The sequence below is a fragment of the Atlanticothrix silvestris CENA357 genome, from assembly GCF_016056295.1.
Lineage (GTDB): Bacteria > Cyanobacteriota > Cyanobacteriia > Cyanobacteriales > Nostocaceae > Atlanticothrix > Atlanticothrix silvestris.
The window spans coordinates 57,672-105,088 of the sequence record NZ_JAECZB010000008.1 but is presented as its reverse complement, the minus strand read 5'-3'; the positions used below and the strand labels follow the sequence as shown (position 1 = coordinate 105,088).

Sequence of the window (47,417 nt, the reverse complement as noted above, 5' to 3'; positions counted from 1 at the left end):
GAGCAGGGGAGGTAGGGGAAGCAGGGGAGGAGAAGAAAAACCTATTTCCAATGACGGTAGTTGCTCCACTTGGGGAAACCCCATCGCTTTTAGCGTCTCACGCCACTTGCTCCACTTGGGGAGACCCCAAGACCGCAGTGGCTCCCTTTGGGAGAAGACCGCACTGCCTCCCCCATGCCCCATCGCCAATTTGGCAGCAACTATTAAAAGCAGGGGATCAATTTATTGTCTACCGAGCTTCAATTACTGGCCCCACAGTGATTGCTGGTTATCACTGGTTCAATGACTGGGGTCGTGATACCTTGATTGCTTTGCCAGGTTTAGCATTAGTAACCAAGCGTTTTGACTTGGCAAAAGGGCTATTGCAAACTTTTGGACGTTACTGTCAACAAGGACTGATTCCTAATGCTTTTCCTGATGCTGATGGGGAACCGTTTTATAACAGTATTGACGCAGCGCTGTGGTGGATTGAAACTTTAGGGCTTTACTTGGAAGCCACCCAAGACTGGGAGTTTTTAGCAGAGCAATTCTCTGTTGTGCAGCAAATTCATAAAGCGTTTATTGGTGGTACACGCTTCAATATCCAAGTTGATGCCACTGATGGACTAATTGGTTGGGATTTTCCTGGTGTAGCCCTCACCTGGATGGATGCAGTGGTTGGAGGAGAGCCTGTGACTCCTCGCCGTGGTAAGCCCGTAGAAATCAATGCCCTGTGGTATTCTGCTTTATGTTGGATGAGTCAATGGGCAGAACGATTGAGTCAACTGCAATTGGGCGATTCAGTACGTCTAGCAAAACAGGCACAACGTTATGCTCAACAAGCACAACAGGTAACAGTTTCTCTGCAAAAGTTTTGGAATCCACAGCTAAATTATTTCTACGATACTATTGAGCCGGACGATCGCCGCAATTCTCAAATTCGTCCTAATGCAGTTTTGGCGCTGTCACTACGTCATTGTGGGTTTTCGCAGCGGCAAGGGCTTTTAGTAGTCGATTTGGCAACTGAGCGCCTACTTACTCCCTACGGTCTTCGTAGCCTTGATTCCGCCGATCCAGAATATATAGGCAAATACGTGGGCAATTCGGAAGAACGCGATCGCGCTTATCATCAAGGTACTGTTTGGAGCTGGTTAATTGGGCCTTTTATCCGCGCTTGGCAGCGTTTTTATCCGCAAAAGCCGCTTCCTTTTAGTTGGCAACCCCTATTAGAACACCTGCTATCTGATGTTTGTCTTGGCTCGGTTTCAGAAATTTTTGATGGCGACCCACCTTATAAACCCAAAGGTGCTGTCGCCCAAGCTTGGTCAGTGGCTGAAATTATCCGCCATCTGCCTCGATCTGAATTTTAGTTACAGCAGGGAACAGGTAAAGCAGGAATCACGCCACTTCTAGTGGTGTGAGGTTCAATATTGCCTTTGATTTTTTGTATCCAGAAACTTCAATTGATCATAAATACAACTAATTTGTAGTAAATTTATACCTGCTGCTCGCGCCTTCCGTAATGGGTTGCCAAAAATGGCTTCTACTTCTAGGGGACGACATGCGTCATAATCAATTTTCATGCTGGTGCGGTAAGGTTTCATTTTGAGGGTATAGTCCAGCATTTTTTGAATGAAGCTATCAGGGATATTACGGCCATAACTATTTGCCCCTGCTGCTACTTCGAACATTAATTGTTCAACTAATCTGCAAGTATACACATCTGCCATTAATTCATCTGTGGTGGCATTGAGAATTACAGAAAGACCGTTGTAAGGAATATTCCATACTAACTTTTTCCAACGTGCCAGTAATAAGTCTTCAGCTAATTCAATTGCAATACCAGCACTACTAAAGTCATCAGCGATTTGCTGCATTCTATCTGTAATTCCAACAGAATGATAGCCTGGAACGTATTCTCCTAAAGTAATAAGTCCATAGTCTAAGTGGCGAATATGTCCTTGCCCTACTTTATTGGAACACAGAAAGCACAACCCACTGATAATACTAACGTTGCCAACAATTTGGGCAATTTCTTCTTCTATACCAAGTCCATTTTGTAATACCAATACCACCCCGCCATCTTTAACAATAGGTGGTAACAACTCCGGTAGCAAATAATTTTGAGTTGTTTTTAATGCAACTACTACCACATCGCATTGTGGCATTTTCTCTACATATTGATAAGCATTGACTTGGGAGAGGGTAAAGTCACCTTCTTTAGACTCGATGAGTAAACCATATTGACTGACATGTTCGTAGTCACTCCTGAGCAAAAAGTGGACATCCAAACCAGCTTTTTGTAATTTGGCCCCATAAAAACCACCTAATGCACCAGTTCCTAGGATGGCATACTTGCGATCGCACATTTTTTCTCCACAGAAATTTTAGTGTTGCATATTAGTCCTAATTTTAGTAAACAGTTAAGCTGGAACTAGCTTTGAAAAATTAGTTACCCTTTCAGATAGCCATTTGTACCAATTATCTAATCCAGCACCAGTGATTGCAGAAACCTGAAAAATTTGAATTTGGGGATTTACTTGTTGAGCATATTCTATACACTTTTGCACATCAAATTGTACATAAGGCAGTAAATCAATTTTGGTGAGAATCATTATCTCACTAGCACGAAAAATATGAGGATATTTGATTGGCTTATCTTCTCCCTCTGTAACCGAGAGAATGACCACTTTTGCTTGTTCTCCCAAATCAAATAAAGCCGGACAAACTAGATTTCCCACATTTTCAATCATGACTACTGAATTTAGTGGCGGATTTAGTTGTTGTAAACCCCTGTCAATCATTGATGCATCTAAATGACAACCTGTACCTGTGTTGATTTGGACAACTTTACAACCTGTTTCTTTGATTTTTTGGGCATCGTTGGCTGTTTCTTGGTCGCCTTCAATCACATTAATAGGCAATTGATGTTTTAAATCATTAATAGTACGAGTTAATAAAGTTGTTTTTCCTGCACCAGGAGAACTCATTAAATTTAGAGCTAGAATATTTCGACCTTTGAACCAGCCGCGATTTTGGGCAGCTATGAGATTATTTTTTGCTAAGATATCTTGTTCTAAAGATATAGTTGTGCCATGTATTTTGGCATGAATTTGAGATACTTCGGTGTGAAACTCGTGACTGTGATTATGAGTAATTACAGTACCATCTGCTAAAGTATGAGTATGATGATGTTGATTATGTTCAATTTCACCAGTTTCCATATTAGTAATTTTGCCTTCAGCATCATCAGAACAACCGCAAGTCACACACATAGTTCCTCTATTTCTATTTCTTTAATTTTTAATTCTTCGCCAGTTATTAAATCCAATTCCACGCTACCACAGTTACAAATACCAAAGGGTTTATCTAGATAAATTTCGGCACCACATTGGCAACATCTTGCTAAACCAGGAATTTCGATAATTTCTAATGTTGCCCCTGCTAAAACCGTATTTTGAGTGCAAATATCAAAACAAAATTGTATGGCATCAGGAAGAATCGCTGAAAGTTTGCCAATTTCTAATACAACTCTTTGCACTTTTGAGCCTTGGGCATGTTCAGTGACAATTGCCACAATATTTTGGGTAATTCCGAGTTCGTGCATAGGTCTAGAATCTATTAAATTTTAACAAATTCGTGGTAGCTGATCGCCAACGAGCATATCAACAATGCGTTCAGCATTAAAAGCTGTTTTTAATAACACAATCCCTGGAGGTGAAGGAATTGCTTCGCCGATAATACATGCATCTTTCCCGGCTGTGTGAGATTGCATCGCTGATAAAACAGTGTCAGCATTCTCTTGCCCTACCACGACTACCAATTTACCTTCATTAGCTAGATACAATGGGTCTAAACCCAAAATTTCGCAAACTCCTTTGACTTCTTCTCGCACTGGAATCGATTCTTCATAAATGCGAATTCCTACTTCAGAACTAAGGGCGAATTCATTTAACACTGTAGCTAAACCGCCGCGTGTAGCATCCCGCATAGCATGAATATCAGGACATACTTTGAGGATAGTTTCTACTAAATCATGTAACGGTTGGCAGTCACTTTCTATATTAGTTTCTAATGCTAATTCTCCACGAGCTAACAAAATAGCAGTGCCATGATTACCCAATTCACCATTAATAATTACAACATCTCCTGGTTGAATATTGTGGGCAGAAATATTCACTCCTCTAGGGATAACTCCAACGCCAGCAGTATTAATAAATAATTTATCAGCAGCACCACGATGTACAACTTTTGTGTCACCTGTCACAATTTGCACACCTGCTTTTAGCGCAGCTGCTTTCATACTAACAGCAACTCGTCGCAAGGTTTCCACTGGTAATCCTTCTTCTAAAATAACACTACAAGTAAGATACAAAGGTTTAGCACCACTCACAGCTAAATCATTAACTGTACCATTGATGGCTAATTCTCCAATATCACTACCAGGAAAAAATAACGGGTCTACAACATAAGAATCAGTAGTAAAGGCGAGTCTATCTCCCTGTTGCATGAGACTAGCTAAATTCAAACTGGCTTGGTCTTCTAGTTGAGAAATAATGGGATTATCAAAATTACTGACAAAGATATCATCGATTAAATCGCGCATGGCTTTACCGCCGCTACCATGTGCCAGAGTGATATGGGTATCTCGCACTTTCCCTCTGCGATGGCGGGCTTGTTCAATTTTTTGAAATAGAGAATTTTGCCTTTGATTGGAAGAAATATTCATATCTAAAATAATTACAATAAAAACGAACAATTAAGCTGTAATAAGGTGCGTAATTAACGCACCTTACCAGTCAAAAACGAATTTTATCTGCCTGTTTCATCGTGCTTACCACGATGTCGGTCAGAATGTAAAATACCGTTTACAGCCCAGTTTTCACGTTCAAATTCATCAATGTGAATAGTTATCCATTCTGGCTTAGTATCTAAAACGGAGACTAGGGCATTAGTAATTACTTCGACTAGTCGCCTTTTCTTTTCGATGGAGTGTCCTCTGGCAATTTTAACTGTTACAAATGGCATATATTTGTACTCCAATCCCAAAATTGTTGTGGTGTAGAGTTTGGGATACTCATTTTTATCTTAAGTTATAAAGATAGGGTTGCTGTTTGTTTATCAGTTAATTTTTGCGTCATCACATTAGAAAATCTGCCGTATTTGTAATAGGCTGCACAAGCACCTTCGGAAGAGACCATACAAGTTCCAATAGGTGTTTCTGGTGTGCAAGCTGTACCAAATACTTTGCATTCCCAAGGTTTTAAAATTCCTTTTAAAATTTCACCGCACTGACAAGCTTTATGGTCGGCAACTTTCAGATTAGGAATAGTAAATTTTAGTTCGGCATCAAATTGTGCATATTTCTCACGAATTTTTAAGCCTGAATTAGGTATTTCACCTAAACCACGCCAATCAAAATTTTCTCGCACAGTAAAAACTTGATTCATGGCTGTTAGCGCTACTTGATTGCCAGCTTTTTGTACAAGTCTGTTATATTGGTTTTCGACTTCACAACGATTTTCTACTAGCTGTTGTAGTAGCATCCAAATTGATTGAAGAATATCTAAAGGTTCAAATCCTGATACGACAATTGGTTTTTGATATTGTTGCGAAATAAATTCATAAGGCTCAGTACCAATGACCATGCTGACATGACCTGGGCCAACAAATCCATCTAATTGCAAGTCGGGATTATCTAGTAATGCTTGTAATGCAGGAATCACAAGAACATGGTTACAAAACATACTAAAGTTAGGAATTTTTTCCGCCGCTGCTTGCAAAATGGTGAGGGAAGTACTAGGGGCGGTGGTTTCAAAGCCTAGGGCGAAGAAAACAATTTCTTTGTCGGGGTTGTCTTTGGCAATTTGCAGGCTATCTAGGGGAGAATATACCATGCGAATATCTGCACCTGTAGCTCTGGCTTGTAAGAGGCTGGTATGGGAACCGGGAACCCGCATTGTGTCGCCAAATGTGGCTAAAATAACGTTAGGAGTTTGAGAAATAGCGATCGCATCGTCTAATCTACCCTTGGGCATGACACATACTGGACAACCAGGCCCATGAATTAGTTCTAAGGAATCTGGCAATATTTCTTCAATACCGTATTTAAATATGGAATGGGTATGTCCGCCGCATACTTCCATAATTTTGATGGGTTTATTTAGCTGAAGGCATAGTTTTTCGATTTCGCGGCGCAAGGCTTCAGCTTTTTCTGGTTCGCGGAATTCGTCTACGTATTTCATAAGAAGTGAGGAGTAGGGGTTTTATATGTGAGTTAATTTCGCTTTTTATAGTAAGAGAATTTTTTAACTAACCGCAGAGGCGCAGATAACGCAGAGAGTAAGAAGTTCATACCTCGATTTAGTAACGCCGATTATTTAAGTATTAATTACGGCTTGGGCTGTGGCGAGTTCTTCTAGTAGTTGTAATGTTTCTGCTGCTTCTTGTTCATTAATGCGATTCATGGCAAAGCCAACGTGAACTAATACCCAATCACCAATACAAGCTTCGGGAGGATGTTGTTCGTCAACGATGCAAGCAATATTGACTTGACGTTTGACACCAGCAATGTTGACGATAGCCAGTTTGTGTTTTACATCAGTTATTTCGACAATTTGTCCAGGAATACCTAAGCACATGTTTATTTTCTTGTTTGAAGATAAAGAAGTTTGTCAGTGGTCAGTGGTTAGTGGTCAGTGGTTAGTGGTCAGTGGTCATTAGCAGCTGACCCTCCGGGTGAAGCTATGCCGTAGACTTTACGCCAGTTACTCATGGGGAAAATTCTCTATGTACCCGTTACTGGATCGGCTCACAACTGACAACTAACAACTAACAACTCACAACTAACCCGCGTAGCGTAAATAAAATTAAATTAATTTAGCTGCTGTAATCACAGTTTGCCCTAGAGATAAACCACCATCATTAGCAGGAACTAAGCTGTGAGTGAGTACGCTGATTTCCATTTTTTGTAACCCGTTAGTAACTTGCTCTAACAGAATACAATTTTGAAATACTCCTCCTGATAGGGCAACTCGATGAATTATATTTTGCTGACGAAGACGCTTTACCATATCGATAATGGTATTAGCTAAACTTTTGTGAAACTTTGCAGCTATGACTGGTTGAGAAATTTGTTGCTGCAAATCATCAAGTAAAGCTTGCCACATTGGGCATGGGTCTATACAATAAATATTATCTGAAAAGCTAAAATTAAAAGGATAAATTAGCGTTTCTTCATGATTATTTAAGGTATGACTCTTTGCTAATGCTTCCATTGCGATCGCACCTTGTCCTTCATAACTACATTTTTCTGGATAAATACCGATAGCTGCCGCTACTGCATCGAACAACCGCCCCACGGAGGAGGCTGGAGGAGAATTAATTTTTTGTTTTATAAGCTGATTGAGTAACTTTAGTGGCTTTTTATTCAAAAATTTTACTATTTCTAATTCTGAATATTTCTCTTGGCAATCATCCCAAAGATTAGCCGATATTAATTGAGCATAAGTATTACGCCAAGGTTGATAAATTGCTTGTTCACCACCAATCATTGCAACTGGCTTAAATGTTGCTAATCTCTTAAATTGACGGTAATCTGCTAAGAGAAATTCTCCACCCCAAAATGTACCATCTTCACCATAACCTAATCCATCTAAAACAATTCCTAAAATTGGGGGTGAATTTAAAGGAACATTATTCTCTGCCATACAGGTGGCAATGTGGGCATGATGGTGTTGAATTTGGTGAAGTTGAATTTGATTAGCAATTGCTAGTTGTTTACCAAGTTTAGTTGAAAGATATTCAGGATGTTTGTCAATGGCTATAGCTTGGGGTTGATGTTCAAATAAATTTAAGTATAAATTTAATGTATCTTGATAAGCATTAAAAGCAGCAGCATTTTCTAAGTCTCCCAAATGTTGAGAAAGAATTGCTTCTTCTTCTCGCAACAGGCAAAAGGTATTTTTTAACTCACTACCCATTGCTAAAATCTGCGGAACGTTATTAAATCCTAGTGGTAACTTAATCACTGCTGGTGCATATCCTCTAGCACGGCGAACTATTTGCACTTTTTCATTAATAACTCGCACAACTGAATCATCTACTCGGTTAACAATTTCCCGATTGTGGAGGAGGAAATAATCAGCTATTTGACCTAATTTTTCCCTTGCATCATTATTATCAATACATTGTGGTTCATCAGTAAGATTGCCACTAGTTAAAATAATTGGACGATTCATCCGCCTGAGAATTAAATGATGTAAAGGCGTATAAGGTAACATGAAACCAAGAGTGTTTTGCTCTGGCGCTACCGACATTGCAATAGAGGATTTTTTAGTCTCTAATTCCTTTTTTTGTAATAAAACAATAGGTGCTGCGGAACTTGTCAATAATTCTTTTTCCTTAGCGCTAACAGTGCAATATTTCTCAATTACTGCTATATCCCGCGCCATTAAAGCAAAGGGTTTATGATAGCGTCTTTTGCGCTGACGCAGTTTTTGTACTACTGTTTCTTGCGTTGCATCGCCAGCTAAATGAATACCACCTAAACCTTTAATTGCGACAATTTCACCTTTCTGCAACAAAGTACATACAGCATCCACATCATCCATCATCGAGAACATAGAAGCTGTCACAGGTTTACCATCAGCACGTTCTAACCAAGCTGTAGGGCCGCACTTATGACAAGCTACAGGTTGAGCATGAAAGCGACGATTTTCGACATTATGGTACGAGTTTTCACATTCTGGACACATAGGAAACGCAGACATACTAGTATTACATCTGTCGTAAGGAATTGCACGAATAATACTCAGACGAGGGCCGCAATAAGTGCAATTAGTAAATGGGTAACGATAAAAGCGGCTAAAGGGGTCAAAAATTTCTTGTTGACATTGGGGACAAGTCGCAGCGTCAGGGGCAATTTCTGTTTTGATTGCATTAGTAATACTGCTAGAAATTACAAAATTATCAAAATTAAATTCACCTATATAAGGAGTGCGTGTCAGTTCATTTATTCTTGCCAACGGCGGACATTCTTGCTGTAATCTTGTGACAAATTCTGTTAAATCGGCTTCGCTACCAGATACACGAATCAACACACCTTCACCATCATTACAAACATCTCCATGCAAATTGCAAGATTTTGCCAGACGATATACAGTCGGGCGAAAACCTACTCCTTGAACAGTACCGCGAACTCGAATTTCTTCAATTGTCATAGGCTATCATGCATCGAATTTATTAAAGTTGCTTCTCTTCATATTCTCTGTTTTCTCTGAGTCTCTGTGGTTCGTTATCTTTAATCTTGAATAGTTTCTCTCACGCAAAAACGCAAAAATACAGAGAAAATAGAGAGTTTTAGATTTCATCCCTTGATTCAGCAACACCCTTAATTCAAACGCCACAGCAATATTCGATTATTCCCAGAATCAGCGATTACCGCAGTTTGACCACAAATTTTGACTCCATAGCACCAATTTAAACTCTCTCTCGTTGGTAGTCCGAAATTGCGATTTTCACCTTTGCTTTGAAAATTTATTTGTCCTACCAACGCCTCTGCCATTACACCTTGCAATGATAAAACTGATTCTGGCTTCCTCCATCCTAACAATCGGGAATTAGCCGTATCTGCAACTACTAACCAATCACCAGCTACCCCCACACCATAAGGCATACTTAAACTACCAGCATTAGGGAAATAAATTCCTTGATTCATCTCCACACAATCAAAGCTTTTTTGTCCTAACACTACCGCACACGGGGCATTATTTTCTGTAGGCATTCCTTGCCAAATCATTACGCGGTTATTACCTGCATCTGCAACAACCAAATTATCTCCCCAAAAGGCGATATCGTGACACCAACGCATACTCGCTGCTGTGGGAGAACCACCGCCATTTTCATTGCGAGATATCATATCTGGTTGTCCTAATACCAAATCAGCAGGTTGACCATTTTCTGTAGGTAATTGCTGCCAAATTAATACCCGACGATTACCTGTATCGGTAACAAATAGCCGTCCTTGATGATAGAAAATACCATAAGGCCAGTGCATTGTCTGAGCAGATGCTTGTTGAGTTCCTCTATTTGGTTCGTTATCAGTAAAATTTGCTTGTCCTAATACCAAATCAGCCGGAACATTGTTATCTGTTGGTAAATTATGCCAAATTAAAACGCGATGATTCCAAGCATCTGCTACTGCTAATCCTGCACCACAAGCACAAATTCCTGTTGGGACACTAACAGTTGTTCTTCCTGGTTTACCTTTAGCATTTTGTCCCTCATGGTAAAAGTCTGGCTGTCCAATTACCCAATCTGCTGGTTGACTATCTTGATGAGGTAAATTCCGCCATCCTAATAATCGATGATGTCCTGTATCTGTTACCCATAATTGCCCAGTTTCGGAAAGTAAACAAGCTCCGCGAGGGCCAAACATTGTTGTGGGACTAGGTGCTATAGGCGTGACCAATTCTTGCGATTCAATATTGCCTAAAACTACTTCTGCACCTTGAGGTGATAGAAGCAAATTTTGGTGATTTACTGTTTTTTCTAGTGGCAATTTTAGTTGGGGAGTAATTAATTATAAGTAAACCATAATTACTATCCAACCTTATCGGCGTATATAGATGTGTATCAATAGTAGCAGTTTATAGTTAATGTTAATTAGTTTTAAACGAACATCCTTTTCAAAGCTCAATCAATTTTTTTGTTTCAAGTTTCAAAAGGATGTTCTATTCAAGTAAGTAAAATTATATGTTTTACTCTTTTGGTGATGAAGGCAAAAACTATAAATTAGTTTACCGTAGATAAACGCACTGTAATTGAATCATCATTATCATCATAAAGACTTCTTACATCATTAGTTGCAAAATATACAGTTTAACCAATTGTTAATACCAATTCTGTATGAAGATGCGCCCAATTATCTCAGACTTAGTATAAGAAATCAAAAACGAACCGCCAAGTACGCCAAGTACGCCAAGATTAAGAGTTTAAGAGAGTTTGGCGCAGCTTCACAAAGAAACGGTATAAGTCAAAACTATTGTTCGCACCTGATGCAATACATTCCCCTTGCTGCGTTCTTACTACCAATGCCCCTAATGGAAACCCAGGACACAGCTTATTTGGATTACGCCCAACATGGATTTTATAATTTCACAAAAATCTTATCGCCCTTAATTTGTACCTGATATGACTGAAGCGAAACATTAAGGGCGGTTAAACATTCACCTGTATCTAAGTTATACTGAAATCCGTGGGCAGGACAGGTGATAATACCATTTACAACTTTACCTGATTCTAGAGGATATCCCAGATGAGCGCAAGCATTATGGTAACAGGTAATATTCACACCTTGACGATGTAAAAGCAGTGATTTATTAGCAACTTTTACTGCCAATACACTAGATTCAGGAACTTGATTAAAAGTCGCCACTTTAAACCAAGTCGAATTTACTGTTGAAGAAAATGGGCTGACTAAATTATAATTAGCGTTGTCAATATTAAGATTATTGTTAATAGCAACTATTTTGATAATTTCGGGACAATATTTTTTTATTGCTTGTTCTATTCCTTGAGATAAAGTTAAATTAGAAGTAGGACAACTGCTGCAAGTTCCTGTTAATTTAACTTCTATTGTATCTGGTAGTTTAATTGCTACTAATTCTACATCTCCATTATGGCTTTGTAAACCTGGACGAACTTCTTCAAGGGCAGTCTGAATACGTTCTGTAAGAGGCGGCTTTGGTGGTTTAACTAATTCATGATAAAGCAGTACTGCATAAACTATTTCATCTTCAACAGCATGACGCAAAGCTGGCATTGATTCTTGTTTCAGATTTTTAATCAAACGAGCCAATGCTTCTTTATGCAGGGCTTCGATTGCTCTTTTGAGTCCTACTACTACACACCGCTGGCTTTCATCCCAGCTAGATATAATTGCCTCAAAACGATTGATTTCTTGAATTAATTCTTCCAGGTTAGCCATTAGTTATTAGTCATTAATCAATGAAAGGTTAATAATTCGTAGGGAATGATGAACAACTAACGACTTACTTCATTTTAAAATCCTTGAGGAGAAAGGGCATAATTATGCCCGTTATCAGACTGGACAATATTATCGGTAAACATAAAGGAATTTCCACCTGTGCTAGTGACACAAATAAAATCAAACCTACAAGAATACCAATAGTAGTTTGTTGCACAAAATACATTGGGTCGCGCAGTAATTTCCCTTTAAAAAATAATTTAGCGGAAAACCAACCTATTTCCAACATGATTCCTCCTAATAGTTTTGTAATAAAGTTAATATAGCTAATCCCAAAAGTATGGCTGGAACTGCACCAGCCGGAGCAAATAATGCACCTAACATTGCTGAGAAAGCATAACCTATGTCTTTACCAGCTAATATCATGCCGCCAATTGCACCGCCAATCATAGATAAAGCTGTTGCTAGGACTAACCACAATAATCCTGTCACTAAGTTCAAGTCACCAGCCACCATATTTGTGAGAAAATCACTGACAGCGGGACTGGTCAAAACATCCTTCATGTTATTTTTCTCCTTATTGATAATTGAGGATTAGCAGTTAGATAATATTTTTCTCTATTCCCCAATTCCCATTTCTGCTTCCACATCTTGTATTGCCTGAGATACTACTTCTGCTTGTTCCATTTGTTGGTGTTGAGTAAATATTTCCCAAGCTTGTTGATAGTAAGTATGCGCTTTGAGGAGATTTTTAGAATTGCCAGCTTCTGGTTTTTCTAGATTATCGGGTAAATTGAATAAGGCGTTAGCTTTGTTAGAAATTGTGTTAGCATATTCTAACGGTGTGTCTCTAGGGTTACGCACTTTTAGCGCCTCATCATAAGCTGCGATCGCCCGCAAATTGTTCTCTACAGGATGGGAACTTACTAGATATTGCAAAGCGTTACCCAAGTTGTTTTGCAACATCGCATATTCTCTAGGATGATCAATCAAATTAATATGCTTCAGCGCTACCTCAAACGACTGTACAGCTAACCCCTGACGCAAGTATTCTCGTTCTGATGCCATCGGCATAGAAAGGTAAGCGATCGCAATATTGTTATACAAAATCGCGTATTCTTGCGGGTAATCCTCCCAGGTAAACACCCGCAAAGCCTCATGATAAGCTTGGATGCTATCAGTTATCCGTGCCAAATTGAATGGTACAAGCGACTGCAACGCTAACCCAAAGTTCATCTGCGCCTCTGCCACTTCTTCTGAGGAAGCTAATTTTTGTAAAGTCGGCAACGCCTCCTCATAACCTACTTTCGCTTGCATTAGCAGTTGAGTCCCCGCATCCGGAATTGTCTGTAACGTTCCTGCCATTCCTATCTGGGCGCGGGCTTTTAACAGGGGATACTCCTCACCACATAACTCGTAAGCCCGGTAATAAAGGGAAACGGCATTCCGCAAGTCTTGGGCAGTTTTCGGCTTTTTTTGAAATCCTTGTGCCATCTCGATCAGCATTTGGATTTTTTCTGCTGTCGTAGCTGACTCCGATGCAATGGCGGCGATCGCTGCCTTCACTGCTGAATCTGTAATGCTGGGGGTCATAACTACCGTACTCTAGCCAATTGGGAAATTGAATTTGTCAATGCCCACGAAAGATAAAAGACACGCGATCGCATCTAACAAATCATGGGCTACACCGATTTACGCAGGCTTTGAGTCTCTTTGGCAAAATTCCCCTTTATGAAGAGACTAGGCACTAGAAATTAGGAATCAAAGAAAAGTTTTCCCAACACCCAGTCCCGTTTTGATGAATCAATTTTTCTAATATAAAACAACCTATTTCTAAAATTCTAGGGGGAAATTGCCAGTATTAATGTCAGCTTTAAACACCTAATACTTTTCAAATATTTTTTGTATCGTCAATTAACATAATTCAAATATTCTTTTTCCTGGTGGTATGCTACAGATCACCGAAGTGTAAAATATATATTCATCAACTGTAAAATAAGCTCTCTTGAAAACAGACAGTATTTTTTATCGCATTTTTCAAAGTATCCCCAGCACTTTCTTTGAACTAATTAACCAACCACCGCAACTAGCTAGTGCTTACCAATTTTCCTCAGTCGAAGTTAAACAACTAGCGTTTAGAATCGATGGTGTCTTTCTGCCAAATGCAACAGAGTTACCTATCTATTTTGCCGAAGTACAGTTTCAATCAGACAAAAAATTTTACTCACGCTTGTTTACTGAAATCTTTAACTATCTTGACAAAACTGAATTAACCAATAACTGGTGTGGTGTAGTCATCTTTCCTAGCCGTAGTGTTGATACTGGAGATACCGAAAGATATACAGAAATACTCAACTCACAACGAGTAACTCGCGTCTATCTAGATGAATTAAGCTCAATTAAGGCATCATCAATTGGCATCCAGACAGTTCAACTGATTGTTGAACCTGAATCAACAGCGCCAACAAAAGCTTTAGAAATAGCTAGCAATGCCCGGCACCAAATTGCAGATGTCACTCAACAGAAGGAAATTATACAATTAATAGAGACGATATTAATCTACAAGTTGCCACGGTTGAGCCAGGAGGAAATCGGAAAAATGTTTGGAGCAAACGAGTTAAGGCAATCTAAATTTTATCAAGATGTTTTTGCAGAAGGTAAACAAGAAGGTAAACAAGAAGGTAGACAAGAAGGCAGACAAGAAGGTAAGTTAGAAACGATACCCCAGTTATTAGCGTTGGGTTTAAGTATTGAGCAGATAGCTCAAGCTTTAGGCTTGGACGAACAAGTTGTTAGACAAGCTGCACAACTGAAATCCTAAAACAATTGATATATATTTGATGGTTTGACTCCTAATGTGGGGGTTTAGAGAAGGCGATCGCAAACTCCTGTCCGGGGGCGATCGCTTTCTTATACGCACATATTAATGTGTAATTTGATACTTGCTAACTATAAAATTGCGAATTATTATTAATAACTCCAGAGTTTGAAGAGGAGTAAATTAAACAGGTAAAGCTTGTCCAAAATTAAGAGTTAGAATAGAAGACAATTTACCTTTTGATTTTTTAAATGTGTTACACACATAACAGACATAATTTTTTAAGTTAGTCTTAATATGACTTGAGTTATGTGTTAATAATTAATTTTTATTTATCGAAAGATAATTAAATAAAAAAATATTTTATGCTGGTAAATAAATATGAAAAATAGGTGAGCCTCAACAAGCATTGCCACCTACATCATGGATGGTAAACAATAAAAAAACGTGTAGCTGATGACTAACGTATTATGGCTGCAAGGTGGTGCTTGTTCAGGCAACACCATGTCTTTTCTCAACGCTGAAGAACCGACAGTCTGCGATTTGATTGCCGACTTTGGTATTAAGGTGCTTTGGCATCCCTCCTTGGGATTGGAACTGGGCAAAAACTTACAAAATATGCTGTGGGATTGCATTTCAGGAAAAATTTCCCTAGACATTTTGGTATTTGAAGGCAGCGTTGTTAATGCCCCCAATGGTACAGGCGAGTGGAACCGCTTTGCCGATCGCCCCATGAAAGATTGGTTAGCAGACCTTGCCAAAGTTGCTAAATTTATCGTCGCCGTAGGAGACTGCGCCACCTGGGGAGGAATTCCTGCCATGTCTCCCAACCCTAGCGAATCGGAAGGCTTGCAATTTCTCAAACGTCAATCAGGTGGCTTTTTAGGAAAAGACTTTCTTTCTCAAGCCGGATTACCTGTAATCAACATTCCTGGATGTCCCGCCCATCCTGATTGGATAACGCAGATATTAGTAGCGATCGCTACTGGACGTATAGCAGACATTGCTCTAGATGAACTAAATCGTCCCCAAACCTTCTTTAACACCTACACTCAAACAGGCTGTACTCGCAACGTTCACTTTGCTTACAAAGCCTCAACCGCCGAATTTGGTCAGCGTAAAGGCTGCCTATTTTATGACTTGGGTTGTCGTGGCCCTATGACTCATTCTTCCTGCAACCGCATTTTATGGAACCGTGTTTCCTCCAAAACCCGCGCTGGTATGCCTTGTTTAGGTTGTACAGAACCAGAATTCCCATTCTTTGACCTCAAACCAGGAACCGTATTTAAAACTCAAACAGTCATGGGGGTTCCCAAAGAACTACCGCCAGGAGTGAACAAAAAAGACTACGCCTTACTCACAATGGTCGCCAAAGACGCAGCACCACCTTGGGCTGAAGAAGACTTTTTCACAGTTTAGTCAGTGGTCAGTGGTCAATAGTCAGTGGTCAGTGGTCAATGGTCAGTGGTCAGTGGTCAGTGGTCATTAGCAGCTGACCCTCCGGGTGACAGCTATGCCGTAGACTTTACGCCAGTTACTCATGGGGGAAATTCTCTATGTACCCGTTACTGGCTCGGCTCACAACTAACAACTAACAACTAACAACTGACAACTGACAACTAACAACTAACAACTAACAACTAACAACTAACAACTAATAAATATGACAATTCAATCATTAGATATATCGCCCGTTGGTAGAGTTGAAGGCGATTTAGATGTTAGAGTAGACATTGAAGATGGACGGGTAGTTAACGCCTGGACACATGCCGAACTCTTCCGAGGATTTGAAGTTATCCTGCGCGGTAAAGACCCCCAAGCCGGATTAATTGTCACACCTCGCATTTGCGGTATTTGCGGCGGTTCTCACTTGACTTGTGCATCTTGGGCATTAGATACAGCTTGGGGAACAGAAGTTCCCCGCAATGCGATTTTGGCAAGAAATTTAGGTCAAATTGTCGAAACTATTCAAAGCATTCCTCGCTATTTTTATGGATTGTTTGCTATTGATTTGACCAATAAAAATTACCGTAATAGTCGCTTTTATGAAGAAGCTGTCCGCCGTTTTGCTGCTTTCACAGGTAAGTCTTACGAAATTGGTGTGACAATTTCCGCTAAACCTGTAGAAATTTATGCCCTATTGGGTGGACAATGGCCTCACTCCAGCTACATGGTTCCCGGTGGTGTGATGTGCGCCCCTACCCTCACAGATATTACCCGCGCTTGGGCAATTCTGGAATACTTCCGCACCAACTGGCTAGAACCTGTATGGTTGGGTTGTTCATTAGAACGCTACGAAGAAATCCAGACTTATGATGATTTCATGGATTGGTTAGATGAAGACCGCAATCATCGTGAATCAGACTTGGGTTTTTATTGGCGCATGGGTTTAGACATTGGTTTAGATAGATATGGCGCTGGTGTTGGTAAATATGTAACTTGGGGATATTTAGCCAATGAAGACAAATACCAAAAGCCAACTATCGCAGGACGCAATGCTGCCACGATCATGAAAAATGGTGTGTATGACAGCTTCAGCGATACTCACACCTTGATTGATCCATCCTTTATCCGCGAGAATACAACTCACTCCTGGTACGATGAAGGGACAGCAGATATTCACCCAAGCGATCGCACTACCAAACCAACCGCAAATAATACCAAAGATTTTGACAATGCCTATTCTTGGGCAAGTGCCGTTCTGCACAAAGACTTCGGTCGCCTAGAAGCAGGCCCCTTAGCTAGGCAATTAGTAGCTGGTGGCAAACACGGTGAATCTTGGCAACACCATGATGGGTTCATTCTAGATGTGTTCAAAAGTATGGGCGGTGCTAATATTCATGTCCGTCAGCTAGCACGAGTTCACGAGCTTGTCAAGTTATATCGTCAAGCCGAACACTGCTTGCGCGAGTTTAAATTAAACGACCTCTGGTATATTAAACCCCAAGAAAAAGACGGTAAAGGTTGGGGTGCAACGGAAGCTGCGCGGGGTTCATTGTGTCACTGGGTGGAAGTAGAAGGCGGTAAGATTAAAAACTACCAAGTGATTGCCCCTGGTACTTGGAATATCGGCCCCCGCGATGGTGAAGGTATCCGCGGCCCGATTGAAGAAGCATTAGTTGGGACACCCATTTACGATTCTACCGACCCTGTAGAAGTTGGTCATGTCGCGCGATCGTTTGATTCTTGTTTGGTGTGTACTGTTCACGCCCATGATGCGAAGACTGGTGAGGAGTTGGCACGTTTTCGCACGGCATAGTTGAGGGGAAGTTTAAACGCAAAGGGGCGCTAAGGTAAGCGCAGAGGTGCGCGGAGATTGGCTAATGGCTAGTTATTATTTAGTTAGTCATTAGTTCCTTCTGCGTACAGACTAAACTTGCTTTACATCGATTGGTCACTCATCTCTAAGCAAACCATACACAAGCGTATTAAATATACCGTTTTTAGTTCTTGTATGTTGTCTTAAACAACCTTCTAGCTGAAATCTATTTTTTTCTAGAACTCTCATTGAAGGGGCATTAAAATCAAGAGTATGAGCAGTAAGGCGAATTAATTCAAGATTATCAAATGCATATTGTATAAAAACACGAAGTGCGTCAGTTGTTAATCCCTGTCCACGATATGCTTGAGATAGCCAATAACCAACTTCCGCTTTATGCTCTTTCCCTACTTTGAAGTCATCCGCGCCAATTGAACCAATCAAATAACCTTCGGGGTTGCGAAGTGCAAAGGATATTTCTTTGCCTGATTCTCTCAAAAACTCTAGCCGACGCTGTATCCACCAATCTGCGGCAGCTTCTGTATATGGATAAGGGATCACAGGAATTAAATCAGAAATACTTCTGTCTTTGAGATGTTCCAAGTAAGCAGCTTTATCTGTAGGACGAATACTGGTTAAGTGAAAACCATCACGGATGTTTAATTTCATACCAGAAAGTTTTGATACTATCGCTTTAATATCAATACAGCGTAACTAGCTACTAGTATAATTTGATATTTTTGGCTAAAAGCGATCGCATACAAAAACCAGCACAGGCGATTAGACAATCTTGCAAGAGCTAAGTTTGGCTGTTCACTCAGACTTTAGCTCAATTTTAAATTCAAGCTTGGAACGGTATAAACACACATCAAACTCAAGGAAAAAGTTAGTCTGTCCCAGAATTAACGGTGTATTCGCCCTTTTCACCCAAGCAAATACTAATTGAACTGGTGCAAAATCATGAATCTCAGCAGTTGCAAAAAATGGCATTGCTGGTAGATTACTTAGGTTCCCTGCTAATTGAATAATTGCCTTGCTGTCATCCCAATCTGCACCTAACTCAATACCAATTTCATAGGGTAGAACATTCACAGTTGCTCCACTGTCCACCAGTCCAAGAGCTTCAACCACTCTATCGCCCTGACGAAGACGTAAGGGAATCCGTGGCAAACTATCAAACTCATTTTGAGAAGGGTCAGTGGTAGAGTATTTAAATCGCATCTGGTCAGACCTATTCTGACTGTTTTAAAGTTTGCATCAGAATCTCACCAGCACCAAACGAATTGTAAGGTGTGGGTAAGTCATAGGTCTTAAATGGTTCAAGAGGCGAAATATCTTCATTGGTGTCCAATTCTTCCGCTAAGATACGAATTAGCTTAAGTTTTTCTGATACAGAGAGTTTCCGAACAACAGGAAGTAGTTCATTAAGTGTCATCTTTCGCGCTCCATTCATCCAACTAGCCTCATTTACAGCTTAACTGGATCTGACGTGCCCTTAATCATAGTTTAGACAGGTTGTACTTTGAGAAATGCGATCGCCTACAGTGGGCGTAGCTCATTACTCTTCCTCATACAGCACCACTAACTACTAAGTATAATTTGATATTTTTGGCTAGAAGCGATCGCACACAAAAACCAGCACAAGCGATCGCCCAAAATATAAATTCACAGATAGCATTCCCAACAATAATGTATGGCCATTTTTGATAGTGGTGGAAAATTCAAGTTTAGGCTGTTCACTCAGACTTTGGCTCAATCTCAAATTCAAGTTTGAAAATTTCAAATTGTGGATCAAGCTAGGTGATGAACTAATTCAATTACCCACCAGAAGCATTACCAAGAAATAGACTTATCAACGCTCTACTAAACAGTAGCCACACTAACCAAAATACAATATGAAAAATTACTATTACCCGAAAGACAACTTGATAAGAAACTTTGCTACTTTTGTGATGTAATTTTCGTTGGGCAACAAACGCACCTAACCAGCCACCCATAAATTCGCATAAATGTAACGTCTTCTCTGATACTCTCCATCCTCCTTGTTTTGCACGAGATTTATCTTGGGCATACAGTGCAAAGGTAATTAAACTCATAACAGGATAAAGTATTAGAGGAATTCGGTTGCTAGTAGTTAGTGCAAAATGAATTGTACCTAACCCAGGTACTATAGATAAGACCAATGTTTCTAATACTAATGATGATGATCTTATTCTAGGCTTGGAGCTAAGCTTCATCGGTGCGGTAGAAGATGAGGACTGAGGTGTAGCTTTTGATGTAATTTCTTCAATCGAAGCATTACACGCACGTACCTTGCCGTCTTTATCAACTGTGAGTTGATAACAAATGAAATCACCAACTTGGGGGCGACGGTCAAGGTCTTTAAATGCTGTGATGTGAACAAAGACTTCTTGACTACCACTGCTGGTTTGTATAAAACCAAACCCCCGATTATCTTTCCATGTGGTTAGTTGCCCTTTGCGTAAAACAGGTTTCATGAACAAGTCGTATGTCTATACCTGCTTTATAGTGTGCCCTTGTTGATAGGTACAGACAACACTAACTCAATTTTTGCATATTGTACGTAGAGGCGCAGTGGCTTGTCGCTCTCGTCGAATGAATCAAGATCAAGTTGGTGCTTGGTTTTCAAAAGTAATCACTTGAAAATTAAATCCAAGCGCTGTTGGGTTTTTTGTAGCGCCTTTGCTGGCGGATTTTTCCCTAATAATACAGATTCAACTGCCCGACCTACACTATCAGAAATCCGATTATAATCAGGAAATATAGGACGCGATCGCCCATACTTGTCCTGATCTAAAAACACTTTTACCTGTGGCACTTGATCAACAAAGGCTTGATATTTTGCACTTTGGCGAGACTTTAAGTTAATCGGCAAATAGCCAGTTCCCAGCGCTAATTCTGTTTGAAATTCTTCACTCAAAGTATACTCAGCAAACTTAAAAGCTGCCTTTTGCTGCTGTGGCGTGGTTTTGAAAAGGAACAGATTTTCACCGCCAATACTGGTAGCAGGAACTTCATCAACAGGAATCGGCAGTACATCATAGTCAATGCCAGTTTCTTGAAATTGACCCAAAGTCCAAGGGCCACTTAATTGCATTGCTACATTACCAGCTATTAATTCATCTGTTTCATAACCCCGTTCCGGGCCAGATAAAATAGCGGAACCATCTGTAATTAAAGTACGCCAAAAATTTAAAGCTGCGATCGCTCCTTGATTACCTTGCAATTCTACTGCTGCGGCTGTTTGTGAATACCCATTGACCAATTCGCCGCCGCCACTCCACATAAATGGCAACCAAGTAAATACCGTAAATTCTCCCTTTCCTAAAGGTAAAAACACACCATGTTGATCAATCTTGCCATCATTGTTGATATCACGAGTTAATTTCTTGGCAACCTGCCGAAACTCCTCCCAGGTAAGGGGTAATTCAGTAATTCCAGCGGCTTTAAACAAACTTGGACGGTAAAAAATACCAACATTATTTGTCGCAAATGGTACTGACCAAATCTTGCCTTGGTATTCCATTGATGTGTATAAAGTGGGGTCAATTTCGTCTTTAACTGGAGAATTTGCCAGCATTTCATCCAAAGGAATCAAAGCATCCAGTTCCACTAATTGCCCTGCAATTGTCGGGTTATACCACAATATATCTGGTGGCGCATTCCCTACTACCGCTGCCAAAATCTTGGGCGTTTGCTGATCTTGCTGTCCAACATAAAGGGACTCTACTTGAATATCTGGATGGGCTTGGTTAAATTTGTTTACCAGCTTTTGCAATACATCCCGATTTGGTGGTGGATTCACTCCATGCCATAAAGTCACATGAGTTACTTTATCTGCTTTAACTCCAGTCCGCAAAACCTGGCATCCGCTTAAAGCAAGTATACCCACCAGAAAGAACGACAAAAAACAGCTAAGGTAATACTGTACGTTTTTTCTTTTTCTCCTGTAATTATGGGGCTTTAAAAAAAGCTGCACATAACGTTGATTAAAAAGATTCACCAATTTTCTAAATTTGATAACTACAACTTTGGCGCTTGGGATTAGGCAGAGACTCTATTGAAGGATTAAGATAGAAAGTTGAAAAATTTTACACTTCATCCTTGATATTGCATATTTTCCCAAGCTTGCCTTTGCATCTTGGCAGAAGCTATGTATATCCTAATCTTGAAATAGAGCGTTAATAATCTTAGGTTATGGCAGGACATAGTAAATGGGCAAATATTAAGCGCCAAAAGGCGGTAGTAGATGCAAAAAAGGGAAAAACTTTTACTCAGCTTTCGAGGGCAATTATTGTTGCTGTTAGAAGTGGTGTACCAGATCCGGCGGGAAATTTTCAATTGCGTACAGCAATTGATAAAGCTAAGGCAGCGGGTATCCCCAATGATAATATCGAACGGGCGATCGCTAAAGGCGCAGGTACTTTTGGCAGCGATCATGATAATTTTGAAGCGATTCGCTACGAAGGTTACGGCCCCGGTGGTGTCGCAATTTTGGTTGAAGCATTGAGCGATAATCGCAATCGCACGGCTGCTGATTTGCGTGTAGCTTTTAGCAAAAATGGTGGCAATTTGGGTGAAACAGGTTGCGTTAGCTGGATGTTTGACCAAAAAGGTGTATGTACTGTGCAGGGAGTAGTTGACGAAGATCAGCTTTTAGAAGCATCACTTGAAGGCGATGCCGAGTTTTATGAAATGACTGAAGATGAGACGGCTGAAGTGTTTACAGAAGTTGCAAATTTAGAAATCCTCAACCAGACTTTAAAAGATCAAGGTTTTCAGGTGACTGATGCCGAATTGCGCTGGATTCCGAGTAATAATGTTGAGGTGACTGATCCTGAACAAGCGCGATCGCTCCTCAAGTTGATTGATACCTTAGAAGGTTTGGATGATGTACAAAATGTTACATCTAATTTTGAAATGGCAGAACAATTATTGGCTATGAGTATTACTTAAGAATCTGAAGATGATTTTGCTGCGGCTTGTCGCACTACTTCAATGTCTAATTCCAAAGCCTCAGCAATTTGCTCAACACTCAACCCCAATTTTAAAACCCTAGGCACTACTTCGAGTTTACCTTCTAACTTACTTTCAAGCTTGCCTTCTTCTTTAGCTTCTTGATAAACTCTGGTATTTCTAATGGCATCCAACCCTAACATAGTTTCTACCTCTTCGCGGCTTAGTTTGGGAAATTTGTAAATCATTCTTTAAGAAGACAGTTTTTCTACGGCTTGTCGTACTACATCAATTTCTAATTCTAGAGCCTCAGCAATTTGCTCCAGACTCAACCCTAACTTTAACAAGCGAGGAACCGCTTCGATCTTGCCTTCAAGCTTGCCTTCTTCTTTAGCTTCTTGATAAACTCTGGTATTTCTAATGGCATCCAACCCTAACATAGCTTCTACCTCTTCGCGGCTCAGTTATGCTAGGAGAGCCTTGAAAAAGGCTATAAAAAAGGGTATCGGTTTTCACAATTTGCTGAAATGACATTTCCTTTATGGAACTTAGGGCAGATTTTAATCCCAAAAGTGAGCTAATACGTAAAAAAAGCCTTAATCGCGCTCATTTTCAACTTGATTTTACTTGCCCAGAACTAGGCGATCGCGTAACAATAGTAATTAAGATTGCTTAACTTCTCTTAACAATGGCGACGCAGCTTACTCAAACTTCTTCCCCTCAGCAATTCTCCACAGACATACGGGGATACGACTATGATTTGGTAATTGTAGGCGGTGGAATTATTGGTTTAACCCTAGCCTCTGCCTTAAAAGATTCTGGCTTGAATGTTTTGCTAGTTGAGGCAAAAGTAGCATCAGCAGCAGTAGCTAAAGGCCAAGCCTACGCAATACACATGCTTTCGGCACTGATTTATAAAGGAATTGGTGTTTGGGACGAAATATTACCTCAAATTGCTAAATATCGGCAAGTTCGCCTTTCTGATGCCAATTATCCCAATGTGGTGACATTTGAAACTAGTGATATCGGTACGCCAGAGTTGGGTTATGTGGCAGAACATCAAGCGCTATTACAGCCATTGCAAGAGTTTGTGCAAAATTGTTCCAATGTAACTTATCTGTGTCCGGCTGAGGTGGTAAATACAAAATATCAGCAAGACATTGTAACCATAGATATCAAAATTGCCGACCAAATACAGACAGTACGTAGTAAGCTATTAGTAGCTGCTGATGGAGTGAGATCGCCTATTCGTCAGGCGGCTGGCATCAAAACTTCGGGCTGGAAATATTGGCAGTCTTGTATTGTTGCCTTTGTTAAACCAGAAAAATCTCATAACGATACCGCCTACGAAAGATTTTGGACTAGCGGGCCGTTTGCAATTTTACCTTTGCCTGGGAACCGTTGCCGGATTGTGTGGACAGCCCCTCACGAAGAAGCCAAAGCCTTGTGTGCCTTAGATGACCAGCAATTTTTGGCAGAACTCAGCCGGCGCTATGGTAATCAAATGGGCAAGTTGGAATTACTGGGCGATCGCTTTATTTTTCCGGTACAACTCATGCAAAGCGATCGCTATGTCCTGCCGCGATTAGCATTAATTGGTGATGCAGCACACAATTGCCACCCTGTTGGTGGACAAGGTTTAAATCTGGGGATTCGGGATGCTGCTGCTCTAGCGCAAGTTATTCAAGCAGCACACAAAGCTGGTAAAGATATTGGCAATGTTAAGATACTGAAGCGCTATGAACGTTGGCGGCAGTGGGAAAATTTAACAATTTTAGGGTTTACAGATTTATTAGATCGGATATTCTCTAACAACTTCTTACCCTTGGTAGTAGTTCGTCGTATAGGTTTATGGGTGATGCAGCGAGTACCTATACTGAAAGTGTTTACGCTCAAATTAATGATTGGGTTGAAAGGGCGGACTCCAGAATTAGCAAAATATTTATAGTTTTTGGCGCTGAATTATATATAGATATCTTGCTTCTCTACTTCATCACCAATTTGCAAAATGTACTAGTCAAATCTAGCTGTGCCAATTTAATCTTGGCGAGGTTTTATTCATGACTCAGCCTTCCTTTGATAAATCCAATGGTAATAGCGCCAACAATGGCTCTATTGAACACCTAGATAAAACTGCGGTTAGTAATTCCCAGACTAGTATTGATAGACGGGTGACAAATTTAAAAAATTACTCAAATCCTTCAGAGTCTAGCCTGCATCAGCAACAAGGGCAGCAACGATGGAACTTAAAGTCTAAAGCAACTGCTTGGGCGATCGCCTTGACTATGTTTCCAGTGCTAACAGTTGGTATAAGTAGCTACTTTAGCAGTCAATCTGTTATTCAGCAAATTACCCCAGACCAAAAAGCAAGTACCGCAATTGAAGAGGCGCTTCAAAAACACAGGTCATTTTTGTTACTGGAGACAGGGGCGATCGCTCTAGTAGCAGGAGTGATCGCGGCTTTTGTTGCCAATCGTGCCACGCGTCCTGTATTGTCTGCTGCCAATATTTCTACCGCTTTAGTAAATAGGTTACGTCTAGAGCAAGTCAGGACGCGAGCTCGCGTTGCTGGCAAAGATGAATTAACCGCTTTAAAAGCAAACATTAACCTCCTGCAAGAGCAGTTACCAGAGTTGCTTTGGAAACAAGAATCTGAAGCCGAGCGCTCTCAGGTATTAATGAATATTACTCGTCGCATTCGGGAAGCACTTTCGCAAGAAGATGTCCTGAAAACCGCCGTTGCAGAAGTTCGCAAAGCTTTGAGAATAGACCGCGTAGTTATTTTTCGCTTTGACTCTAGTGGAAATGGAACGTTTGTTGAAGAAGCAGTTGCACCCGGTTTGCCGAAAACCTTGTGGGCGACCGTTTCAGATCCCTGTTTTGAAGAAGGATATGTTGAAAAATACCGTCAGGGTCGCATCCTAGCGATTGATGATATTTATCAAGCCAACCTTAACGATTGTCATATCGGTTTATTAGAGCGATTTGCAGTCAAAGCAAATTTAATTGCACCTGTTATCAAAGATAACCAACTATTTAGTTTGTTAATTGGACATCAGTGTTCCGCACCCCGCTTTTGGCAACAATCTGAGATTGATTTGTTCGCCCAAATCGCCACACAAGTAGGATTTGCCCTCGACCATGCCAGACTTGTAGAACAAATGGATACTAGGGCTGACCAAGCCCAATTAATAATAGATCTTACCCGTCAGATTCGGCGATCGCTCAACGAAGAAGATGTCCTCAAAACCACCGTTGACGAAATTCGCAAAACCCTAAGTGCTGATAGAGTAATGATTTATAGCTTTGATGCCAATTGGTATGGTACAGTAATTGCCGAAGCAGTCCTTCCTGGTTTTCCTAAAGCATTACGAGCCAACATCAAAGATCCTTGTTTTGCTGAAGGCTATGTTGAACAATATCAAGCAGGGCGAGTTCAAGCTGTCAACAATATTTATGAAGCGGGATTAAGTGCTTGTCATCTTAGTCAACTCGAACCCTTTGCAGTCAAGGCGAATTTGGTTGCACCCATTCTTAAAGATGATCAATTATTTGGCTTATTGATTGCTCATCAGTGCGCTAAATCTAGAGAGTGGCAGCAGTCTGAGATTAATTTGCTTGCTCAGTTAGCTATGCAGGTAGGATTTGCTCTCGACCATGCCAGATTGCTCCAGCGCATTGATACTGAAGGGATACGCACCCATTTACTAGGAGATATTACCCGCCAGATTAGGCGATCGCTCAACGAAGCAGATGTCCTCAAAACCACCGTTGACGAAATTCGCAAAGCTCTAAGTACTGACAGAGTAATGGTTTATAGCTTTGATAGCAATTGGTATGGCACTGTAATTGCCGAAGCAGTGCTTCCTGGCTTTCCTAAAGCATTACGAGCCAACATCAAAGATCCTTGTTTTGCCGAAGGCTATGTGGAACAATATCAAGCAGGGCGAGTTCAAGCTGTCAACAATATTTATGAAGCGGGATTGAGTGCTTGTCATATCAGTCAACTGGAACCTTTTGCAGTCAAGGCGAATCTGGTTGCACCCATTCTCAAAGACGAAAAATTGTTTGGCTTATTGATTGCCCATCAGTGCGCTGCGCCTAGAGAGTGGCAGCAATCTGAGATTGATTTGCTTGCTCAGTTAGCTATGCAGGTAGGATTTGCTCTCGACCATGCTAGGCTCCTAGACCAAGTAGAACAGGCATATACTTCTGTGGAATCTGCCTTTCACAAACAGCATCAAAACAATGCAGTATTTCAACATCAAATATCAGAACTACTGAGAAATAGCGAAGCTATTGTTGAAACTCTATCTTCTCAGACACTCAACCAGATGGAGTTTGTAACATTTGCCTACAACCAAATTCAAGAATTGGCTAATTTAACTGGGCAAATGCTCCTTTGCATCCAACAAACAGAAAACCAAGGGCAGCAGTTCAGTCATGCAATTCAAGATGGGCAAGAAGACATGTATCAAATTGCAGATAACATTTCTGCGATTCAAGTCACAGTTATGGAAGCTGCCACCAAAGTTAAGTGCTTAGAACAGCCTGCCCATAAGCTTGATCAAGAAGTAACCGTCATCAGTCAGGCTGTAGCACAAATCAAGTTTCATGCTATGAAAATCGCCCTAGAAGCTACTCGTACTGGCGAAGCAAGTCAAGAATTTGCAGCGGAAAAAATTCTGGCTTTGGGGGAACAATTGGATACTGACATTACCAAAATCAAATCCCTGGTTGGAGAAATTCGCACAACAGATAACCAAGTAATAACGTTAATAGAGACTGCACAAGCACAGGCGATCGCAGGAACTCAAAAAGTAGAAGCAGCTCAAGAAAAACTCAATCAAATTAACTCTATCAGCGCCCAATTCAACGCACTGATTGAAGAATTAACCCAAACCGCTGCTAACCAAGACCTAACATCAATAGCTGCTAACCAATCTATTTTAGAAGTTGCAACTATTGCTAATCAGACATCAGAACAAGCTGTAGCGGTAGCTCAGTCATTAGCTAAATTGACATCAATTGTCCAAGAAGATAAGTAATTTTACGAATAGACTATACACTATCAACTTATTCATAGTGAATTTATGATCACTGTGACACTGGCTGCTGGGCTTTGTATCTTTTTCAGGCACAACAACTATTTATCTTAAGTAAAAAATCCCCTACCTTGCGGCAGGGGATTTTTTACTTACCTACAAAACTAGCAGCCGAATTAACCGAATTTACCAGCAGTGGAGGCAATCAAGAATGCTGCGTAGGTAAGGACATAGCCAACGGTGAAGTGGGCTAGACCAACCAAACGACCTTGAACGATAGACATAGCAACGGGCTTATCTTTCCAGCGAACTAGGTTAGCTAGAGGGGTACGCTCGTGTGCCCAAACAAGGGTTTCAATCAACTCTTGCCAATAACCTCTCCAGGAGATGAGGAACATGAAACCAGTTGCCCAAACTAGGTGTCCAAATAGGAACATCCAAGCCCAAACAGACAGGTTATTCACGCCGTAGGGATTGTATCCGTTAATTAACTGAGCAGAGTTAGCCCAGAGATAGTCACGGAACCAACCCATGAGATATGTCGAGTTTTCGTTGAACTGAGCAACGTTACCTTGCCAAACACCTAGATGCTTCCAATGCCAGTAGAAAGTTACCCAACCAATGGTATTGAGCATCCAGAACATCGCGAGGTAGAAAGAGTCCCAAGCGGAGATATCGCAAGTACCGCCACGACCAGGGCCGTCACAAGGGAAGGCATAGCCGAAGTCCTTTTTATCGGGCATCAGCTTAGAACCACGGGCATCCAAAGCACCTTTAACAAGTACTAAGGTGGTGGTGTGAATAGCCAAAGCGAATGCGTGGTGTACCAGGAAGTCGCCAGGGCCAATTGTTAAGAAAAGAGAGTTGGTGCTGTTGTTGATGGCATCCAACCAACCACCTAACCAAACGTTACCGTAGTTAGGATAGGCTGTGTAAGCAACGCTATCAGGGTTAGACAGTAAGGTGTTTAAACCGTACAGTACTTTACCGTGAGAAGCTTGAATGAACTGAGCAAACACAGGTTCAATCAAGATTTGCTTTTCAGGTGTACCGAAAGCAACTACTACATCGTTGTGTACGTACAAGCCCAAGGTATGGAAACCTAAGAATAGCGATACCCAGCTGAGGTGAGAGATAATCGCTTCTTTATGCTTCAGTACACGGTCAAGTACGTTGCCCTTGTTTTGTTCGGGGTCGTAGTCACGTACCCAGAAGATGGCGGCGTGGGCAAAAGCACCAACCATCAAGAAACCAGCAATGTACTGGTGGTGAGTGTACAGCGATGCCTGAGTTGTGTAGTCCTTCGCAATAAATGCGTAGGGAGGCAAAGAGTACATGTGCTGCGCCACCAAAGAAGTGATGGTTCCCAGTGCCGCTAAAGCTAGGGACAGCTGGAAGTGCAGCGAATTGTTGATGGTGTCGTAAAGACCTTGGTGAGGCAGGTTGAATTGACCTTCGCTCTTGCTACCGGGTACTAAACCAGATTTGGAGTTCAGCATTTCTTTGATGCTGTGACCAATTCCAAAGTTAGTACGATACATGTGACCGGCAACGATAAAGATCACTGCGATCGCCAAGTGGTGGTGAGCCATATCAGTCAGCCACAGAGATTCTGTCTGAGGATGGAAACCACCCAAGAAAGTCAGAATCGCCGTACCTGCACCTTGAGATGTACTAAATACATGACCAGCGGTATCTGGGTTTTGGGCGTAAACGCCCCAGTTACCTGTAAAGAAGGGTGTTAAGCCTGCTGGATGGGGCGCAGTGGTTAAGAAGTTATCCCAACCTACGTGCTGTCCGCGAGATTCGGGGATAGCAACGTGAATCAAGTGACCAGCCCAAGCCAAAGAACTGACACCAAACAAACCAGCCAAGTGGTGGTTGAGGCGGGGTTCAGCACTCTTGAACCAAGAGAGGCTAGGACGGAACTTGGGCTGCAAGTGCAACCAACCAGCAAACAAGAACAATGCTGCCAACAATAGGAGGAACACTGAACCTGTATACAGTTCACCGTTCGTCCGCATACCGATGGTGTACCACCAGTGGTAAACACCAGAATAAGCAATGTTTACAGGATTACTAGCGCCAGCTTGGGTAAAAGCTTCAATAGCAGGTTTACCGAAGTGGGGATCCCAAATCGCATGGGCGATTGGACGGACATGAAGGGGATCTTTAATCCACTGTTCAAAGTTACCTTGCCAGGCTACGTGGAACAGGAGGCTGGAAGCCCACAGGAAAATGATTGCCAAATGACCGAAGTGAGTGGCGAAAATCTTTTGGTAAAGATTTTCTTCTGTCATGCCATCGTGGCTTTCAAAGTCGTTGCCTGTGGCGATCCCATACCATATCCGACGCGTAGTCGGGTCCTGTGCGAGATCCTGGCTAAATTTTGGAAATTTTGTTGCCATAGGTTTGATAAATCCTCTGACCTTTAGCCATCAGGTATCAGTTCGATCTTGGATTCCGGATTTTAGATTATATCTAAAATTCGGAATCCAAAATTTTGCTGATTGCTACCCTACTGAAAGGATGTGTGCGTGGAAGAATGCCCAGGTAGTAGCAATTCCTCCGAGGAGGTAGTGAGCTACACCGACAGCTCGACCCTGAATGATACTCAGAGCGCGAGGTTGAATTGCTGGTGCTACTTTCAGTTTATTATGTGCCCAAACAATAGACTCAATTAGTTCTTGCCAGTAGCCGCGACCACTAAACAGGAACATTAAGCTGAAAGCCCAGACAAAGTGAGCGCCTAAGAACATTAATCCATAGGCAGATAGCGCGCTGCCGTATGAATTGATTACTTGTGAAGCTTGTGCCCACAAGAAGTCACGCAACCAGCCGTTGATAGTGATGGCACTTTGGGCAAAGTTACCACCAGTAATGTGAGACACATTACCAGCTGCGTCTACGGTTCCCCAAACGTCTGACTGCATTTTCCAACTGAAGTGGAAAATTACAATCGATATGGAGTTGTACATCCAGAACAATCCGAGGAATACGTGATCCCAACCAGATACTTGACAAGTACCGCCACGACCAGGGCCGTCGCAAGGGAAGCGGAAGCCTAAGTTTGCTTTGTCTGGAATCAGACGAGAACTGCGGGCAAACAAGACACCTTTGAGCAAGATCAGAACGGTGACGTGAATGGTGAAGGCGTGGATGTGGTGGATTAGGAAATCCGCTGTACCCAAAGCAATGGGCATCATCGCCACTTTACCGCCTACAGCCAAAATACCGCCGCCGAAAGCATAGCTGACTGGCTCTAAAGCATTAGGAGCAGTGCCACCAGGAGCTAGGGTATGCAAGTTTTGCACCCACTGAGCGAATACTGGTTGCAACTGAATTGCTGTGTCGGAGAACATGTCTTGGGGACGGCCCAAGGCACGCATTGTGTCGTTGTGGATGTACAGTCCGAAGCTATGGAAGCCGAGGAAAATACACACCCAGTTGAGGTGAGAGATGATAGCATCCCGGTGACGAATCACCCGATCCAGTACGTTGTTTTGGTTAACAACTGGATCGTAATCCCGAACCATAAAGATGGCAGCGTGAGCAGCCCCACCAACGATCAGGAAACCACCGATCCACATGTGGTGAGTGAAGATACACAGCTGCGTAGCGTAATCCGTTGCCAAATATGGATAAGGGGGCATCGCGTACATGTGATGCGCGATGATGATTGTCAGGGAACCTAAGAAGGCAAGGTTAGTTGCCAACTGAGCGTGCCAGGAAGTGGTCATGTTTTCGTAAAGACCCTTGTGACCTTCCCCGGTGAAGGGGCCTTTGTGGTTTTCTAGGATCTCTTTGATGCTATGACCAATACCCCAGTTGGTACGGTACATGTGACCAGCAATGATGAACAGTACCGCGATCGCCAAGTGGTGATGGGAAATATCTGTCATCCACAAGCCACCTGTTACTGGGTTTAGACCACCCTTGAAGGTAAGGATGTCAGCGTACTGACCCCAATTCAAAGTGAAGAAAGGTGCTAAACCAGCAGCAAAACCAGGATACAGCTCCGTTAACAAGTCTTTGTTCAGGATGAACTCGTGGGGCAAGGGTATGTCTTTAAGGGCAACACCTGCATCCAAAAGCTTGTTAGTCGGTGCGGACACATGAATTAAGTGCCCAGCCCAACCCAAGGAACCACAACCTAACAGCACTTGTAAGTGGTGATTTAGCATCGACTCCACGTTCTGGAACCATTCCAGCTTAGGAGCGCGCTTGTGGTAGTGGAACCAACCAGCAAATAGGAACAAGGCTGCTAATACCAAGCCACCGATAGCGGTGCAGTAAAGCTGGAATGAGTTGGTAATACCCCAGCCGCGCCATACCTGGAACAAACCGGAGGTGATTTGAATGCCGTGGAAGCCGCCACCGACATCACCATTTAAAATGTCTTGACCAACAATAGGCCAAACAACCTGAGCGCTGGGTCGAACGTTCAAGGGATCGGTCAACCAGGCTTCGTAGTTAGAAAACTTCGCGCCGTGGAAAATCATCCCGCTCAACCAAATAGTCACTATAGCCAAGTGACCAAAGTGGGCTGCAAATATCTTGCGGGAGATGTCTTCTAAATCGCTTGTATGTGTATCAAAATCGTGGGCGAGTGCGTGCAGGTTCCAAATCCAGGTGGTGGTTTTGGGACCTCTAGCCAAAGATCTGTCGAAATGCCCTGGTTGTGACCACTTCTCAAAGGAAGTGGGAACCGGATCTTTATCAACGATGACTCTGGCCTTTTTTTCCTCTCGCTCCGGAGGACTGATTGTCATTCGACCTCCTCTCTTGATCAGGAATGAGGAATCATGAATACCACAACGTGAATTTTAGCCGTCTCCTCCAGAAAATTTCTAGAGCAGCGAATAAGACCCTATGTGGAGAGTTGTTTCTCGTTGAATTATAGAGTCTTAACTTGTACTTTGTTAGACACATTTTAACAATAATTCAAAATCCCTGAAATTATTGTCTGATCGGCTTTCTAACTTTAAACTCCTGTTCAAAAAGTCAATAGTTTATTCATATATTTTACAAAGGATAACAATTCGTAAAATTTATAGTTTAAATTCGATGTATAAAAAGTTTTAGCTTTTGTTACCCTTACTGCTCAAATGTTTTGAACTTTATTACAACATTGGTTGGTAAGAATTGTAAAAAGTATTACTATTTTCGTAATAACCCTGATATGCAACAAGCAAAACCCAGAAGATTTCACCTTTTGGTCTATGGTGTCCAATAGACAGTTTAAGCAAAAATAATCTGTCAGTTTTTGAAGACTATAACTGGGTGCAAGGCATGAATTCTTGGCAGAAGACAGTTTTAGATAAGCTCTTCTTTAGGGGTTTCACTATTTTTAGGTGGCTAATTACACTAGTCCTAATATTGAGTTTGAGCAGTTGTGGTAAAAAGGCTGTAAGCCAAGAAGTATCCCTTGGCTACGGAGAAAAATCTCCACAGAATTCCCAAATTTCTCAGCAATTCTCCGAAGTTTCTCCGCCCGATGTCCTTCAAGAATTGCGCTCAACCTTGGAAGCGTATCGACCACAAGTCACAATAGTTACACCTAAAGCTGATGAAGTTATTCCGGAAAATACAGTTACAGTCAGCTTTCAGGTTAAAGACCTACCTATATTTAAAGACCCCCAATGGGAGTTAGGCCCCCATCTCCATGTAATTCTTGACAACCAACCTTATATAGCTGTTTACGATTTAAATCAGCCCTTGGTTTTGCCAGACTTATCTCCAGGTACTCATACACTGCGGGTTTTTGCCTCTCGTCCTTGGCATGAAAGCTTTAAAAATGAAGGCGCTTATGCTCAGACAACATTTCATATTGTCACCAAAACCGATGATAATAATCCTGATCCCACCCTGCCCGTATTGACCTACAGCCGTCCTAAAGGCGACTACGGTGCAGAACCTATTCTGTTGGACTTTTATTTAACGAATGCTCCCTTGCGCCTTGTCGCTAAAGATAACTTCAATGACCAAATTGGCGATTGGCGCATTCGCTGCACGATTAATGGTGAAAGCTTCATTCTTGATCGCTGGCAAGCAGTACATCTTAAAGGCTTTAAGCCTGGTAAAAACTGGGTAAAGCTAGAATTTCTCGATAATCAAGGAAATCCTCTCAAAAATGCCTTTAACACGACAGTCAGACTAATCAATTACCAGCCAAAGGGCAAAGATACTCTGTCGAGAATTATCAGAGGAGAATTGCAAGCTGATCAAGTACGTGGCATTGTAGAGCAAAATTACACTCAAGAAATACCAGTACCTGCTGTTGAAAAAACACCAGAACCACAGCCCATTCCTGAAACAGAAGTTCCAGAAATAACTCCAACACAGCCAGAGGTAATACCTACACCAGAAGCCACTGAATTACCACAAAAAGTAGCTCCCAAAGCAGAAAAATCAAGATTTGGCGGATTTTTTAATCGCCCCCGCCCTATCACTCAACCATCTCCCAGTGTGACTCCTACTCCCTCAGAAATTTTGGAGTCACCTGCACCAGAACCACAGCCCGAAGTTACGCCTACTCCTGAAACTCCTGAAGTTCCTGAACCAGCAAAACCAAAATCTGACGAATTTTTCAATAGTCGTCCTCGTCCTAACGTTCAACCATCTCCTAACTTACCTCCGACATTACCTGAGATTATTGAGCCTGCTGTTCCAGAACCAACTTTACAATTCCCAGAAACTACAACAGAACCTCAGCCGGAAATAACGCCCGCACCTGAAAGTACCGAAGTTCCTGAAAAACAAGTAACTCAACCTCAAACCTCAAGATTTAGCAAATATTTTCAGCGTCGCCCCAATCCGACAGCTTCACCTGTACCAGAAACAACATCTATACCAGAACAATAAATTGACAGTTTGATTTGATATCTTTAACCGAAGATACTTAAATTTAATTGTTTCGATAAAGCTTTAACAAAAGCGATCGCAGCTACGGGATTACCTATACTATCTAAGGCAGGACTATAGCAAGCGATCGCTCCTTCATTTGGTACTATTGCCAAAAGTCCACCACTAATCCCAGATTTCATCGGTAAACCAATTTTAACTGCGAATTTGGCAGAAGCTTCGTACAGTCCACAAGTTAACATCACAGCATTGACAATTTGACGGTTTTGTGTAGATAAATAACCGTTTTTAAAAGCTAAGAGTTTCCCAAGCAAAGCTAAATCTTCAATTCGCCCAGAGAGACAGCATATCTGCTCATAAGTGTCAAGGGCTATTTCCAGATTTTCTAGATGTCCTGTTTCAGTAAGATGATTAGCGATCGCTTGGTTAGCGGTTGCACGAGATATACGTACCGAAGCCAGCATGACTTCATCTAAAAATAACTGGCAACCTGCTAATTGGTTCAACCATTGACATAAATTATGGGTGCGCTTACAGGCAGTTTTTCCTGGTAATTTATCAGCAATGGTAATTGCCCCACTATTAATCATGGGATTGCGGGGATATCCGCGATCGGCAATCAATTGATCTAAAGAATTGAAAGCAGCCTCCGACGGTTCAACACCAACCCACTGCAAAACTGTTTCTAATCCCAGGTGTTCTAGCAGATAAAGAAAAGAAAACGGTTTAATTACACTCATCAGAGGAAACACACAAGCTGTATCTCCCTGATGAATGTGATTAGATGTATGGCAGATGTTAACTGCAAACCAACGGGGATTAGCTAAAGCCAATTGCGGAATGCGATCGGCAACTTGACCTTGTTTAGTTTGATTTATAGCTTGTTGTATCCAAGTTGATAACTCAGTATTAGTTAGTCTTGCAAGTTTTTTCAACATCTTAAACTGTAGTAATAATTGTGAATTCTTATGATTCCTCGCGTTAGAGCGCCAGAATTACCGCAAAATTATGCTTGGCTGAACACAGAAAAACCCTTGTCTTTGAAGCAACTCAAGGGTAGAATCGTCATCTTAGATTTTTGGACATATTGCTGTATTAATTGTCTGCACATCCTACCAGACTTGAAATATTTAGAACAAAAGTATAAAGATAGTCTCACGGTTATTGGTGTTCACTCGGCCAAATTTGACAACGAAAAAGAAACCGAAAATATTCGCCAAGCTATTCTGCGCTACGACATCGAACATCCAGTTTTAGTAGATAGTGGTTTTCAAGTTTGGCAAGAATATGCTGTGCGTGCTTGGCCTACTTTGATGGTAATTGATCCAGAAGGTTACGTGATTAGTTACGTTGCTGGTGAAGGAAATCGTGATGCTTTAGATGAGTTAATTGAAAAATTAATTAGTCAACACCAAGAAAAAGGCACAACTAATTTTCAAGAACTTAGCTTGACTTTAGAAAAGCAACGCCAACCATTAATTACACCTTTAGCTTTTCCTGGTAAAGTTATAGCCACTCCAGCGGGTTTGTTCATTGCTGACTCTGGACACCACCGTTTAGTTATGAGTACTTTTAACGGGGAAATTCTGCATATCATTGGAACTGGTAAATCTGGCTTAACTGACGGTGCTTTTAGTGAAGCGCAGTTTTCTGCACCTCAAGGAATGGCATTTGATGCAGATAAACAAATTCTTTATGTTGCTGATACCGAAAATCATGTCCTGCGACAAGTTGATTTAAAACATCAGGTAGTAAAAACGATCGCGGGAACTGGTGAACAAAGCCGCAATATTCATCCTCATGGTGGTGCTGGTTTAGAAACTGCGCTAAATTCTCCTTGGGATTTAGTCAAAGTAGGAAATACTTTGTTCATTGCGATCGCAGGGTCGCATCAAATTTGGATAATGGATTTAGAAACTGGCATTATCAAAACTTATGCTGGGACTGGTGCAGAAGCTTGTGTTGACGGTTTATTAACTGAATCTGCTTTTGCTCAACCCAGTGGTATCACTACCAATGGACAAGAATTATATATTGCTGATAGTGAAGTTAGTTCAATTCGCGCTATAGGACTGATAGAACCGTTTCAAGTCAGAACAGTGTGCGGTAGTGGTGATTTATTCGGTTTTGGCGATGTTGATGGACAAGGTGAAGATGTTCGATTGCAGCACTGTTTAGGAGTGGAATACGCCCAAAATTATTTGTGGGTAGCAGATACCTATAATCACAAAATTAAATTAGTTAGCCCTACCACAGGTAACTGTCAAACAGTTTTGGGAGATGGTTCAGCAGGTTTACAAGATGGTCAGGGTAAGAATGTTCGTTTTTTTGAACCTTCGGGATTAAGTATTATGGATTCACATTTATATATTGCTGATACTAATAATCACGTTATTCGCTGCGTAGATTTGAATAATTTTGAGGTGACAACGCTGCAATTTCCTGGTTTATGTGCGCCAGATATGTGTATTCCGCTTTTATGATAAAAGTATAAAACCTGCCGTATTTATCCATTTATTTATAAAGTCATGAAAATTAAACTATGCAAGAACCGACAATAGAGCAGGCGAAAGAGCTTTTCAGGGTTTGCTACCAATTGACCAATATGTACTGCTCAATCCATCTGGTAAGGATAGATAAAACAACAAGCCGTATTTATATCCTTGCTGGAGAAGAAACCCAATTAGAAATATTTCCAAATGGCAGCATGAGATACTTATGAATAAACCAAATTTTCAAGCAATGACGAAGGAAGAATTAAGAGCTTATGTATTGGAACACCGAGATGACCAAGAAGCTTTTTACGCTTTCGCTGACAAATTAAGAGAAACACCAGGGATTGAGATTCACTCAATGGAGCAGTTACAGCAATTGATTGAGTCCAAGCGTGATAGAGCCGATATACAAGATGCTAATGCAGCATTAGAAAAAGTATCGCAAATCAGCACAATATTTCTTGAAGATTTAAAAAGGCAATTACAACAGTGAGTTATCAAGTACAGGTTCTATCTACAGTTGTACAACAAATTGAAAAACTAAACCCTTCTGTTCAGCAGGAAGTGGTAAAAAAACTAGAAGAATTAGCAATAAATCCACTTCCAGAAGGTGCAAAAAAGCTGGAGGATGAAAAGCCTTTATATTTAGTTCGTTTTAATGACTATCGCATCGTTTATCGAATTCAAGAAGAAGCTTCACTGATAACAGTAACGAAAGTTGCTCATCCAAAAGATTACTTAAATTAGGTCATGAATTTCTGCAATCAGGAACGTAGGGTGTGAACATTTATTTCCCAATTTTGTCCGTCAAAAGGCACAATTTGAAAATTTTTGATTACATCACCATCTAAACATCGGACGTTAACATCAATGCCATCAGGATGACTGCGGGGAATATAAAAAGGATGCATTCCACAAGTGCGACAAAATTTGTGTTGGGCAATTCCTGTGTTGAATCTATAGGTTGTTAATTCATCTTCACCTTTGAGCAAAGTGAATTGCGATCGCGGCACAATTAAATGTAAAAAGCCCTTTTTTGTGCAAATCGAACAGTTGCAATCATCTACTTTATGGTCTTCAACTACCACTCGAAAGCGGACTGCACCACAGTGACATCCACCTTCATAAGTGATTAATTCTTTGGTTTTGATTGTCATGTAAATTACTTGGGGAATATCAATTAAGATTCTAATTTAGAAACGCGCTCTTCTAATTTGTTGACTTGTTGTTTTAATTCAACCACCAAAGTTGCTAGTCGGTCAAACATAGCGTCAGATTGTGATAAATTTCGTCTAGAACCAGGCGATCGCGGTGTTAGTGTTGTTCTTGAAGATGACGGCTGGCTGGTTTGGCCTATTTGAGCCTCTATTCGGCTGAGGCGTGACTCGACACGATTAAAATCCGCTTGTAAATTGTTGATGCGTGATTCGATTTGCTGTGATGAAGCACTGTTAGATAATAGCCCCATCCAGATAACTATTACTAAACTTGCGGCGAACAATAATCTGCGAAACATTTTAACTTACTCCTTTGGTAGAGATAGAAAAATTAAGGCGGATAAATTCCACCTCATGTATAATTTTCTCTATCTCTTCATCCCCTACTGCTAATTTTATTGATCAGGTTGTAACAGAGAAAATAGCTGATACCAATTAATGGAGTTAATACTATTTTCGCCCTCTTTTACCTCAAGCGTAACATTACACGCCTTTGATTGTTGTAGCGCTTGTACGCAAAGTTCAGCCACATCCTCGCGGCTGATTTTGCCTCTAATATTGTCACCTTGATCGAATATTAATGACTTTCCTCCTGCTTCTTCAGTTAAAGCACAAGGTCTAATAATCGTATAAGGCAGACCACTTTCTCTTAAGCTATCTTCTCCCTTTAACTTCCACGTTAAAATCCCTCCTAGCTGGTCATTTAATTTGACTGCTGGTGGTTCTTCATCTAAATTAATGCCTGGTCGTCCAGGACGAGTTACACCTGCTGAACTTACAAGAACAAACTGTGGTAAGGTTTCCCCTCCATAAGCTTTAATTGATTCCACTTGCAAAGCAAAGCCACCAGCCGAAAATTTGGGGTTTAAAGCGCCATCATATTCAAATTTGCTCAACATCAATTGAAAAGAGCTAACTTTGCTAGTTTCAATCGGTGGACAATCTTGAACTACTTTTGCTCGAAACACAGGAGTCAAATCTGCAAAAGGAACGCGGACATTTATCCAAGTATTATCAACGGTATCGAAAGAATAGCTGTAACCAACACCGTCCCATTTTGTATCTGTCCGTAGAAAGACTTTATAACGCTGACCGTCGCCTTTAACGCGCAATTCTACGCCTTCATAACCAGATAAATCAAAGGGTGGATCAAAATTTTTGGTTCTAACTGAAGCAAATCCTCCAGAGTTAGCAGTGGAGACATTACCAGCAAATACAGCTGTGTTTTCTAATAATTGAATATTACTGCTACTTACACCACCCATAACGACATCATCGACTGCACCCCAGGTATTTTTTAACTCTGCTGATGGTTTGGTGAAGTCGAATATTAATTTTTCATGCGCTTGGGGTAAATATTTTGCTGCTGCTTGTACTAAGTTTTTCACACCTTGATATTCCACATTTTCTGGAGTATCCCCAACAATTTCTGGTTGGTAAAATTTCACACCTTGGTAATATTTGGCTCTATCTGCTGTGTCTCCTTCTATTGGTTGTACCCGTACCGCTGTACAACAAACTACAGCTTGAATGTTGGCCATAACTACAGGAGTTAATGTTTCTGGTTTAGTGATATCCGCAAGTACTAAGTCAACATCATCACCTAAAATTGAGCGTGCTTTCTCCATATTTCGGACAAGCGATCGCACTTTATAGCCCCTTTCAACTAGTCGCCGCACTACTCGTTTACCGACACCACCAGTCGCACCAGCTACCAGTATTACACCCACGTTTTTGCCTCCCTTGGGTTTATCTTGATTCTCCTTAGACCAACCTGGGATTAACTGTTGTACCCAGTTAAGCAAAGGAATGACCTCGAAGTAGGTCAGAGTTTCGATAAACCTGCCTAAGTCCCATTGAGAACGATTTTTGTCACTCACAACTGCGTCCTCATAAAATTTCTTCTTGTTATATGATAACGAAACAGTTGCTAGTTCTTAGCACTACAGCATTTACTCTCACAGAGATGAAAAGAGCGATCGCTCTGTTTAGCCCCGCACTCTTACTCATTTAGAGGTGAGCTAGCTGTGACTTAATTTTTTAACATTCAATTATCATATAATGACTTATTATTATTAATTATAAACTACGCATAATTTCTTAATTATGAATCAATCCAATAATAGTGGAATAATTGAACAATTTGTCAATAAAGTAATGGGGGTAAAAAATGGAAATCACGAACGGTCTTCTGGTACATCAATAGCTACTACGCAAGAACTAGATATCAAAGCAGTTTTAGTTTATAAACTAGGGACTATTATACAAATAACAGTCATGATTCTTGTGCTATTGGGAATGGAAAAATTAGTAATGTTGATTGACAACAATTCTGATTTTCCCAGATGGTTTAGCACTTTATTGACGGGATTATTTTTTGCTCTATTAAGTATCCGTTCAAGAATTTTTTCTATTTTAGATAATACCCGTTCTCGTCAAACATACGACCAAATAATCAGACCAAGATGGGCTCCTCCACGTTTAGCATTTCCCATCGTTTGGATGATAATTGCCATTTTGCGAGTAATTTCTTCTGTATTGGTTTGGCAGCAAATGAATCACCAATTTTTAGTGCTGCCTTTAATTTTGTTTGTAGTACATCTGGCTTTAGGAGATACTTGGAATACAATTTTTACTGTAGAACGGAGATTAGGTGCTGCTGTTCCTGTAGTTCTTTTAGGCCCTTGGTTATCTGCTGTAGTGGTGACGGCAATTTATTGGCAAACTAATCCTGTAGCGGGAATGATTTTATCCTTTTCTTGTGTATGGCTAACTGTAGCTGCTGTATTAGTATTTAGAATTTGGCAATTAAATGGATCTGAGCCATTGTATCCTTTAAAATTAACACCTGTGGAGAAATAAAAAAGAGGCGAAAAGGGTAAAGGGTAGCGTAATGTGAGGAGCATCAATTCATACTATTGCTCAATAACGTTAGGATATTTATGAGTGCTATTAATCAAATAGAAATCTTATGAGCCAACTTGAAAAAGCTCAAGCTGAATATGAAACTTTTCCGGAAGAATTGGGCAGTGTAATTATTAGCACCATTAACCAGCAAGGAATACCTAATGCTAGTTATGCTCCTTTTGTAATGGATGATGCCAAAAATATCTACATTTACGTCAGTGGATTGGCTATTCATACTCAAAATCTCTATGCCAATCCTCAAGTCAGTGTATTATTTATCGATGATGAAGCTAAAAGTGAGCAAATTTTTGCTCGTCGCCGTTTGAGTTTTGATTGTACAGCTACTTTAATCGAACGTGAAACCGAGACTTGGAATAGCATCGTAGAAAAATTCCAAAAGCGCTTTGGCGAAATTATTGAAATTTTTCGCAGTTTGGACGACTTTCGGATTTTTCAGCTAACTCCGAAAGCAGGTCGGTTTGTGATTGGTTTTGGTACAGCTTATCAAATTAGTGGCGATCGCCTCAACCAACTTGTTCACATTACGAGAGATCAGAAGCAGGATAAATGATGAAATTTTCTGTTTTCACACTTTAAAATGTAATTTTATGCTTCAGTTTCAACCCCCTGGCTTTGGGCATAAAATCATTCATACATCTTTGGGAGCAATGGTGTACTACACTCAAACCACTACACCTTGGTTAAATGCTACCACTGAAGATTTACCGCCGTTATTGTTTCTGCATAACTTTGGTGGTGGAGCATCAGCTTATGAATGGTCTAAAGTTTACCCAGCTTTTGCCTCTACACACCACATACTAGCTCCAGATTTAATTGGTTGGGGAGAGTCTGCTCATCCAGTACGAGATTACCAAATTAACGACTATCTTAATACGATCGCAGAATTTATTACCCAAGCTTGTCCTAAACCTGTAACTGTAGTAGCCTCTTCTTTAACAGCAGCTTTAACTATTCGCTTAGCTATTAACAAGCCAGATTTATTCCAAGCATTATTTTTGGTATGTCCTTCTGGATTTGATGATTTTGGCCAAGGGGCTGGACGCAGACTTCCACTACCTATTATCAATACACCTTTGTTGGATAATATAATTTATGCTCTTGGCGCTGAAAATGCACTTGCAGTTAGAAATTTTTTGGAAAATTTTCTGTTTGCGAAACCAGAACGAGTTTCTCAAGAAATGGTAGAAGCTTATTTAACTTCTGCACAGCAACCAAATGCTAAGTTTGCGGCTTTGGCATTTTTGCGGGGCGATCTTTATTTTGACTTGAGTTTGTACATTCAGCAATTGCAAATTCCTACTACCATTTTTTGGGGAGAAAAGGCGCAATTTACTAGCATTAAATTAGGGCGACGTTTGGTTAACTTAAACATAGATGCAATTCAAAATTTTCAGGCGATCGCTAACACAGGGATTTTACCTCATTTAGAAACACCAGAAATTTTCATTGGTTTATTGCAGCGCTATTTAATTAGCTAAACTTTCACTCATGCGTTGTTCTAGTAATTCTAACAACCCGTCAACGTCTTTACCAACCTGCTCAAAACAATCAGGTGGTGCTGGTTCTGGTGCAAACTGAATTAATTTAATTTCACCCTTACCAATGCCAATCATCACTACTTCTACTTCTGGTTGATGATTTTCGACAATTCCTAAAATTTCCTGAAGCCGATTTTCAACTTTATCATTTAAATTTTCTACCGCTTCTTTGGGACAATAAACAAAATGTGGGGCTGGTTGCAAATCAATACCAATAGTGCCCTTACTAGCACCATTCTCTAACCATAATCCCCAAAATAGAGCTGCTAAATCTTGCTGATTGGCTTTGACAAATCTATCTAACTGGCCACGCCACTTGTTGTCACCTGATTCTGTCTGAGTGTTACCAAACATCATAAATAATTCGTAGTTCGTAATTCGTGAGGAAGTCGGAGTCTTCTCCCAAGGGGAGACGCTGCGCGATAGCGAAGCGGTAGCGAGTCATCGAGCGTCTGGCGGTTCCCGTCGAGCCCGAACTTCCGTTAGCGTAGCGCTAGCGAGCTTGCGAGCGTCACCCGAAGGGTAATTCGTAATTTAAATACATGATCCTATTTCAATCCGCTTTGTACACGCCAGAGACTAGCGTAAATACTATCTTGCTCTAACAGTTGTTCATGGGTTCCCGACTCTACTAATTTCCCATGTTCCATGACATAAATACAATCAGCATTGCGGATAGTAGAAAGACGATGAGCGATCGCAATTGTAGTTCTATCTACTGTAATTCGTTCGAGCGATCGCTGGATAGCTGCTTCTGTTTCGTTATCTACTGCTGAAGTGGCTTCATCTAAAATCAAAATGGGTGGATTCTTCAATACTGCACGAGCGATCGCAATTCTTTGTCTTTGTCCACCAGATAACTTTTGCCCTCTTTCTCCCACAATTGTCTCATAACCTTGGGGCAATTCCATAATAAATTCGTGAGCTTCAGCCACTTTTGCTGCCATGATGATTTCTGGTTCGCTAGCATTAAAGCTGCCATAAGCAATATTTTCTGCTACTGTGCCATGAAATAAAAATACATCCTGACTCACCAAACCAATGCAACGGCGTAAATCCTGTAATTTCAAATCTTGTATTTCGATCCCATCTAGGGTAATCATTCCCCTTTTGACTTCATACAACCGCAATAACAATTTGACTAAAGTACTTTTACCTGAACCAGTTGAACCAACAATGGCAATGGTTTTGCCTGCGGGAATATCTAATGATAGATTTACGACTACAGGAAATCTATCTTGATAGGCAAAAGTGACATTTTTAAATTGCACTTCGCCGCGTACTTGCTCAATTGGTAAAGCGATATCTCCTGTATGAATAGCGATGGGAGTATCCAATAAATTCATCACTCGACTAGTAGAAGCCATCGCCCTTTGATATTGGTCAAAGGTATCACCTAATCTTGTTAAAGGCCACAACAAGCGCTGAATTAAAAATATTAATACACTGTAAGTGCCAACAGACATTTTGCCTGCAACTGCTGCCATACCTCCATATAATAATAATGCGGTGAACCCCACCAAAATTAGCATCCGGATTAATGGTACAAAGGCAGCTGAAAGCCTAATCGCTTTAGTGTTACTGCGGCGATAACCTTCACTTTCTATTTTTAAACGTGACGCTTCATAAGTTTCGGCTGTAAAGCTTTTAATAGTAGTAATACCGCTGATATTATTGGATAAACGCGAGTTGAGGAAACCTACTTTTTCTCTAACATCAGCGTAGCGAGGTGCAAGCAACTGTTGATAAGCTAACGAACCCCAAAGAATAAACGGCATCGGCAACAAGGCCATCCACGCTACACTAGGAGCCAAAACGAAGAAAGCACCGCCAATAATGACGACAGTTGTAGCAACTTGGATGAGATCATTCGCTCCCACGTCTAAAAATCGTTCTAGTTGGTTAATATCATCACTGAGGATGGACATTAAACCGCCAGTGCTGCGTTCTTCAAAATAAGCCAATTCCAACTCTTGCAAATGCTTGTAGGCATCCAAACGTAAGTTATGCTGGACATTCTGTGCCAAATTGCGCCAAAGTCGGGCGTAAGCGTACTCAAAAATCGATTCTAGTATCCAAACAATCACAGTGAGGAAAGAAAGAATCAAAAACTGCCCAAAGACATCTTTAACTCCCAACTGAGCAATGATAGAATCCTGCTGTTTGACCACTACATCTACTGCAATCCCAATTAATGCCGGCGGTGCTAAGTCAAAAAGTTTATTAAGGATAGAACAACCAGTAGCCAGCCAAATTTGCTGACGATACTGATGTCCGTAGTCAAGCAGGCGCTGGAGAGGATGCACTGAATGTCTACGTTTTTTCATTATTGGATGAAATTTAAATGCTTGAGCCACAGCCATTTACAGTTGCGTAAAACTGATACTACCACGATCAAGAGAAGCATCTTACTTTTGTAGCCTTGAACCTGCGTAGGCAGATAACGTGTCACCATAGTACAGGAGTTGCCTAAAGATGCAAAAGGAGATAAAACCTTGAAAAATCAGCAATTGGGGAATTGGCAAACTACAGTTTTAGGAATTGTGTTAGCAATAATTGTGCTATTTGGGCTAAATTCCTTTATTATTATCAACCCAGGACAAGCAGGAGTAATCAGCATCTTAGGTAAAGCGAGAGACGGTGCTTTGTTGGAGGGAATTCATGTAAAACCACCTTTTATATCAGTAATAGATGTGTATGATTTGACGGTGCAAAAATTTGAAGTTCCAGCAGAAAGTTCTACTAAGGACTTGCAAAATTTATCTGCGAGATTTGCTATTAACTTTCGTCTTGATCCTGTACAAGTAGTTCAGGTGAGAAGAAAACAAGGAACCTTAGCAAATATTGTCTCAAAAATTATTGCCCCCCAGACTCAAGAAGCATTCAAAATCGCAGCGGCTAGACGCACAGTCGAAGAAGCCATTACCAAAAGAAGTGAATTAAAAGAAGACTTCGATAATGCTTTAGGCGATCGCTTAGATAAATATGGGATAATTGTACTAGATACTAGTGTAGTTGACTTGACTTTTTCACCAGAATTTGCCAGAGCCGTAGAAGAAAAACAAATAGCTGAACAACGTGCCCAAAGAGCCGTTTATGTAGCACGAGAAGCTGAGCAAGAAGCCCAGGCAGAAGTTAATCGGGCTAAAGGTAAAGCAGAAGCTCAAAGACTCTTAGCAGAAACTCTCAAAGCTCAAGGCGGGCAACTAGTTCTGCAAAAAGAAGCAATTGAAGCATGGAAAACAGGCGGTGCCCAAATGCCAAAAGTCTTAGTAATGGGTGGTGACTCAAAAGGTAGTGTCCCTTTTATTTTCAACTTAGGGAATATTCCCAATCAGCCATAACTTGAGTAAATAATACAAAAAAGGTGGGTATAACCCACCTGAGACACAAAAGTAAAACCAAGGAAATAATAAACTAATTTATGTCGACCCCTAATCATCAGAATCTCACAACCGCAGAAGCCAAAAAAATCCTGAATAAATTCAACTGTTTAGATATAGCACCTATCCTTAAACCATCAGAAAAAGCTATAACCCGTAAGGCCTTAATTTTAATTACTAGCCTCTCTGATTACCAAATATTAGGAATTTGCGCTGATACAGCTGAAGAAGGAATAATAGCGATGAGAACTTACTCTCATGCCTTTGGTTATGGAGTTCCAGGTGATTTAGCTACACCTGAAGGGCCAGTTTATATCAAATTGAATGGTAAAAATGGTTTGTGTTACCTCGATTCCTACGCCGGACATCATCGTGGAGTATTAGTGTCTTGCCAGTCTTACGACGAAGGAGGAATTAACGAAATGTATGGACATTTACCACTCGATTTATTTGTCTAAAATTTGGCTGTGTAGGTAGGGAGTATGCCTTACCTACTAGCTAATTAACAATTAACAATAACTAATTTTATGAGTATTATTACGCTACAATCGGTAAAAAAAGACTTTGGAATCAAAGAAATATTAACAAATGCTAGTTTTAGTCTTGATGCTACTGATAAAGTTGGTTTAATTGGTACTAATGGATCTGGCAAATCTACTTTATTAAAAATGATCGCTGGTCTGGAATCAATCGATAGTGGTCAGATTTTATGTACTTCTGGTTCTAAAATCATTTACTTGCCTCAGCAGCCAGATTTAGATGAAAATCGTACAGTTTTAGAACAAATTTTCGCTGACAGTGGTGAACACATGTCTCTGGTACGTGAGTACGAAGAACTCACAGATAAACTGACTCACTACCCAGAAGATAAGCAGCTTATGTCCCGCCTTTCTGTGGTTATGCAGGAGATGGAAACAACTGGCGC

48 protein-coding genes (1 of these 48 only partly in view) are annotated in these 47,417 nt (G+C 40.9%); 19 read left to right on the top strand and 29 right to left on the bottom strand.

The features are described from left to right. The coding region (locus I8751_RS06155; RefSeq protein ID WP_318780296.1) for an amylo-alpha-1,6-glucosidase at window positions 1–1,349 on the top strand (1,349 nt) is incomplete at its 5' end. Between the two features lie 54 nt (window positions 1,350–1,403). Here the strand turns inward: I8751_RS06155 and I8751_RS06150 are convergent. The 13 genes from I8751_RS06150 to I8751_RS06095 all read right to left on the bottom strand — a co-directional run bounded on the left by I8751_RS06150 (window position 1,404) and on the right by I8751_RS06095 (window position 13,561). Further along, window positions 1,404–2,348, bottom strand: coding sequence for a putative 2-dehydropantoate 2-reductase (locus I8751_RS06150; protein WP_214438292.1), 945 nt, complete (start codon window positions 2,346–2,348; stop codon window positions 1,404–1,406). 54 nt (window positions 2,349–2,402) lie between these two features. Continuing rightward, window positions 2,403–3,254: a hydrogenase nickel incorporation protein HypB gene (gene hypB, locus I8751_RS06145; protein ID WP_214438291.1), complete on the bottom strand. Its 852-nt coding sequence runs from the start codon at window positions 3,252–3,254 to the stop codon at window positions 2,403–2,405. Continuing rightward, complete coding sequence (hypA, locus tag I8751_RS06140) at window positions 3,245–3,586, bottom strand: hydrogenase maturation nickel metallochaperone HypA (protein WP_214438290.1); 342 nt, start codon at window positions 3,584–3,586, stop codon at window positions 3,245–3,247. The genes hypB and hypA overlap by 10 nt, the downstream gene beginning before the upstream one ends. 21 nt (window positions 3,587–3,607) lie before the next feature. After that, window positions 3,608–4,708: a hydrogenase expression/formation protein HypE gene (gene hypE / locus I8751_RS06135; RefSeq protein WP_214438289.1), complete on the bottom strand. Its 1,101-nt coding sequence runs from the start codon at window positions 4,706–4,708 to the stop codon at window positions 3,608–3,610. 83 nt (window positions 4,709–4,791) lie between these two features. Beyond that, window positions 4,792–5,007, bottom strand: coding sequence for a tautomerase family protein (locus I8751_RS06130; RefSeq protein WP_214438288.1), 216 nt, complete (start codon window positions 5,005–5,007; stop codon window positions 4,792–4,794). 65 nt (window positions 5,008–5,072) lie between these two features. Next, on the bottom strand, window positions 5,073–6,224 hold the full coding sequence (gene hypD / locus I8751_RS06125) for a hydrogenase formation protein HypD (RefSeq protein WP_214438287.1): 1,152 nt from the start codon (window positions 6,222–6,224) through the stop codon (window positions 5,073–5,075). A 135-nt stretch (window positions 6,225–6,359) separates the two neighbouring features. Continuing rightward, on the bottom strand, window positions 6,360–6,620 hold the full coding sequence (locus tag I8751_RS06120; protein ID WP_214438286.1) for a HypC/HybG/HupF family hydrogenase formation chaperone: 261 nt from the start codon (window positions 6,618–6,620) through the stop codon (window positions 6,360–6,362). A 228-nt stretch (window positions 6,621–6,848) separates the two neighbouring features. Next, the gene (gene hypF / locus I8751_RS06115; RefSeq protein WP_214438285.1) at window positions 6,849–9,200 is read right to left on the bottom strand and encodes a carbamoyltransferase HypF; all 2,352 of its coding nucleotides are present in this window, start codon (window positions 9,198–9,200) and stop codon (window positions 6,849–6,851) included. Between the two features lie 170 nt (window positions 9,201–9,370). Continuing rightward, on the bottom strand, window positions 9,371–10,540 hold the full coding sequence (locus I8751_RS06110) for an NHL repeat-containing protein (RefSeq protein ID WP_214438284.1): 1,170 nt from the start codon (window positions 10,538–10,540) through the stop codon (window positions 9,371–9,373). 588 nt (window positions 10,541–11,128) lie between these two features. Further along, window positions 11,129–11,968 (bottom strand): NifU family protein, encoded by an 840-nt coding sequence (locus I8751_RS06105; RefSeq protein WP_214438283.1) that lies wholly within the window; start codon window positions 11,966–11,968, stop codon window positions 11,129–11,131. Between the two features lie 64 nt (window positions 11,969–12,032). After that, a complete protein-coding gene (locus I8751_RS29480; RefSeq protein ID WP_225893987.1) occupies window positions 12,033–12,257 on the bottom strand; it encodes a hypothetical protein in 225 nt (74 codons plus the stop codon). 8 nt (window positions 12,258–12,265) lie between these two features. After that, window positions 12,266–12,532: a hypothetical protein gene (locus I8751_RS06100; RefSeq protein WP_214438282.1), complete on the bottom strand. Its 267-nt coding sequence runs from the start codon at window positions 12,530–12,532 to the stop codon at window positions 12,266–12,268. A gap of 54 nt (window positions 12,533–12,586) precedes the next feature. Beyond that, complete coding sequence (locus tag I8751_RS06095; protein WP_214438281.1) at window positions 12,587–13,561, bottom strand: hypothetical protein; 975 nt, start codon at window positions 13,559–13,561, stop codon at window positions 12,587–12,589. Window positions 13,562–13,973: 412 nt separating this feature from the next. On the opposite strand from I8751_RS06095, the gene I8751_RS06090 reads away from it, so the two are divergent. The 4 genes from I8751_RS06090 (at window position 13,974) to I8751_RS06075 (ending at window position 18,045) form a co-directional block, all read left to right on the top strand. Beyond that, entirely contained in the window at window positions 13,974–14,789 is an 816-nt protein-coding gene (locus I8751_RS06090) for an Rpn family recombination-promoting nuclease/putative transposase (RefSeq protein ID WP_214438280.1), read from the top strand. Window positions 14,790–15,242: 453 nt separating this feature from the next. After that, window positions 15,243–16,205 (top strand): hydrogenase small subunit, encoded by a 963-nt coding sequence (locus I8751_RS06085; RefSeq protein WP_214438279.1) that lies wholly within the window; start codon window positions 15,243–15,245, stop codon window positions 16,203–16,205. A 24-nt stretch (window positions 16,206–16,229) separates the two neighbouring features. Next, window positions 16,230–16,388, top strand: coding sequence for a hypothetical protein (locus tag I8751_RS06080; RefSeq protein ID WP_214438278.1), 159 nt, complete (start codon window positions 16,230–16,232; stop codon window positions 16,386–16,388). A 61-nt stretch (window positions 16,389–16,449) separates the two neighbouring features. Further along, entirely contained in the window at window positions 16,450–18,045 is a 1,596-nt protein-coding gene (locus tag I8751_RS06075; protein WP_214438277.1) for a nickel-dependent hydrogenase large subunit, read from the top strand. Window positions 18,046–18,180: 135 nt separating this feature from the next. Here I8751_RS06075 and I8751_RS06070 read toward each other — a convergent pair whose 3' ends face one another. The 6 genes from I8751_RS06070 to I8751_RS06045 all read right to left on the bottom strand — a co-directional run bounded on the left by I8751_RS06070 (window position 18,181) and on the right by I8751_RS06045 (window position 21,925). Beyond that, window positions 18,181–18,714 (bottom strand): GNAT family N-acetyltransferase, encoded by a 534-nt coding sequence (locus I8751_RS06070; RefSeq protein WP_214438276.1) that lies wholly within the window; start codon window positions 18,712–18,714, stop codon window positions 18,181–18,183. Between the two features lie 144 nt (window positions 18,715–18,858). Beyond that, window positions 18,859–19,266 carry a hypothetical protein gene (locus tag I8751_RS06065; protein WP_214438275.1) on the bottom strand — a complete coding sequence of 136 codons (408 nt, stop codon included), beginning with the start codon at window positions 19,264–19,266 and terminating at the stop codon, window positions 18,859–18,861. 10 nt (window positions 19,267–19,276) lie between these two features. After that, window positions 19,277–19,480 carry a hypothetical protein gene (locus I8751_RS06060; RefSeq protein WP_214438274.1) on the bottom strand — a complete coding sequence of 68 codons (204 nt, stop codon included), beginning with the start codon at window positions 19,478–19,480 and terminating at the stop codon, window positions 19,277–19,279. A 177-nt stretch (window positions 19,481–19,657) separates the two neighbouring features. Further along, window positions 19,658–19,801 carry a hypothetical protein gene (locus I8751_RS06055; protein WP_214438273.1) on the bottom strand — a complete coding sequence of 48 codons (144 nt, stop codon included), beginning with the start codon at window positions 19,799–19,801 and terminating at the stop codon, window positions 19,658–19,660. A 61-nt stretch (window positions 19,802–19,862) separates the two neighbouring features. Next, on the bottom strand, window positions 19,863–20,543 hold the full coding sequence (locus I8751_RS06050; RefSeq protein ID WP_214438272.1) for a DUF1294 domain-containing protein: 681 nt from the start codon (window positions 20,541–20,543) through the stop codon (window positions 19,863–19,865). 158 nt (window positions 20,544–20,701) lie between these two features. Further along, complete coding sequence (locus I8751_RS06045; protein ID WP_404800420.1) at window positions 20,702–21,925, bottom strand: ABC transporter substrate-binding protein; 1,224 nt, start codon at window positions 21,923–21,925, stop codon at window positions 20,702–20,704. 338 nt (window positions 21,926–22,263) lie between these two features. On the opposite strand from I8751_RS06045, the gene I8751_RS06040 reads away from it, so the two are divergent. Continuing rightward, window positions 22,264–23,022 (top strand): YebC/PmpR family DNA-binding transcriptional regulator, encoded by a 759-nt coding sequence (locus tag I8751_RS06040; RefSeq protein ID WP_214438271.1) that lies wholly within the window; start codon window positions 22,264–22,266, stop codon window positions 23,020–23,022. Here I8751_RS06040 and I8751_RS06035 read toward each other — a convergent pair. Both I8751_RS06035 and I8751_RS06030 read right to left on the bottom strand, forming a co-directional pair. Then, on the bottom strand, window positions 23,019–23,270 hold the full coding sequence (locus I8751_RS06035) for an RpnC/YadD family protein (RefSeq protein ID WP_225893985.1): 252 nt from the start codon (window positions 23,268–23,270) through the stop codon (window positions 23,019–23,021). The genes I8751_RS06040 and I8751_RS06035 overlap by 4 nt on opposite strands. A gap of 3 nt (window positions 23,271–23,273) precedes the next feature. Further along, the gene (locus tag I8751_RS06030; RefSeq protein ID WP_225893984.1) at window positions 23,274–23,462 is read right to left on the bottom strand and encodes a hypothetical protein; all 189 of its coding nucleotides are present in this window, start codon (window positions 23,460–23,462) and stop codon (window positions 23,274–23,276) included. Between the two features lie 248 nt (window positions 23,463–23,710). Between I8751_RS06030 and I8751_RS06025 the strand changes: the two genes are divergently transcribed. After that, window positions 23,711–24,970 carry an FAD-dependent hydroxylase gene (locus tag I8751_RS06025; RefSeq protein WP_214438270.1) on the top strand — a complete coding sequence of 420 codons (1,260 nt, stop codon included), beginning with the start codon at window positions 23,711–23,713 and terminating at the stop codon, window positions 24,968–24,970. 112 nt (window positions 24,971–25,082) lie between these two features. Continuing rightward, complete coding sequence (locus I8751_RS06020; protein WP_214438269.1) at window positions 25,083–28,070, top strand: methyl-accepting chemotaxis protein; 2,988 nt, start codon at window positions 25,083–25,085, stop codon at window positions 28,068–28,070. A gap of 173 nt (window positions 28,071–28,243) precedes the next feature. Here I8751_RS06020 and psaB read toward each other — a convergent pair whose 3' ends face one another. Both psaB and psaA read right to left on the bottom strand, forming a co-directional pair. Further along, complete coding sequence (gene psaB, locus I8751_RS06015) at window positions 28,244–30,475, bottom strand: photosystem I core protein PsaB (protein WP_214438268.1); 2,232 nt, start codon at window positions 30,473–30,475, stop codon at window positions 28,244–28,246. Between the two features lie 105 nt (window positions 30,476–30,580). Further along, window positions 30,581–32,839, bottom strand: a complete 2,259-nt coding sequence (gene psaA / locus I8751_RS06010) for a photosystem I core protein PsaA (protein ID WP_214438267.1) — start codon at window positions 32,837–32,839, stop codon at window positions 30,581–30,583. 520 nt (window positions 32,840–33,359) lie between these two features. On the opposite strand from psaA, the gene I8751_RS06005 reads away from it, so the two are divergent. Then, window positions 33,360–34,931, top strand: coding sequence for a hypothetical protein (locus tag I8751_RS06005; protein ID WP_214438266.1), 1,572 nt, complete (start codon window positions 33,360–33,362; stop codon window positions 34,929–34,931). 23 nt (window positions 34,932–34,954) lie between these two features. On the opposite strand, the gene glsA is transcribed toward I8751_RS06005, so the two are convergent. Next, the gene (gene glsA / locus I8751_RS06000) at window positions 34,955–35,866 is read right to left on the bottom strand and encodes a glutaminase A (RefSeq protein WP_214438296.1); all 912 of its coding nucleotides are present in this window, start codon (window positions 35,864–35,866) and stop codon (window positions 34,955–34,957) included. A gap of 33 nt (window positions 35,867–35,899) precedes the next feature. On the opposite strand from glsA, the gene I8751_RS05995 reads away from it, so the two are divergent. The 4 genes from I8751_RS05995 to I8751_RS05980 are packed head-to-tail and all read left to right on the top strand — an operon-like array spanning window position 35,900 to window position 38,173. Continuing rightward, window positions 35,900–37,414, top strand: coding sequence for a thioredoxin-like domain-containing protein (locus tag I8751_RS05995; RefSeq protein WP_214438265.1), 1,515 nt, complete (start codon window positions 35,900–35,902; stop codon window positions 37,412–37,414). 59 nt (window positions 37,415–37,473) lie between these two features. Beyond that, window positions 37,474–37,653: a DUF6888 family protein gene (locus I8751_RS05990; RefSeq protein ID WP_214438264.1), complete on the top strand. Its 180-nt coding sequence runs from the start codon at window positions 37,474–37,476 to the stop codon at window positions 37,651–37,653. Next, window positions 37,650–37,919 (top strand): DUF6887 family protein, encoded by a 270-nt coding sequence (locus I8751_RS05985; RefSeq protein WP_214438263.1) that lies wholly within the window; start codon window positions 37,650–37,652, stop codon window positions 37,917–37,919. The genes I8751_RS05990 and I8751_RS05985 overlap by 4 nt, the downstream gene beginning before the upstream one ends. Further along, window positions 37,916–38,173: a type II toxin-antitoxin system RelE family toxin gene (locus I8751_RS05980; RefSeq protein WP_214438262.1), complete on the top strand. Its 258-nt coding sequence runs from the start codon at window positions 37,916–37,918 to the stop codon at window positions 38,171–38,173. Before I8751_RS05985 ends, I8751_RS05980 begins: the two co-directional genes overlap by 4 nt. A 17-nt stretch (window positions 38,174–38,190) precedes the next feature. Here I8751_RS05980 and I8751_RS05975 read toward each other — a convergent pair whose 3' ends face one another. The 3 genes from I8751_RS05975 to I8751_RS05965 form a co-directional block, all read right to left on the bottom strand. Then, a complete protein-coding gene (locus tag I8751_RS05975) occupies window positions 38,191–38,583 on the bottom strand; it encodes a GFA family protein (protein WP_214438261.1) in 393 nt (130 codons plus the stop codon). Between the two features lie 23 nt (window positions 38,584–38,606). Next, entirely contained in the window at window positions 38,607–38,942 is a 336-nt protein-coding gene (locus tag I8751_RS05970; protein WP_214438260.1) for a hypothetical protein, read from the bottom strand. A 96-nt stretch (window positions 38,943–39,038) separates the two neighbouring features. Continuing rightward, window positions 39,039–40,523 (bottom strand): CIA30 family protein, encoded by a 1,485-nt coding sequence (locus tag I8751_RS05965; protein ID WP_214438259.1) that lies wholly within the window; start codon window positions 40,521–40,523, stop codon window positions 39,039–39,041. 226 nt (window positions 40,524–40,749) lie between these two features. Here I8751_RS05965 and I8751_RS05960 point away from each other — a divergent pair, with 226 nt between their 5' ends. From I8751_RS05960 to I8751_RS05950, 3 genes are all read left to right on the top strand, one after another. Further along, window positions 40,750–41,505, top strand: a complete 756-nt coding sequence (locus I8751_RS05960) for a TspO/MBR family protein (RefSeq protein ID WP_214438258.1) — start codon at window positions 40,750–40,752, stop codon at window positions 41,503–41,505. A 109-nt stretch (window positions 41,506–41,614) separates the two neighbouring features. Further along, complete coding sequence (locus I8751_RS05955) at window positions 41,615–42,121, top strand: HugZ family pyridoxamine 5'-phosphate oxidase (protein WP_214438257.1); 507 nt, start codon at window positions 41,615–41,617, stop codon at window positions 42,119–42,121. A gap of 37 nt (window positions 42,122–42,158) precedes the next feature. Next, on the top strand, window positions 42,159–43,049 hold the full coding sequence (locus tag I8751_RS05950; RefSeq protein ID WP_214438256.1) for an alpha/beta fold hydrolase: 891 nt from the start codon (window positions 42,159–42,161) through the stop codon (window positions 43,047–43,049). Here the strand turns inward: I8751_RS05950 and ccmS are convergent. Further along, window positions 43,038–43,466, bottom strand: a complete 429-nt coding sequence (gene ccmS / locus I8751_RS05945) for a beta-carboxysome assembly chaperone CcmS (protein WP_214438255.1) — start codon at window positions 43,464–43,466, stop codon at window positions 43,038–43,040. The genes I8751_RS05950 and ccmS overlap by 12 nt on opposite strands. A 191-nt stretch (window positions 43,467–43,657) precedes the next feature. Continuing rightward, window positions 43,658–45,436 carry an ABC transporter ATP-binding protein gene (locus tag I8751_RS05940; RefSeq protein ID WP_225893983.1) on the bottom strand — a complete coding sequence of 593 codons (1,779 nt, stop codon included), beginning with the start codon at window positions 45,434–45,436 and terminating at the stop codon, window positions 43,658–43,660. Between the two features lie 168 nt (window positions 45,437–45,604). Here I8751_RS05940 and I8751_RS05935 point away from each other — a divergent pair, with 168 nt between their 5' ends. The 3 genes from I8751_RS05935 to I8751_RS05925 form a co-directional block, all read left to right on the top strand. Next, entirely contained in the window at window positions 45,605–46,453 is an 849-nt protein-coding gene (locus I8751_RS05935; RefSeq protein ID WP_214438253.1) for a prohibitin family protein, read from the top strand. An 80-nt stretch (window positions 46,454–46,533) separates the two neighbouring features. Next, window positions 46,534–46,950, top strand: a complete 417-nt coding sequence (locus I8751_RS05930; protein ID WP_214438252.1) for a DUF1824 family protein — start codon at window positions 46,534–46,536, stop codon at window positions 46,948–46,950. A gap of 69 nt (window positions 46,951–47,019) precedes the next feature. Next, a protein-coding gene (locus tag I8751_RS05925) for an ABC-F family ATP-binding cassette domain-containing protein (RefSeq protein WP_214438251.1) crosses the window boundary here: on the top strand, window positions 47,020–47,417 show its 5' end (the start). Its footprint extends 1,540 nt past the window's final position; only the first 398 of its 1,938 coding nucleotides appear in the window; it begins with the start codon at window positions 47,020–47,022; its stop codon lies beyond the right edge, outside the window.

Excerpts from the sequence above, each read along its gene's own strand:
- I8751_RS06040 (WP_214438271.1), top strand. The coding sequence starts at position 22,264 with ATGGCAGGACATAGTAAATGGGCAAATATTAAGCGCCAAAAGGCGGTA.
- I8751_RS05950 (WP_214438256.1), top strand. The coding sequence starts at position 42,159 with ATGCTTCAGTTTCAACCCCCTGGCTTTGGGCATAAAATCATTCATACA.
- I8751_RS05975 (WP_214438261.1), bottom strand. The coding sequence starts at position 38,583 with ATGACAATCAAAACCAAAGAATTAATCACTTATGAAGGTGGATGTCAC.
- I8751_RS06070 (WP_214438276.1), bottom strand. The coding sequence starts at position 18,714 with ATGAAATTAAACATCCGTGATGGTTTTCACTTAACCAGTATTCGTCCT.
- I8751_RS06050 (WP_214438272.1), bottom strand. The coding sequence starts at position 20,543 with ATGAAACCTGTTTTACGCAAAGGGCAACTAACCACATGGAAAGATAAT.
- I8751_RS06075 (WP_214438277.1), top strand. The coding sequence starts at position 16,450 with ATGACAATTCAATCATTAGATATATCGCCCGTTGGTAGAGTTGAAGGC.
- I8751_RS06060 (WP_214438274.1), bottom strand. The coding sequence starts at position 19,480 with ATGACACTTAATGAACTACTTCCTGTTGTTCGGAAACTCTCTGTATCA.
- I8751_RS06095 (WP_214438281.1), bottom strand. The coding sequence starts at position 13,561 with ATGACCCCCAGCATTACAGATTCAGCAGTGAAGGCAGCGATCGCCGCC.
- I8751_RS06025 (WP_214438270.1), top strand. The coding sequence starts at position 23,711 with ATGGCGACGCAGCTTACTCAAACTTCTTCCCCTCAGCAATTCTCCACA.
- psaB (WP_214438268.1), bottom strand. The coding sequence starts at position 30,475 with ATGGCAACAAAATTTCCAAAATTTAGCCAGGATCTCGCACAGGACCCG.
- I8751_RS05930 (WP_214438252.1), top strand. The coding sequence starts at position 46,534 with ATGTCGACCCCTAATCATCAGAATCTCACAACCGCAGAAGCCAAAAAA.
- I8751_RS06035 (WP_225893985.1), bottom strand. The coding sequence starts at position 23,270 with ATGATTTACAAATTTCCCAAACTAAGCCGCGAAGAGGTAGAAACTATG.
- hypB (WP_214438291.1), bottom strand. The coding sequence starts at position 3,254 with ATGTGTGTGACTTGCGGTTGTTCTGATGATGCTGAAGGCAAAATTACT.
- I8751_RS05995 (WP_214438265.1), top strand. The coding sequence starts at position 35,900 with ATGATTCCTCGCGTTAGAGCGCCAGAATTACCGCAAAATTATGCTTGG.
- I8751_RS05955 (WP_214438257.1), top strand. The coding sequence starts at position 41,615 with ATGAGCCAACTTGAAAAAGCTCAAGCTGAATATGAAACTTTTCCGGAA.
- I8751_RS05940 (WP_225893983.1), bottom strand. The coding sequence starts at position 45,436 with ATGAAAAAACGTAGACATTCAGTGCATCCTCTCCAGCGCCTGCTTGAC.
- I8751_RS06150 (WP_214438292.1), bottom strand. The coding sequence starts at position 2,348 with ATGTGCGATCGCAAGTATGCCATCCTAGGAACTGGTGCATTAGGTGGT.
- I8751_RS05960 (WP_214438258.1), top strand. The coding sequence starts at position 40,750 with ATGAATCAATCCAATAATAGTGGAATAATTGAACAATTTGTCAATAAA.
- ccmS (WP_214438255.1), bottom strand. The coding sequence starts at position 43,466 with ATGATGTTTGGTAACACTCAGACAGAATCAGGTGACAACAAGTGGCGT.
- I8751_RS06065 (WP_214438275.1), bottom strand. The coding sequence starts at position 19,266 with ATGCGATTTAAATACTCTACCACTGACCCTTCTCAAAATGAGTTTGAT.
- I8751_RS06020 (WP_214438269.1), top strand. The coding sequence starts at position 25,083 with ATGACTCAGCCTTCCTTTGATAAATCCAATGGTAATAGCGCCAACAAT.
- I8751_RS06105 (WP_214438283.1), bottom strand. The coding sequence starts at position 11,968 with ATGGCTAACCTGGAAGAATTAATTCAAGAAATCAATCGTTTTGAGGCA.
- I8751_RS05990 (WP_214438264.1), top strand. The coding sequence starts at position 37,474 with ATGCAAGAACCGACAATAGAGCAGGCGAAAGAGCTTTTCAGGGTTTGC.
- hypA (WP_214438290.1), bottom strand. The coding sequence starts at position 3,586 with ATGCACGAACTCGGAATTACCCAAAATATTGTGGCAATTGTCACTGAA.
- I8751_RS29480 (WP_225893987.1), bottom strand. The coding sequence starts at position 12,257 with ATGTTGGAAATAGGTTGGTTTTCCGCTAAATTATTTTTTAAAGGGAAA.
- I8751_RS05970 (WP_214438260.1), bottom strand. The coding sequence starts at position 38,942 with ATGTTTCGCAGATTATTGTTCGCCGCAAGTTTAGTAATAGTTATCTGG.
- psaA (WP_214438267.1), bottom strand. The coding sequence starts at position 32,839 with ATGACAATCAGTCCTCCGGAGCGAGAGGAAAAAAAGGCCAGAGTCATC.
- I8751_RS05985 (WP_214438263.1), top strand. The coding sequence starts at position 37,650 with ATGAATAAACCAAATTTTCAAGCAATGACGAAGGAAGAATTAAGAGCT.
- I8751_RS06005 (WP_214438266.1), top strand. The coding sequence starts at position 33,360 with ATGAATTCTTGGCAGAAGACAGTTTTAGATAAGCTCTTCTTTAGGGGT.
- hypE (WP_214438289.1), bottom strand. The coding sequence starts at position 4,708 with ATGAATATTTCTTCCAATCAAAGGCAAAATTCTCTATTTCAAAAAATT.
- I8751_RS06120 (WP_214438286.1), bottom strand. The coding sequence starts at position 6,620 with ATGTGCTTAGGTATTCCTGGACAAATTGTCGAAATAACTGATGTAAAA.
- I8751_RS06100 (WP_214438282.1), bottom strand. The coding sequence starts at position 12,532 with ATGAAGGATGTTTTGACCAGTCCCGCTGTCAGTGATTTTCTCACAAAT.
- hypD (WP_214438287.1), bottom strand. The coding sequence starts at position 6,224 with ATGAAATACGTAGACGAATTCCGCGAACCAGAAAAAGCTGAAGCCTTG.
- I8751_RS06085 (WP_214438279.1), top strand. The coding sequence starts at position 15,243 with ATGACTAACGTATTATGGCTGCAAGGTGGTGCTTGTTCAGGCAACACC.
- hypF (WP_214438285.1), bottom strand. The coding sequence starts at position 9,200 with ATGACAATTGAAGAAATTCGAGTTCGCGGTACTGTTCAAGGAGTAGGT.
- I8751_RS06130 (WP_214438288.1), bottom strand. The coding sequence starts at position 5,007 with ATGCCATTTGTAACAGTTAAAATTGCCAGAGGACACTCCATCGAAAAG.
- I8751_RS06030 (WP_225893984.1), bottom strand. The coding sequence starts at position 23,462 with ATGTTAGGGTTGGATGCCATTAGAAATACCAGAGTTTATCAAGAAGCT.